General features: G+C 69.8%; 54 protein-coding genes and 1 pseudogene (1 of these 55 only partly in view). 29 read left to right on the top strand and 26 right to left on the bottom strand.

Features of this window, described 5'->3' with window-relative positions; translation table 11 throughout:
* From OUA97_RS14475 to OUA97_RS14465, 3 genes are all read right to left on the bottom strand, one after another.
* Positions 1-518 carry the 5' portion of an NADPH:quinone reductase gene (locus OUA97_RS14475; RefSeq protein ID WP_267232659.1) on the bottom strand. It extends 463 nt beyond the left edge of the window, so 518 of the gene's 981 nt are visible here — the first part of the coding sequence; the start codon lies at positions 516-518; its stop codon lies off the left edge, out of view.
* 213 nt (positions 519-731) lie between these two features.
* On the bottom strand, positions 732-2,123 hold the full coding sequence (locus OUA97_RS14470; RefSeq protein WP_267232658.1) for a carotenoid oxygenase family protein: 1,392 nt from the start codon (positions 2,121-2,123) through the stop codon (positions 732-734).
* Positions 2,124-2,147: 24 nt separating this feature from the next.
* A complete protein-coding gene (locus OUA97_RS14465) occupies positions 2,148-3,197 on the bottom strand; it encodes a DUF2855 family protein (protein ID WP_267232656.1) in 1,050 nt (349 codons plus the stop codon).
* Between the two features lie 82 nt (positions 3,198-3,279).
* Between OUA97_RS14465 and OUA97_RS14460 the strand changes: the two genes are divergently transcribed.
* Positions 3,280-3,882, top strand: coding sequence for a TetR/AcrR family transcriptional regulator (locus OUA97_RS14460; protein ID WP_267232655.1), 603 nt, complete (start codon positions 3,280-3,282; stop codon positions 3,880-3,882).
* 110 nt (positions 3,883-3,992) lie between these two features.
* Complete coding sequence (locus OUA97_RS14455) at positions 3,993-5,135, top strand: epoxide hydrolase family protein (protein ID WP_267232654.1); 1,143 nt, start codon at positions 3,993-3,995, stop codon at positions 5,133-5,135.
* A 123-nt stretch (positions 5,136-5,258) separates the two neighbouring features.
* Here OUA97_RS14455 and OUA97_RS14450 read toward each other — a convergent pair whose 3' ends face one another.
* Positions 5,259-7,562, bottom strand: coding sequence for an ATP-binding protein (locus OUA97_RS14450; protein ID WP_267232653.1), 2,304 nt, complete (start codon positions 7,560-7,562; stop codon positions 5,259-5,261).
* A 96-nt stretch (positions 7,563-7,658) separates the two neighbouring features.
* Here OUA97_RS14450 and OUA97_RS14445 point away from each other — a divergent pair, with 96 nt between their 5' ends.
* The gene (locus OUA97_RS14445) at positions 7,659-8,666 is read left to right on the top strand and encodes a beta-eliminating lyase-related protein (protein WP_267232652.1); all 1,008 of its coding nucleotides are present in this window, start codon (positions 7,659-7,661) and stop codon (positions 8,664-8,666) included.
* Positions 8,667-8,967: 301 nt separating this feature from the next.
* Positions 8,968-11,901 (top strand): TonB-dependent receptor plug domain-containing protein, encoded by a 2,934-nt coding sequence (locus OUA97_RS14440; RefSeq protein ID WP_267232651.1) that lies wholly within the window; start codon positions 8,968-8,970, stop codon positions 11,899-11,901.
* A 114-nt stretch (positions 11,902-12,015) separates the two neighbouring features.
* Here OUA97_RS14440 and OUA97_RS14435 read toward each other — a convergent pair whose 3' ends face one another.
* The 4 genes from OUA97_RS14435 to OUA97_RS14420 all read right to left on the bottom strand — a co-directional run bounded on the left by OUA97_RS14435 (position 12,016) and on the right by OUA97_RS14420 (position 16,563).
* Positions 12,016-13,014 carry an NAD(P)H-dependent flavin oxidoreductase gene (locus OUA97_RS14435; RefSeq protein ID WP_267232650.1) on the bottom strand — a complete coding sequence of 333 codons (999 nt, stop codon included), beginning with the start codon at positions 13,012-13,014 and terminating at the stop codon, positions 12,016-12,018.
* 107 nt (positions 13,015-13,121) lie between these two features.
* Complete coding sequence (locus OUA97_RS14430; protein WP_267232649.1) at positions 13,122-14,084, bottom strand: acetyl-CoA carboxylase carboxyltransferase subunit alpha; 963 nt, start codon at positions 14,082-14,084, stop codon at positions 13,122-13,124.
* A 263-nt stretch (positions 14,085-14,347) separates the two neighbouring features.
* Positions 14,348-15,256 carry a site-specific tyrosine recombinase XerD gene (locus OUA97_RS14425; RefSeq protein WP_267232647.1) on the bottom strand — a complete coding sequence of 303 codons (909 nt, stop codon included), beginning with the start codon at positions 15,254-15,256 and terminating at the stop codon, positions 14,348-14,350.
* On the bottom strand, positions 15,253-16,563 hold the full coding sequence (locus OUA97_RS14420; RefSeq protein WP_267232646.1) for a hypothetical protein: 1,311 nt from the start codon (positions 16,561-16,563) through the stop codon (positions 15,253-15,255). The genes OUA97_RS14425 and OUA97_RS14420 overlap by 4 nt, the downstream gene beginning before the upstream one ends.
* 68 nt (positions 16,564-16,631) lie before the next feature.
* Here OUA97_RS14420 and OUA97_RS14415 point away from each other — a divergent pair, with 68 nt between their 5' ends.
* From OUA97_RS14415 to OUA97_RS14395, 5 genes are all read left to right on the top strand, one after another.
* Entirely contained in the window at positions 16,632-17,180 is a 549-nt protein-coding gene (locus OUA97_RS14415) for a shikimate kinase (RefSeq protein WP_267232644.1), read from the top strand.
* Positions 17,177-18,289, top strand: a complete 1,113-nt coding sequence (gene aroB, locus OUA97_RS14410) for a 3-dehydroquinate synthase (protein ID WP_267232642.1) — start codon at positions 17,177-17,179, stop codon at positions 18,287-18,289. Before OUA97_RS14415 ends, aroB begins: the two co-directional genes overlap by 4 nt.
* Positions 18,290-18,291: 2 nt before the next feature.
* Positions 18,292-19,569, top strand: a complete 1,278-nt coding sequence (locus OUA97_RS14405) for an HlyC/CorC family transporter (RefSeq protein ID WP_267232664.1) — start codon at positions 18,292-18,294, stop codon at positions 19,567-19,569.
* Positions 19,570-19,664: 95 nt separating this feature from the next.
* Entirely contained in the window at positions 19,665-20,915 is a 1,251-nt protein-coding gene (locus tag OUA97_RS14400; protein ID WP_267232641.1) for an HWE histidine kinase domain-containing protein, read from the top strand.
* Entirely contained in the window at positions 20,912-21,289 is a 378-nt protein-coding gene (locus OUA97_RS14395) for a response regulator (protein WP_267232639.1), read from the top strand. Before OUA97_RS14400 ends, OUA97_RS14395 begins: the two co-directional genes overlap by 4 nt.
* Positions 21,290-21,440: 151 nt before the next feature.
* On the opposite strand, the gene OUA97_RS14390 is transcribed toward OUA97_RS14395, so the two are convergent.
* The 4 genes from OUA97_RS14390 to OUA97_RS14375 form a co-directional block, all read right to left on the bottom strand.
* Positions 21,441-23,705 (bottom strand): xanthine dehydrogenase family protein molybdopterin-binding subunit, encoded by a 2,265-nt coding sequence (locus OUA97_RS14390; RefSeq protein ID WP_267232638.1) that lies wholly within the window; start codon positions 23,703-23,705, stop codon positions 21,441-21,443.
* Positions 23,702-24,649 carry an FAD binding domain-containing protein gene (locus OUA97_RS14385; RefSeq protein WP_267232637.1) on the bottom strand — a complete coding sequence of 316 codons (948 nt, stop codon included), beginning with the start codon at positions 24,647-24,649 and terminating at the stop codon, positions 23,702-23,704. Before OUA97_RS14385 ends, OUA97_RS14390 begins: the two co-directional genes overlap by 4 nt.
* Entirely contained in the window at positions 24,646-25,152 is a 507-nt protein-coding gene (locus OUA97_RS14380) for a 2Fe-2S iron-sulfur cluster-binding protein (RefSeq protein WP_267232635.1), read from the bottom strand. Before OUA97_RS14380 ends, OUA97_RS14385 begins: the two co-directional genes overlap by 4 nt.
* A 95-nt stretch (positions 25,153-25,247) precedes the next feature.
* A complete protein-coding gene (locus OUA97_RS14375; protein ID WP_267232634.1) occupies positions 25,248-25,523 on the bottom strand; it encodes a BolA family protein in 276 nt (91 codons plus the stop codon).
* 52 nt (positions 25,524-25,575) lie between these two features.
* On the opposite strand from OUA97_RS14375, the gene OUA97_RS14370 reads away from it, so the two are divergent.
* Positions 25,576-26,232, top strand: coding sequence for a J domain-containing protein (locus tag OUA97_RS14370; protein ID WP_267232632.1), 657 nt, complete (start codon positions 25,576-25,578; stop codon positions 26,230-26,232).
* A gap of 5 nt (positions 26,233-26,237) precedes the next feature.
* Here the strand turns inward: OUA97_RS14370 and OUA97_RS14365 are convergent, their stop codons facing one another.
* The 6 genes from OUA97_RS14365 to OUA97_RS14340 form a co-directional block, all read right to left on the bottom strand.
* On the bottom strand, positions 26,238-26,570 hold the full coding sequence (locus OUA97_RS14365) for a hypothetical protein (protein ID WP_267232630.1): 333 nt from the start codon (positions 26,568-26,570) through the stop codon (positions 26,238-26,240).
* Positions 26,571-26,609: 39 nt separating this feature from the next.
* Complete coding sequence (locus OUA97_RS14360; RefSeq protein WP_267232628.1) at positions 26,610-27,002, bottom strand: GFA family protein; 393 nt, start codon at positions 27,000-27,002, stop codon at positions 26,610-26,612.
* A gap of 35 nt (positions 27,003-27,037) precedes the next feature.
* The gene (locus tag OUA97_RS14355) at positions 27,038-27,529 is read right to left on the bottom strand and encodes an SRPBCC family protein (RefSeq protein WP_267232626.1); all 492 of its coding nucleotides are present in this window, start codon (positions 27,527-27,529) and stop codon (positions 27,038-27,040) included.
* The gene (locus OUA97_RS14350) at positions 27,529-27,876 is read right to left on the bottom strand and encodes an ArsR/SmtB family transcription factor (protein ID WP_267232624.1); all 348 of its coding nucleotides are present in this window, start codon (positions 27,874-27,876) and stop codon (positions 27,529-27,531) included. The genes OUA97_RS14355 and OUA97_RS14350 overlap by 1 nt, the downstream gene beginning before the upstream one ends.
* 144 nt (positions 27,877-28,020) lie before the next feature.
* Complete coding sequence (locus tag OUA97_RS14345) at positions 28,021-28,659, bottom strand: lysophospholipid acyltransferase family protein (protein ID WP_267232623.1); 639 nt, start codon at positions 28,657-28,659, stop codon at positions 28,021-28,023.
* Complete coding sequence (locus tag OUA97_RS14340) at positions 28,659-29,624, bottom strand: phosphatidate cytidylyltransferase (RefSeq protein ID WP_267232622.1); 966 nt, start codon at positions 29,622-29,624, stop codon at positions 28,659-28,661. The genes OUA97_RS14345 and OUA97_RS14340 overlap by 1 nt, the downstream gene beginning before the upstream one ends.
* A 94-nt stretch (positions 29,625-29,718) precedes the next feature.
* Here OUA97_RS14340 and OUA97_RS14335 point away from each other — a divergent pair, with 94 nt between their 5' ends.
* The 4 genes from OUA97_RS14335 (at position 29,719) to OUA97_RS14320 (ending at position 31,519) form a co-directional block, all read left to right on the top strand.
* Complete coding sequence (locus tag OUA97_RS14335; RefSeq protein ID WP_267232620.1) at positions 29,719-30,102, top strand: hypothetical protein; 384 nt, start codon at positions 29,719-29,721, stop codon at positions 30,100-30,102.
* Positions 30,102-30,776, top strand: a complete 675-nt coding sequence (locus OUA97_RS14330) for a CDP-alcohol phosphatidyltransferase family protein (protein WP_267232619.1) — start codon at positions 30,102-30,104, stop codon at positions 30,774-30,776. Before OUA97_RS14335 ends, OUA97_RS14330 begins: the two co-directional genes overlap by 1 nt.
* Positions 30,777-30,869: 93 nt before the next feature.
* The gene (locus OUA97_RS14325) at positions 30,870-31,163 is read left to right on the top strand and encodes a hypothetical protein (RefSeq protein WP_267232617.1); all 294 of its coding nucleotides are present in this window, start codon (positions 30,870-30,872) and stop codon (positions 31,161-31,163) included.
* Between the two features lie 14 nt (positions 31,164-31,177).
* The gene (locus OUA97_RS14320) at positions 31,178-31,519 is read left to right on the top strand and encodes a hypothetical protein (protein WP_267232616.1); all 342 of its coding nucleotides are present in this window, start codon (positions 31,178-31,180) and stop codon (positions 31,517-31,519) included.
* Here the strand turns inward: OUA97_RS14320 and OUA97_RS14315 are convergent.
* The 3 genes from OUA97_RS14315 to OUA97_RS14305 form a co-directional block, all read right to left on the bottom strand.
* Entirely contained in the window at positions 31,509-31,892 is a 384-nt protein-coding gene (locus tag OUA97_RS14315; RefSeq protein ID WP_267232614.1) for a VOC family protein, read from the bottom strand. The genes OUA97_RS14320 and OUA97_RS14315 overlap by 11 nt on opposite strands.
* A gap of 146 nt (positions 31,893-32,038) precedes the next feature.
* Positions 32,039-32,311, bottom strand: a complete 273-nt coding sequence (locus OUA97_RS14310) for a CPCC family cysteine-rich protein (protein WP_267232613.1) — start codon at positions 32,309-32,311, stop codon at positions 32,039-32,041.
* 64 nt (positions 32,312-32,375) lie between these two features.
* A complete protein-coding gene (locus OUA97_RS14305; protein ID WP_267232612.1) occupies positions 32,376-33,239 on the bottom strand; it encodes a TauD/TfdA dioxygenase family protein in 864 nt (287 codons plus the stop codon).
* Between the two features lie 234 nt (positions 33,240-33,473).
* Here OUA97_RS14305 and cobS point away from each other — a divergent pair, with 234 nt between their 5' ends.
* From cobS to OUA97_RS14290, 3 genes are all read left to right on the top strand, one after another.
* Complete coding sequence (cobS, locus tag OUA97_RS14300) at positions 33,474-34,478, top strand: cobaltochelatase subunit CobS (protein ID WP_183773105.1); 1,005 nt, start codon at positions 33,474-33,476, stop codon at positions 34,476-34,478.
* Positions 34,479-34,591: 113 nt separating this feature from the next.
* Positions 34,592-36,697: a hybrid sensor histidine kinase/response regulator gene (locus tag OUA97_RS14295; RefSeq protein WP_267232611.1), complete on the top strand. Its 2,106-nt coding sequence runs from the start codon at positions 34,592-34,594 to the stop codon at positions 36,695-36,697.
* Between the two features lie 74 nt (positions 36,698-36,771).
* Positions 36,772-37,956, top strand: a complete 1,185-nt coding sequence (locus tag OUA97_RS14290; protein ID WP_267232610.1) for a DUF3089 domain-containing protein — start codon at positions 36,772-36,774, stop codon at positions 37,954-37,956.
* Between the two features lie 56 nt (positions 37,957-38,012).
* Here the strand turns inward: OUA97_RS14290 and OUA97_RS14285 are convergent, their stop codons facing one another.
* The gene (locus OUA97_RS14285) at positions 38,013-38,192 is read right to left on the bottom strand and encodes a DUF1328 domain-containing protein (RefSeq protein ID WP_267232609.1); all 180 of its coding nucleotides are present in this window, start codon (positions 38,190-38,192) and stop codon (positions 38,013-38,015) included.
* Between the two features lie 661 nt (positions 38,193-38,853).
* Here OUA97_RS14285 and OUA97_RS23460 point away from each other — a divergent pair.
* Positions 38,854-38,961 (top strand): annotated as a pseudogene (locus OUA97_RS23460) (PEPxxWA-CTERM sorting domain-containing protein); the annotation flags it as partial.
* Positions 38,962-39,024: 63 nt separating this feature from the next.
* On the opposite strand, the gene OUA97_RS14275 reads toward OUA97_RS23460, so the two are convergent.
* Positions 39,025-39,447, bottom strand: a complete 423-nt coding sequence (locus tag OUA97_RS14275; RefSeq protein ID WP_267232607.1) for a YciI family protein — start codon at positions 39,445-39,447, stop codon at positions 39,025-39,027.
* A 183-nt stretch (positions 39,448-39,630) separates the two neighbouring features.
* Between OUA97_RS14275 and OUA97_RS14270 the strand changes: the two genes are divergently transcribed.
* From OUA97_RS14270 to OUA97_RS14260, 3 genes are all read left to right on the top strand, one after another.
* Positions 39,631-40,857: an MgtC/SapB family protein gene (locus tag OUA97_RS14270; RefSeq protein WP_267232606.1), complete on the top strand. Its 1,227-nt coding sequence runs from the start codon at positions 39,631-39,633 to the stop codon at positions 40,855-40,857.
* Positions 40,858-40,938: 81 nt separating this feature from the next.
* Entirely contained in the window at positions 40,939-42,891 is a 1,953-nt protein-coding gene (gene cobT, locus OUA97_RS14265) for a cobaltochelatase subunit CobT (protein WP_267232605.1), read from the top strand.
* 222 nt (positions 42,892-43,113) lie between these two features.
* Positions 43,114-44,082 carry an esterase-like activity of phytase family protein gene (locus OUA97_RS14260; RefSeq protein ID WP_267232603.1) on the top strand — a complete coding sequence of 323 codons (969 nt, stop codon included), beginning with the start codon at positions 43,114-43,116 and terminating at the stop codon, positions 44,080-44,082.
* Between the two features lie 124 nt (positions 44,083-44,206).
* Here OUA97_RS14260 and OUA97_RS14255 read toward each other — a convergent pair whose 3' ends face one another.
* The 3 genes from OUA97_RS14255 to OUA97_RS14245 form a co-directional block, all read right to left on the bottom strand.
* Complete coding sequence (locus OUA97_RS14255) at positions 44,207-45,130, bottom strand: MBL fold metallo-hydrolase (protein WP_267232601.1); 924 nt, start codon at positions 45,128-45,130, stop codon at positions 44,207-44,209.
* A gap of 102 nt (positions 45,131-45,232) precedes the next feature.
* Complete coding sequence (rpmB, locus tag OUA97_RS14250; RefSeq protein ID WP_267232600.1) at positions 45,233-45,529, bottom strand: 50S ribosomal protein L28; 297 nt, start codon at positions 45,527-45,529, stop codon at positions 45,233-45,235.
* 357 nt (positions 45,530-45,886) lie between these two features.
* Positions 45,887-46,456, bottom strand: a complete 570-nt coding sequence (locus tag OUA97_RS14245) for an OmpA family protein (protein WP_267232599.1) — start codon at positions 46,454-46,456, stop codon at positions 45,887-45,889.
* 361 nt (positions 46,457-46,817) lie between these two features.
* Between OUA97_RS14245 and OUA97_RS14240 the strand changes: the two genes are divergently transcribed.
* From OUA97_RS14240 to OUA97_RS14205, 8 genes are all read left to right on the top strand, one after another.
* Positions 46,818-47,462: a TetR/AcrR family transcriptional regulator gene (locus OUA97_RS14240; RefSeq protein WP_267232598.1), complete on the top strand. Its 645-nt coding sequence runs from the start codon at positions 46,818-46,820 to the stop codon at positions 47,460-47,462.
* On the top strand, positions 47,459-48,430 hold the full coding sequence (locus tag OUA97_RS14235) for an HlyD family secretion protein (protein ID WP_267232597.1): 972 nt from the start codon (positions 47,459-47,461) through the stop codon (positions 48,428-48,430). The genes OUA97_RS14240 and OUA97_RS14235 overlap by 4 nt, the downstream gene beginning before the upstream one ends.
* Entirely contained in the window at positions 48,427-49,344 is a 918-nt protein-coding gene (locus tag OUA97_RS14230) for an ABC transporter ATP-binding protein (protein WP_267232596.1), read from the top strand. Before OUA97_RS14235 ends, OUA97_RS14230 begins: the two co-directional genes overlap by 4 nt.
* 49 nt (positions 49,345-49,393) lie before the next feature.
* On the top strand, positions 49,394-50,527 hold the full coding sequence (locus tag OUA97_RS14225) for an ABC transporter permease (protein ID WP_267232595.1): 1,134 nt from the start codon (positions 49,394-49,396) through the stop codon (positions 50,525-50,527).
* Between the two features lie 96 nt (positions 50,528-50,623).
* On the top strand, positions 50,624-52,447 hold the full coding sequence (locus tag OUA97_RS14220; RefSeq protein WP_267232594.1) for a DUF885 domain-containing protein: 1,824 nt from the start codon (positions 50,624-50,626) through the stop codon (positions 52,445-52,447).
* A gap of 74 nt (positions 52,448-52,521) precedes the next feature.
* Positions 52,522-52,755 (top strand): type II toxin-antitoxin system ParD family antitoxin, encoded by a 234-nt coding sequence (locus OUA97_RS14215; protein ID WP_267232593.1) that lies wholly within the window; start codon positions 52,522-52,524, stop codon positions 52,753-52,755.
* 7 nt (positions 52,756-52,762) lie between these two features.
* On the top strand, positions 52,763-53,053 hold the full coding sequence (locus OUA97_RS14210) for a type II toxin-antitoxin system RelE/ParE family toxin (protein ID WP_267232592.1): 291 nt from the start codon (positions 52,763-52,765) through the stop codon (positions 53,051-53,053).
* A gap of 41 nt (positions 53,054-53,094) precedes the next feature.
* Positions 53,095-55,554, top strand: a 2,460-nt coding sequence (locus OUA97_RS14205) for a helicase-related protein (RefSeq protein WP_267232591.1), incomplete at its 3' end; no start/stop codon positions are given.

Below are 55,554 nucleotides of genomic sequence, written 5' to 3'. Positions count from 1 at the left end.
ATCACGCTCGCCCCGGCCCAGGCGGCCAGCTGCACCGCATAGTGGCCGACCGCGCCCGCCCCGCCGGTGACCAGCACCGTGCGGCCCTGCACGGGACCTGCCAGGAACAGGCTGCGATGGGCGGTCATGCACGGGATGCCCAGGGTCGCCCCTTCCGCGAACGACACCGCGTCCGGCAGTTCGCTCAAGAGGTCGACGTCCAGCTCGATGTACTCGGCCGCCGAGCCGAACGCCCGGCCGTTGCGCTGGCCGTTGTAGAACCACACCCGCTTGCCGACCCAGGCTTCGGAGACGCCTGAGCCCACCGCTTCGACCACGCCGGCCCCGTCGCTGTTGGGGGTGATGCGCGGATAGGCCATCGGCGCAGGCCCCGCCCGCATCCCGGCGTCGGACGGATTGACGCCCGAGGCCCGCACCCGGATCAGCGCCTGGCCGTGCCCGGCCTGCGGCGTCGGGCGCTCGCCCAGTTCCAGCACCTCGCGCGCCGGCCCCGTCCGCTCGTACCAGATCGCCCGCATGGCCCCTCCCGCGTCTCGTTCAGGAGGACAGGTCTAGGGGAGGCGCAGGTGGAAAAGAAGGTGTCATCCCGGTTTCGGCGCCACCGAAACCGGGCCCCATGACCACCAGATGGCGCAGATGCCGTCTCAGTCGGCGCCAAGCGCTCCACGCATCGCGCGAATGGGTCCAGGACAAGCGCTTCGCGCTTTCCGGGATGACACTCGAGGTCGCCCCTACTCCGACACCCAGTTCCCGTGGAACCCGAACGGCACCCGCCGCGGCAGCTGCGCGGTCCCGATCGGGCCCTTGGCGATGTCCTGGGCGTCGAACACCAGGAAGTCGCTGCGGTTCTCCGCCGCCCGCCAGACCACGGCCGTCACCCAGCCGTCGCCTTCGTCGGCGCTGTCCGAGCGCGGGGTGAACACCGGCTCCGAGGTCATGTCGCCGCCGCTCAGCTCGTAGACCTGGCGCTTGCCGGTCTTCAGGTCCAGGTGCGCGATCGCCGTCTGCTTGATGGTCTTGGCCCCCGACGGATCGGCCGCGTACCAGCCGTGGCGATAGGCCAGGCCCGCATGACGCTCGTCGAAGCGCGGGAACTCGCCGTCCAGGTCGTCGATCGCCTCTTCCTTGATGGCGTCCGAGTTCCCCGTCAGGTCGAAGGTCCAGCGCACCAGCCGCGCCGCCGACTTGGCGCCCGGCGAGCCGTCGGCGTTCGGGAACAGCGGGGCGCTGTCGTAGCGGAACACGTCGGCGATGATCTTGCCGTCCTCTTCCCAGGCGTTCATCGGGTGGAAGACGTAGGACGGCGGCGCGTTGAACCAGCGGATGGTCGAGACGTCGGCGTCGCGGCGCATCACCGCCACATGGCTGCCCTTGTCGGGCTCCCAGGCGAAGGCCGGCAGGCCGCTCATCGCCCGCTGCAGGCTGCCGGTCAGCGGCAGCACCGGGAATAGCACGTAGTTGTCGGTGACCAGGAAGTCGTGGATCATCGAGGAATAGGGCGCCTCGAAGTCGTCGCGCCGCACCACCTTGCCGGTCGCGTCGGTCACGCCGTAGCTGATCCCCGTGCCGAACGGCATCGGCCCGATCCCATAGCCGAACCAGACCATCTCGCCGGTCTTCGGGTCGATCTTCGGGTGCGCCGTGACCCGTCCCTTGTACGGCTCGACCGGCCCCTTGGACTCCAGCGTCCGCGGCTGCATCTCGAAGGGCAGGTGCCCCTCCTCCAGCGCCAGCAGCTTGCCGGCGTGGAAGACGATATTGGTGTTGGCCACCCCGCCGCTGTCCTTGCCCAGCACGCTGGGATCGGTGGTCGCCGGGTTGCCGAACGCGCCCCATAGCGCCCGGCCGGCGGCGTTCTCCGCCTCCCACTTGGGCGTACGCACATAGCGGTTGCGGTAGCTGACCTTGCCGTCCTCGACATGGAAGGCGTGGATCATCCCGTCGCCGGAGAACCAGTGGTACTCGCCGCGCGGCTCGAACTGCGGATTGGGCCCGGTGCGGTAGAGCGTTCCGCGCAGACCCTTGGGGATCTCGCCGATCACCGTCAGTTCGAAGTCGTCCTCGCTGCGGACCGGCGCGAAGTTACCGGACAGATAGGGGTTGATGCGGGCATCGCCGTCCATGGTCTTCCTCCTCTGACGCCGGCCTCACGCCGGTCGAATGATATGTCCCTCGTCGGGCCGCGCACGGCCTTCCAGCACCTCGCGATAGGCGGCCAGAAGCCCCTCGGGGCCCGTCGATCGCTTGAGCTTCAGCCAGCTGGCGTCGGCCACGAACTCACGCAGCGCCGCGGCGAACCGCCGGTCCAGCTCCTCGGGACCCCACTCGGCCGCCCGCTTGCGGATCTGGTCGGGGGCGAAGAACAGCACCGGCTGCGGGCCGGGCAGCGCGCGCGGCGCGCGATCGCCGCTCCAGTGCGTGCCGCCGACGATGATGCTGCGGGCCAGGCTCTCGCCCAGGGCGCTGTGGATCGTCTCGTTCACCTGCGCGTCGCCGGCGAAGTCGACATAGACCGCCGGCCCTTCGACCTTCAGCGCGCCCGCCTCGCCATAGGGGACGATGCGGTCGTAGAGGCCGAGCGCCCCCAGGGTCTTGGCGTTGCCCGGCGAGGTCAGGCCCACCACCGGCACGCCGCGCCGCCGCGCGAACCAGGCCAGACCCATCGCCGTCTTGCTCGACGCGCTCGACAGCACCAGCGTCTTCACGGACGCGTCCTCGGACAGGAAGTCGTCCAGCAGCCACGAGGTCATGAACAGCGGCCGCAGCAGCGCCCGATGGTCGTCCATCGCCTCTTCGGGCGCCTCGGCATAGGCGTTGTAGGTCGGCGGCAGCTCGGCCCGGTGGGCGGAGGTGTCGACATAGCCGCCGCCCTTGCGCGCCAGCCGCGCCGTGAAGCTGCTCGACATCGGCAGGTAGCCGAACACCCGCAAGCCGACGGGCGTGTCCGCCGCCTGCGATTCCACCACCCGCGCGAAGCCCCAGACCGGAATGCGGCCCAGTCCGCCCTCGGCCGGGAAGAACTTCCAATAGCCGAACGCCTCGCCGATCAGGCCATAGGTGATGTTGTTGGCGGTCAGCGCGAAACGCTCGACCTCCAGCCGGACCTCGCCGTCCGCCAGCGGCGCCCGCGGCGCGGCGTCGCGCACCTCGACATGGCGCAGATCGTCCCGCGCAACGAGCACATCCCAGTCCGACATCGCTTCCTCGCCTTTTACATTGTAAATTTATTGCGTAAGAGCTAACCCAGGACAAGCACTTTCTTTTGGGTCGATTTTACCGATGCCCCGCGTCCTCTCCGAGTCCGATGTCGCCGACTTCCGCGAACGCCTGTGCGACGCGGCTGAGAAGCTGTTCGCCGAAAAGGGACCGGACGCGGTGACCATGCGCCAGCTGGCCGCCGAGCTGGGGGTCAGTCCGATGACCCCCTACCGGTACTTCACCGACAAGGAAGACATCCTGGCGGCGGTGCGCACCAACGGCTTCAACCGCTTCGCCGAGGCGCTGGAGACCGCGCTCGCCCACACCCAGGGCAGCGCCAAGGCCAAGAGCTCGGCGGTGGGCGAGGCCTATCTGAATTTCGCCTTCGAGCACCCGCAGACCTACAAGCTGATGTTCGACCTCAACCAGCCGCACGAGCAGGACTATCCCGAGCTGGTCGCCGCCGCCTCGCGGGCCAACGCCATGCGCTCGGCCTACATCAAGGGCCTGGTCGAGGCCGGCGTCATGGAAGGCGATCCCGAGGAGATCGGCCGCATGTACTGGGCCGCCACCCACGGGGCGGTGACCCTGGAACTGGCCGGCAAGCTGCCCAAGGGCATGGCCCGCATCATCAACCGCCAGCTCGGCCATACCCTCGCCAAGGGCCTGCGGCCGGGGGCGTAGACCTCCCCCTCGCCCTCCCCATTCCCCGCTACGCAGGGGAGGAATTCGTGTTGACGCCCCTTGGGGCAAGTCCCCCATCTTCCGCCCAACGATCAGGGGAGATGGGTCACGTGGTTCAACCGTTCGAGGTCGCCTGGAGCGACGAGGCCGTGCAGGCGGTGTTGGATCAGGTCCGCGCCTATCCGTGGCCGCCGATCCCCGAGGTTCCCGACGGCTGGGCCTATGGCTGCGACGGCGCCTATCTCAAGGAGCTCTGCGCCCACTGGACCGGCGCCTACGATTGGCGCGCGGCGATGGCCGACCTCAACCGCTTCCCCCAGTTCACCGCCAGGGTCGAGGACTACGACCTCCACTTCGTGCACGTGGTCGGCGAGGCCGGCGGCCAGCGGCCGCTGCTGCTGAGCCACGGCTGGCCGGGCTCGCACTACGAGTTCTGGGGCTCCATCGAGAAGCTCGCCTTCCCCAGCCGCTTCGGCGGCGATCCGAAGGACGCCTTCGACCTGGTGATCCCTTCGCTGCCGGGCTTTGGGTTCTCGTCCAAGCCGGTCCGCCCGATCGGCCAGCGCACCACCGCGCGGCTGTTCAACACCCTGATGACGAAGGTGCTGGGCTATGACCGCTATCTCGCCCAGGGCGGCGACTGGGGGGCCATGATCACCTCTTGGCTCGGCCATGAGCACGGCGGCCACGTCCGCGCCATCCACCTCAACATGATGGCCCTGCGCCCGTTCGGCGGCCCCAAGGACGAGGCCGAAGTCGCCTGGCTGACCCGCCAGGGCCAGATGATGGAGCTGATGGGCGCCTACTTCCGGCTCCAGGCCTCCAAGCCGCAGTCCCTGGCCTGGATGGGCGCGGGCAACCCGGTCGGCCAGGCCGCCTGGATCGCCGAGCGGTTCCACGACTGGTCGGACCTGCGCGAAAAGCCCTTCGACCAGGTCCACCCCAAGGACAAGCTGCTGACCAACATCATGCTCTATGTGATGACCGGCAGCTTCACGACCGGCGCCTGGTACTATCGCGGTTTCCTCGAGGAAGGCGGCGTCGCCCTGGCCGAGGGCCAGCGCTGCGAAACCCCGACCGCCTTCGCCAACTTCCCGGGCGAGCCGCTCTACACCGCCCCGCCACGCGGCTGGGCCGAGCGCGCCTACAACATCGTGCGCTGGACCGACCAGCCGCGCGGCGGCCACTTCGCCGCCATGGAGGAACCCGACCTCTTCGTCGCCGACGTGCAGGCCTGGGGCCGGGAGCACTAGCATCGTGTCACCCCGGAAGCCGCGCAGCGGCTGTCCCGGCCCCATGAACACCTGATCGCGCCGGACGGGAGCCAGCATCGCTTGCTTCCCGGTCGCCGAGCGAGTGGGGTTTCCGGGAGAGCTCTACCTCTCCATCACCGCGGCGATCGCGCCGATCAGCCGCTCCAGCTCCACCGGCTTGGGCACCAGCACGTCCATGCCGGCGGCCAGATATTCGGCCTCGTGGTGAGCCATGGCGTTGGCGGTCAGGGCGATGATCGGCGTGCGCGACAGCCCCTGCTCGGCCTCGCGCTCGCGGATCGCCCGCGCGGCGCTCGGCCCGTCCATCACCGGCATCTGCACGTCCATCAGGATCACGTCCCAGCCGCCCTCCTGCGCGGCCGCCACCGCCGCTGCGCCGTCCTCGACACAGCGCAGCTCGACGCCCACCTGGCTGAGCAAGGTCTTCAGCACCAGCCGGTTGATAGGGTTGTCCTCGGCCGCCAGCACCCGCACCTCGCCGGCCGGAGCGACGACCGCCGCCTCGGGCGCCGTCTGCGGCGCGGCCTTGGCCCGCACCAGCGGCAGCGTCACCGTAAACCTCGCCCCCTCGCCGGGCTGCGAGGCCACCGCGATGGTCCCGCCCATCAGCTCGGTCAGCTCGCGGCAGATCGCCAGCCCCAGCCCCGATCCGCCATAGCGCCGGGTGGTCGAGGCGTCCTCCTGCACGAATTTCTGGAACAGCGCCCCCTGACGCTCGGCGGCGATGCCCGGTCCGGTGTCGGCGACCTCGATCACCAGCTTGCCGGCCCGGCGCAGGGCCCGCACCCGCACCCAGCCCGCGGCCGTGAACTTCACCGCGTTGGAGATCAGGTTGTGCACGATCTGGCGAACACGGGTGGGATCGCCGACCCACACGCCCTTCAACGCCGGCTCGACCTCCAGCTCCAGGGCGAGCCCCTTCTCGGCCGCCAGCGGGCCGAAGGTCGACTGCGCCCCCTGCATCAGGGCTGCGACGTCGACCACCCCGTCTTCCAGCTCCAGCCGCCCGGCCTCGATCCGCGACAGGTCCAGCAAGTCGTTCAGCAGCACCAGCAGGGTCTCGCCGGCCTGGCGCACCACCCCCAGCCGTTCGCGCTGGCGGGCCGACAGCTCGTCGCGCTCCATCGCCTGGGCCATGCCCAGCACCCCGTTCAGCGGCGTGCGGATCTCGTGGCTCATGGTCGCCAGAAACGCCGACTTGGCGACGTTGGCCGCGTTGGCCTGGTCGCGGGCCCGCTTGAGCGAAGCGTTGACCACCTTCAGCCGCCGCTCAGAGCGCTTCAGGTCCTCGATCGACTGGGTGACCACCACGCAGCGCACCGGCCCCTCGCCCTGGAACCGCGCGGCGGTCAGCCGGAACCACTCGCCGTCATTCGCCTGGTAGGCGCGCGAGAAGCTGGCCGCCTCCCCGGCGATCACCGAACGCACCCCGCGCACCAGCGCCTTGCCGCCCGACAGGCCGCCGAATACGCCGAACAGGTTGCGCCCCATCGGATAGACGTCGACCCCCAGCAGCTCGGCGCCCAGCGCCTTGAAGGCCGAGTTGGCGGCGATGATCACGCCCTGCTCGTCAATGACCGCAAGATAGGCCGCGACGCTGTCGATCACCCCCCGGCCGAACCGCTCGGACTCGCGCAACTCTGCGGTGGCCTCGCGCTGGGCGGTGACGTCCTGGCTGGCGCCATGCAGCGCCACGCAGCGGCCGTCGACCATCTGCGTCTCGCCCATCACCCGCAGCCAGATCGGAGCGCCGTCGGCCGTCCGCGCCCGGGCCTCGAAGTCGATCGGAATGCCGGTGGCGATCGCCTGCCGCAGGTGCTCCAGCACCGCCTCGTGGTCGTCCTCGGCGTAGACGGCCAGCGACGCCGTTTGGTCGTCGACCATGGGGCGCCCGAACAGCTCGGCCAGCTCCGGGCTCCAGTGCACGACCTGCGCTTCGAGATCGACTTCCCAGCCGCCGAGCCGCGCCAGCCGGCCCGCCGACTTCAGCGCCAGCGAGGTGGACTTCAGCCGCTCGCGGGTGGCGTGCGCGGCCGAGATGTCGGCGGTGATCACGATGAAGCCGTCCAGGACGCCGTCGGCCGAATAGCTCGGTCGCATGTCGACGTCGACATGGATCCGCCGCCCGTCCTTGGTCTGATCGACGACCTCGGCGCGGAAGCCCTCGCCGACCGCCGCAGCGGCGTCGATCATCGCCCAGGTTTCGGGATCGCCCTCGGGGCTGCGCAGCACCTGCGCCAGGGTGCGCCCCTTCACCTCGTCGAACTCATAGCCGGTCATGGCTGTGAAGCCGTCATTGACCCAGTCGATCCGCCCGGCCGGATCGCACAGCACCACTGCATGCGGCGTCAGTCGGGCCACGCTCGCCAACCGCGAGGTCAGGTCGACCGCCTTCGAACCACCCATAAAGCTCCCCCCAGAGCCAGCATGCTCGGTGTCTATGAAAAAACCAGAAAACTCCGGGTTTCGCCGTGACCTGAGGCCGCGCTACGAAGGACGCGCATGGCCCGCTACGATTTCGCCTCCGACAACACCGCTCCCGCCGCGCCCGAAGCGATCGAGGCGCTGGTCGCCGCCAATACCGGGTTCACCTCCGGCTACGGGACCGACGCGGTCAGCGCCCGCGCCGCCGACGCCGTCCGCGCCCTGCTGGACGCCGACGCCGAGGTCCGCTTCGTCGCCTCCGGCACCGCCGCCAACGCCATCGCCCTGGCCGCGCTCTGCCGCCCGTTCGAGGCGGTGCTGGCGCACAAGCACGCCCACATCTGCACCGACGAGACCGGTGCCCCGGGCTTCTTCGGCCAGGGCCTGGGGCTGGTGGGCCTGCCCGGCGCCTCGGGCCGCATCGATCCCGCCGCCCTGGCCGGCCCGCTGGCCCAGCCCGACATGGCCCACCGCCAGTTCCCCGTCGCCCTGTCGCTGACCAACGCCACCGAGTACGGCACGGTCTATTCGGTCGAGCAGGTCGCCGCCCTCACCGCCCCTGCCAAGGCCAAGGGCCTGTCGGTCCATCTCGACGGCGCGCGGCTGGCCAACGCCGCGGCGGCCGGCTTCGACCTCAAGGCCATCGGCTCGCTGGGCGTCGACATCCTGGTGGTCGGCGGGACCAAGGCCGGCATGACCGCCACCGAGGCGGTGGTGATCTTCGACCGCACGCTCGCCCGCCGCTTCGACGCCAGACTCAAGCAGTCGGGCCAGCTGCCCTCCAAGGGCCGCTTCTACGCCGCCCCGTTCATCGGCATGCTGGAGAGCGGGGCCTTCGTCGCCCGCGCCGCCCACGCCAACGCCATGGCCCGGCGGCTGGCCGAGCTGTCGCCCTTCCCGGTGCGCCACCCGGTCGAGGCCAACGCCGTGTTCGTCGAGATGGACGATGCGACGCTTGGCCGCCTCCACGCCGCCGGCTGGTTCGCCTATCGGTTCCTCGACGGCTCGGTGCGCTTCATGTGTTCGTGGGCCGTCACCCCGGACAGCGTCGAGGAGCTCGGCGCCACGCTCAAGGCCATCGCCTGAGTCCGACTTTCTACGCCGCAAGGCCAAGCTCGCACCGCGTCACAAGTGTGTCGCGATCGCCGCACATCTAGCCATCCTGATACATCACGATACGCATTGTTACGTATGCGTGACTTTTTCGTTGCAGGCGAAACACCGGCGTGGAAGCAGTCAACTCGCCGTTTTCGGGACGCAGAATCGTCACAATCGCAACAGCGTGCGTAACAATCTGACGTTGAGATACGGCCGAGTAACCGCGGCTCCGGCGACCCACCGGGGCCCTCTTCCTCATTCAGGCCGGGGGGCCAGATTGAAAGTTCCCATGAAGAACGCGCTTCGAGCCGTACTGCTCGGCTCCGTCGCGGCGACCAGTTTCGCCGTGCCCGCTATTGCTTCCGCGCAGGAGCAAGTCGCCGTTGACGAGATCGTCGTCACCGGTTCGCGCATCCGCCGCGACACCTTCAACGCTCCGGTGCCGCTGGCCACCATCGATTCCGAACAGATCGTCGCCTCCGGGTCCGTGTCGCTGGGCGACATGCTGATGGACCTGCCGATGATCAACGCGGCCAGCAACTCGCAGAACACCTCCTCGACCCTGTTCCTGGCCGGTCAGGCCCGCGCCGACATCCGCGGCCTTGGCCCGACGCGCACCCTGGTGCTGCAGGACGGGCGCCGCATCGTGTTCTCCGACGCCTCCTCGCCGGCCGTCGACATGAACCTGCTGCCGGCCATGATGGTCGACCGCGTGGAAACCGTCGCCGGCGGCGCCTCGGCGGTCTACGGCTCGGAAGCCATCGCCGGCGTCGTCAACCTGATCATGAAGAAGGAATTCGACGGCCTTCAGATCGAGGGCCAGGTCGGCGCCTCGCAGGAAGGCGACGGCGAGACCTTCCGCATCTCGGGCATGTACGGCACGAAGCTGCTGGACGACCGCCTGAATATCCTGGTCGGCGGCGAAGTCTCGCGCGAAGAGCCGATCTTCCAGCGCGACCGTGACTGGGGCTATCCGGGCATCCGCCGCAACACCCTGGCCAACCCGCAAACGGTGATCCCGGCCAGCAAGTCGAACACCGCCCCGACCGCGACCTTCCAACTGCTGCCGGGCGCGCTCGGCGTGGCCCGCGCGGTCACCCTCGACTACCGCAATCCCTCGCAGGTCGTGCGCCTCAGCGCCCCCTGCTCGACCCCGGCCGTGCAGCCGACCTGCCAGGACGACGCCCTGTTCTACTCGGCCTCGCTCAACGCCCTGCAGGCCAAGTCGCAGCGCGGCACCATCCGCGGCTACGCCGACTACCGCGTCACCGACAACGTCAAGGCGTTCCTGGACGTCACCTACTCCAAGGTCGACGGCTACGGCTTCTTCCAGCCGGCGTTCTCCAACGCCCAGGGCGGCGGCACCATGCCGGTGGCCCTGAAGGGCGACAACGCCTTCCTGAACGGGGCCGGCGCCACCGCCGAGGCCCTGCGCGCCGAATGGCTCGCAGCCGGCAAAACCCTGACCACCGGCTCCACCGCCCAGGTCGGCAAGTTCTGGACCGAGTTCGGCGGCCGTGACGTCAAGTCCGAGCGCGAGACCCTCCGCGTCGTCGCCGGCATGGAAGGCGAATTCGCGGCGCTCGAGCGCAAGTTCAACTGGGATTGGTACGCTCAGTTCGGCAAGACCACCGGCTCGACCTCCTCGTACAACCTCCCGAACGTCAAGCGGGTCCAACAGGCCACCGACGCGATCCTGGTCAACGGCCAGGTCGTCTGCCGCGACGTCGCCGCCCGCGCCGCCGGCTGCGTGCCGTGGGATCTGGTCAACGGCGCCAACCAGGCCGCCGTCGCCTGGACCAACGCCAGCTCCGTCACCGACCAGGAGGTTAAGCAAACCGTCGTCGCCGCCAACATCGGCGCGGACCTGTTCGAACTGCCGGCCGGCCCGGTTGGTTTCGCCATGGGCGCGGAGTACCGCAAGGAAGAGAGCTTCTTCGCCCAGGACGCCCTGGGCGCCTCGGGCGCTCTGTTCTTCAACGCCATCGGCACCCGTGAAGGCGAATACGACACCAAGGAAGCCTACGCCGAACTGCGCGTTCCGCTGCTGAAGGACCTGCCGTTCGCCCAGGAGCTGACCTTCGAGGCCGCCGGCCGCATCGCCGACTACTCGTCGATCGGCAAGACCGACCAGTACCAGGTCCGCCTGGAATGGGCCCCGGTCGAGGACGTCCGCTTCCGCGCCTCGCAGGGCACCGCCGTGCGCGCGCCGAACATCGTCGAACTGTACTCGCCGCAGAGCCGCAACTTCACCACCGCGGCCATCGATCCCTGCGACAAGGACAGCTACGCCGTCGCCAGCGCCGCCAACAAGGCCCTGCGCCTGGCCACCTGCTCGGCCGCGATCGCGGGCTACAACCCGGCGACCTTCGTCTCGAACTTCGGCACCGGCCGCCCGTCGCTGCCGCTGCTGCAAGGCGGCAATCCGGACCTCGGCCCGGAAACGGCGAACACCTACAACCTCGGCGTCGTCGTCCAGCCGCGTTGGATTCCGCGCCTGCAGTTCTCGCTCGACTTCTTCAAGTACAACATCGCCGACCAGGTCGGGACCATCCCGATCAACACCCTGCTGCAGGACCTCTGCTACCAGTCGACCGAGGCCTACGCCTCCAACCCGTTCTGCTCGCTGATCATTCGTGACCCGACCGGCACGAACGGCGGCGCGGTCGCGGGCGGCGTGATCGAGGTCATCCAGACCAACCAGAACGTCGCCAAGGTGAAGGTCGAGGGCTACGACGCCTCGGTCCAGTACGGCCTCGACTTCGAGGAGATGTTCCAGAAGTCGTGGGGTCAGCTGCTGTTCCGCGCCGACGCCACCTGGATGTACCGCTGGGCCCAGCAGGGCCTGCCGGGCCAGGCCTACACCCAGTTCGCGAACACCATCACGAACGCGACTCCGGAGTGGAAGGCGCAAGCCAGCGTCCAGTGGAACTACAACGACATGTCGTTGACCTGGACCACCCACTACATCGGCTCGATGGCCTCGACGACGGCCTTCACCCCGACCCAGCTGGAGCCGTACTACACCGGCGACTACTACAGCCACGACCTGCGCGCCTCGTACAAGGTCAACGAGCAGGTCGCCGTGCGCGGCGGCATCGTCAACCTCACCGACGAGAACCCGCCCTACCTGCCGGAAACCTACACCGGCACCGGCACCGGTTCGTCGAACTTCGACAACCGCGGGCGCTTCTTCTACGTGGGTGCGACCCTGCGCTACTAGGAACCGCAGGCCGCCCGTCCACCCCACTGGGCGGGCGGCCGATGGTCCCAACAGAAAACCCGCCGGAGCTCACGCTCCGGCGGGTTCTTCTTTTTCGGCGCTGGGGCCCTGCTCCTAGGCCGGAACAGACGGCCGAGCGGTGCTGAGGCGGGCCAGGCGCCCGTGGATGATCTCCTCGGCCTCGCGAACGATGCGGCTGATCAGCTCCTCGCAGGACGGGATGTCGTGGATCAGCCCCTGGACCATGCCGGCCGACCAGATGCCGTGCTCGGGATCGCCGGCCTCGTAGACCACCTTGCCGCGGGCGCCGGCGACCAGGTCCTTGACGTCCTCGAACTTGGCGCCGCCGCGCCGCTCGATCGCCACCACCTCGTCGGAGACCGCGTTCTTCGCCACCCGCGCGGTGTTGTGCATGGTGCGGAAGATCAGGTTGGTGGCGCGCTCGTCGTTGGCGACGATCTGCTCCTTCACCTTCTGGTGGATCGGGCTTTCCTTGGTGCACATGAAGCGGGTGCCCATGTTGACGCCGTCGGCGCCCAGGGCCAGCGCCGCGACCAGGCCGCGCGCGTCGCCGAAGCCGCCCGAGGCGATCATCGGGATCTTCACCTTGTCGGCCGCGGCCGGGATCAGGATCAGGCCGGGGATGTCGTCCTCGCCCGGATGGCCGGCACATTCGAAGCCGTCGATCGAGATCGCGTCCACGCCCATCCGCTCGGCCGACAGCGCGTGGCGGACCGCCGTGCACTTGTGGATCACCTTGATGCCGTGCGCCTTGAAGTGGTCGACGTGCTCCTGCGGCTTGTAGCCGGCGGTCTCCACCACCGTCACGCCCGCGTCGATGATCGCCTGGCGGTACTCCGCATAGGGCGGCGGCGTGATCGCCGGCAGGATGGTCAGGTTCACGCCGAACGGCTTGTCCGTCAGCTTGCGGCAGCGGTCGATCTCACGCCGCAGGTCGTCCGGCGTCGGCTGGGTCAGGGCGGTGATGAAGCCCAGCCCCCCGGCGTTCGCCACCGCGGCGACCAGCTCGGCGCGGCCGACCCACTGCATGCCGCCCTGGACGATCGGGTGCTCGACGCCCACGAGCTCGGTGAAACGGGTCTTCAAGGCCATCGCGCCCTCCAAACATCTGTTTGGACGACCAAAAACCTACGACGCCGCGTCAGGCAAGCCCTAGGTGACGGCGCACAGCCCTCGATGAGGGCGCCGCGAGCGCACGCCTACTGCAGGCCTGAGCGGCCGATGGCGTAGAAGCGGTCGGCGCGCTGCTTCTTCAGCTGCTCGGCGCTCATGTCGGCGATCTTGGCCAGTTCGTCGGCGATCACCTCGCCGACCGCCGCGACCATCGCCTCCTTGTCGGAATGCGCGCCGCCCGGCGGCTCCGGGATGATCCGGTCGACGATCTTCATGCCGATCAGGTCCTGGGCGGTGATCTTCATCGCCTTGGCCGCTTCCTCGGCGGTGCGCGCGCCGCGCCACAGGATCGAGTTGGCGCCCTCAGGCGGGATCACCGAATAGATCGCGTGCTCCAGGATCAGCACCCGGTTGCCGCAGGCGATGCCCAGCGCCCCGCCCGAGCCGCCCTCGCCGGTGACGATGGCGATCATCGGCACCTCCAGCATCAGGCTCTTCTCGGTCGAGCGGGCGATGGCCTCGGCCACGCCGCGTTCCTCCGAGCCGACGCCCGGATAGGCGGCCGGGGTGTCGACGAAGCTGATGACCGGCAGGTTGAACCGCTCGGCCAGCTCCATCAGGCGAATGGCCTTGCGATAGCCCTCAGGCCGCGCATAGCCGAAATTGTGCTTCACCCGGCTGACGGTGTCGCGGCCCTTCTCATGGCCCATCACCACCACCGGCTGGCCGCGGAACCGGCCGAGGCCGCCGATCAGCGCCTGGTCGTCGGCGAACTTGCGGTCGCCGCGCAGCTCGACGAACTCGTCGATCAGCCCGCCGACATAGTCGATGAAGTGCGGCCGGTCCGGATGGCGCGCGACCTGGGTCTTCTGCCAGGCGTCCAGCTTCGAATAGGCTTGGCGGCGGACTTCCTGGGCGCGGGCGCGCAGCGCCTCGATCTCTGCGTCCAGGGTTCCCGAGCCGGTCGTCTCCGACAGCTTGGACAGTTCCTCGATCTTCGCTTCGAGGTCGGCGATGGGGCGCTCGAACTCGAGATAGTGTGCGGCCATTCGAGGAATCTTCTCTTTCCGTTTGCGGAAGCGGCGGAAACTAGGCTCGAAGCGCCCGCCTCACAACCCCGAGGAACAGCCATCAGGCGCCCTGCGTCAAGCCGCCAGCGCCCCGCGCCCGCGACGGGCCGGCCCACCTCACGTTTTGTTGCGGACCAGGGAGTCCGCCGAGGGGCCTCGCCAGGACCGCCCTCGCCGCCGCGCGAACGGGTCCCAGGCGGCCGCTTCATGGCTTCCGGGACGACACTGTTTGGAGTTCGGCCCTACTTCTTCGCCAGCGGATGCTTGCTCGCCACCACCTCGCGCAGCCGCTCGCCGGCGACGTGGGTGTAGATCTGGGTGGTGGCGATGTCGGCGTGGCCGAGCAGCTTCTGCACCACCCGCAGGTCGGCCCCGCCCTCCAGCAGATGGGTCGCGAAGGCGTGGCGCAGCACGTGCGGGCTGACCCGGGCCGGATCGATTCCGGCGTCGGCCGCCGCCTCGTCCAACAGCTGGGCGAACCGCCGCGGCGTCAGCCGCCCGGCCTTGCTGCGCGACGGGAACAGCCACGGGTTCGCCGCGTCGCCCTTCGGCAGGAACCCCTTGCGGACTTCCAGATAGGCCTTCACCGCCGCCCGCGCGGCGTCGTTCAGCGGCGCCAGCCGCTCCTTGCCGCCCTTGCCCTTGACGATCAGATAGGCCGGGTCGCGCGCCAGCACCGCCAGCGGCAGCGCCGTCAGCTCCGAAATCCGCAAGCCGGAGGCGTAGGCCAGCTCGACCATGCAGGCCAGCCGCAGCCCCTGCGCCCCGTCCCGCGCCCCGGCCGCAGCGATGATCGCGTCGACCTCGGCCCGGCTCAGCACCTTGGGCAGCGGCCGGCCCTTCTTGGGGGCGTCGACCCTCCGCGAGGGATCGTCCGCCCGCCAGCCCTCGCCCAGCACGAAGCGGTAGAACTGCCGCACCGCCGAACGCCGCCGCGCCGCCGTCGCCGGCGACATGCCGCGGTCGCTGAGCGCGGCGAAATAGGCCTCGATCTGTTCAGGCCCAGCGTTGCTCAGGTCCACGCCGCGCCCTTTCAGGAACGCCTGGGCGTCGGCCAGGTCCTTGCCGTAGGCGGTCAGGGTGTTCCTGGCGCTGGCCCGCTCGCCGGCCATCATCTCCAGGAAGGCCTCGATCCAGTCTGCGCCGCTCATCGTTGCGCCAGCAGCCCTTCGACCGCGAAGGCTCGCGCCTCGGCGTCCAGCCCGGCCAGCCGCAGCGCCCGCACGATTCGCGCCCGGTCGCCGGTCGCAGGTCCCGCAGGCCCCGCCTCGACGCTGATCCACAGCGCCAGCAACGCGGTTTCTCCCATCAGGCGCGCCTCGCCGGCCAGGTCCAGCGCCAGGCCGCGCGCCACGCTTGCCTTGCCGGCCTCGGCGCCGACGAACTTGGCGAACTCGCCGCGGGCCTGCGGGGTCATCGGCGCGCCCAGCGCCGCCAGCAGGATCGCCGCGTTCTGCATCTTGCCGCGGCTCTTGGCGCCTTCGACCGCGCCGCGCTCGACCAGCCGGTCCAGGGTCGGCCCGTCCGGCTTGCCGCTCGCCGCGGCGATCAGCGCGTCGAGCAGCGCCAGTTCGTTGACCGGCGTGGCGTCCGCTGTCAGCCCGGCCCGCAGGCTCTGCGCCCCGGCCAGGTCGCCCGCAGCCACCGCCGCCATCGCCGCTTTCAGCGGTCCCGGCCCGGCCTCGATGCTCCAGCTCGCCGGTCCCGGCTCACCGGCCGCCAGCGCCGCGGCCACCGCCGGCGCCGGCGTCGCGGCCGCCAGGTCCAGCCCCAGGCTGCGCGACAGCGCATAGTCCAATCCGCTGCGCAGCGAGGCCGCCCCCGGATCGCCGGCCCCGGCCAGCTTGGCGCCCATCAGCCGTCCGAAGGTCGCATCCCGCGCCACGCCTTGGGCCAGGTCGAAGGTCAGCCGCGCCGCCCCCGTCTGTCCGTCGCGCGCCTGGCAATAGGCCCGCAGCCGCAGCCAGTAGACGTCCTCGCGGCCGCTCGCCAGGCGCTCGGCGATGCCGCAGGCCCGTTCGTCCTGCCCCGCCAGCAGCGCCGCCTCGGCGCCGGCCTGCGCCATCACCGGATTGCTCTCCAGGCCTGAGGTCCGCGACAGGATCGCGCCGGCGTCCTTGATCCCGCCCTGGGCGATCAGCGCGGCGATCCGCGCGCCGGCCAACTCGCGGTCCTGCCCTGCGCCCTCCGGGCCGTTCGCCCCCGTCGCCAGCACCCTTCGGGCCAGCGCCGCGGCGGCCGGCGACAGCGGCCTGGCCGCCAGCAGCGGCAACACCGTGCGCGCCGTCTCCACCGAGGCTCCGCGCCACAGGTCGGGCGGCAGGCCGGTGTCGCGCGCCCCGTTGGAGAACGCGTCGGGCGCGGCCAGGGGCGTGACTTCGACCGCGGGCTGGGAGAGGGCGGGAGCGGCGCCGATCAGCAGGGCGCCGAGCGTCATGACGGTAAGCGTGCGGCTCATCCTCACCTTCATGGCAGTACGGTCAACTTGGCGTCGAGGCACATGCTCGTGTAAGACCCTCCCCGTTCATGGACCGTTACTCACCGCTGCGCGCCCGCACCATCACCCTCGTGGGCCTGATGGGGGTCGGCAAATCAAGCGTCGGCCGCCGCCTCGCCAACGCGCTCGACCTGCCGTTCAAGGACGCCGACGTCGAGATTGAGGCCGCCGCCGGCCGCTCGATTCCCGACATCTTCGCCGAGATGGGCGAGCCGGCCTTCCGCGAGGGCGAGCGCCGGGTGATCGCCCGGCTGCTCGAGAACCCGCCCCACGTGCTGGCCACCGGCGGCGGCGCCTTCATGAACGACGAGACCCGCGCTCTGATCAAGGAACGCTCGATCTCGGTCTGGCTGAAGGCCGACCTCGACGTGCTGGTCCGCCGCGTCTCGCGCAAGGACAGCCGCCCGCTGCTCTCCGGCAAGGACCCGCTGGCCGTCCTCACCGAGCTCGCCGAGAAGCGCTATCCCGTCTACGCCCAGGCCGACATCATGGTGGAGACCGGCGACACCGCCCACCACGTCACCGTCGACCAGGTGATCCGCGCCCTGACCGCATTCCTCGAGGAAAGAGCTTCATGAGCCGCACCGTCCGCGTTGGCCTGGGCGAGCGCGCCTACGACGTCGTGGTCGGCGGGGGGTTGCTGGACAAGGCTGGCGTCCTCCTCGCCCCGCTGCTCAAGCAGGGCCGCACTGCAATCGTCAGCGACGAGACGGTCTGGAAGCTGCACGGCGAGCGTCTCACCAAAGCCCTCGCCGCCGCCGGGATCTCGTCCCAGGCCATCGTCGTCCCGCCGGGCGAGCCGTCCAAGAGCTGGGAGGGCCTGGCCGAGGTCAGCGACCGCCTGCTGGAGCTGGAGCTGGACCGCGGCGACCTGATCGTCGCCTTCGGCGGCGGCGTGGTCGGCGATCTCGCCGGCTTTGCGGCCGCGATCTACAAGCGCGGCATCGACTTCGTTCAGATCCCCACCACCCTGCTGGCTCAGGTGGATTCGTCCGTCGGCGGAAAGACCGCGATCGACACCCCGCGCGGCAAGAACCTGATCGGCGCCTTCCACCAGCCGCGGCTGGTCCTCGCCGACCTCGACCTCCTGGCCACCCTGCCCGGGCGTGAAGTGCGCGCCGGCTATGCCGAGGTCATCAAGTACGGCCTGCTCGGCGACGTCGCCTTCTTCGAGTGGCTGGAGGCCAACGGCCCGGCCGTGCTGGCCGGCGATCCCGACGCCCTGGCCTACGCCGTCGCCCGCTCGGTGGAGATGAAGGCCGAAATCGTCGAGGCCGACGAAAAGGAAGCCGGCCGCCGCGCCCTGCTCAACCTTGGCCACACCTTCGGCCACGCGCTGGAGGCCGAGACCGGCTACGGCGAGGCCCTGCTGCACGGCGAGGCCGTGGCCGCCGGCAGCGCCATCGCCTTCCGCTTCTCCGCCGCCCAGGGCCTGTGCTCGCCCCAGGACGCCCAGCGCGCCGAGCGCGCCATCGCCGCCGCCGGCCTGCCGACCCGCCTCGATCAGGTCGGCTCGGGCGCCTTCGACGCGGCCAAGCTCGTGCGCCACATGGGCCAGGACAAGAAGGCCGAGGGCGGCCGCCTGACCTTCATTCTCGCCCGCGCCCTGGGCGAGGCCTTCGTCGCCAAAAACGTCGACGGCCAGGCCGTGAGCGACTTCCTGGTCGCCGAAGGCGCGCTCCCGTGACGATCGTCGCCGTCCTCGCGGGCCTGGCGCCCGTGCTGGTCGTCCTGCTCTCGCTCTCGGGGCTGATCTCCGCGGCCGAAACCTCGATGACCGCCGCCAGCCGCGCGCGGATGCATCAGCTTGAGCGCGACGGCGACCGGGCCGCGGCCCGCATCAACCGCATGATGGCCGATCAGGAGAAGATGATCGGGGCGATCCTGCTCTCGAACAACGTCATCAACATCGGCGCCTCGGCCCTGACCACGGTGGCGCTGTCCACCGCCTTCCCCGGCCCGGTCGGCGCGCTGATCGCCACCGCGGTGATGACCGTGCTGATCGTGGTGTTCAGCGAGATCCTGCCCAAGACCCTGGCCATCGCCCGCGCCGACGACGTCGCGCGCTTCCTGTCCATCCCGACCTGGTGGGTGGTGCGGATCTTCGGCCCGCTGGCCAACGGCGCCCAGTGGATCGTGCGTCAGACCCTGCGCCCGTTCGGCATCAAGCTGTCGATGGAGACCGACGTCCTCGCCGCCCACGAGGAGATCCGCGGCGCGGTCGAGTATCACCACTCCGAGGGCCTGGTGGAGGCCAGCGACCGCCACATGCTGGGCGGCGTGCTCGACCTGTCGGAGATGGACGTCACCCAGGTCATGGTCCATCGCCGCTCGATCGCGATGATCGACGCGGCCCTGACGCCCAAGGAGCTCCTGGCCGAGCTGCTGGAAACCGGCCACAGCCGCGTGCCGCTCTACCGCGACGATCCGGAGAACATCGTCGGCGTGCTGCACGCCAAGGACGTGCTGACCGCCCTGGCCGGCGCGCCGCTCGAGGCGATCGACCTGCCGGCCCTGGCCCGCGAGCCGTGGTTCATCCCCGAGACCACCTCGCTCAAGGAGCAGCTCGCCGCCTTCCTCAAGCGCCAGAGCCACTTCGCCCTGGTGGTCGACGAGTACGGAGCCCTGCAGGGCCTGATCACCCTGGAAGACATCCTTGAGGAGATCGTCGGCGAGATCGAGGACGAGCACGACAGCGCCCTGGAAGGCGTCCGCCGCCAGGCCGACGGCGCGGTGGTCGTCGATGGCTGGGTGGCGATCCGCGACCTCAACCGCGCCCTCGACTGGGACCTGCCCGACGACGACGCCGTCACCGTCGCCGGCCTGGTCATTCATGCGGCCCAGACCATCCCCAAGGTCGGACAGACCTGGACCTTCTACGGTCATCGTTTCCAGATCGTCCGGCGCGAGCGCAACCAGATCACCGTGATCAAGATTTCGCCGCCCCAGGCGCGCGCTCAAGACTAGATCTTTGGGCTTAGCCTCTTGACCTAGAAGAGAAAAGAACTTTGGTTTGCGGTCCAAGTCAGCACAGTTCTGGGACGCCGCGCGAAACCGTGAGCATGACTGAGACGACGTCCGCCAGGATGCAAGCGCTCGAGGCGAGCCTGGCGAGCGCCCGCGCCGCCCTCGCCGAGGAAACCGTCCGCGCCGACGCCCTCAACCGCATCGCCGCGGCCATCGGGGCCGGCGGCGATCTCGACCAGGTCGTGCAGACCGTCGTCGACGGCGGGGTGGAGCTGACCGGCGCCGCCTTCGGCGCCTTTTTCTACACGGCCTTCGACGACAACGGCGACACCCTCACCCTCTATTCGCTGTCGGGCGCGCCGCGCACGGCCTTCGACCACTTCCCGATGGTCCGCAAGACCGCGGTCTTCGCCCCCACCTTCGACGGCGAAGGCATCCTGCGCAGCGACGACATCACGATCGACCCGCGCTACGGCCGCAACGCGCCGTTCCACGGCATGCCCAAGGGGCACTTGCCGGTGCGAAGCTATATGGGCGTGCCGGTGATCTCGCGTTCGGGCGAGGTGCTGGGCGCGCTGCTGTTCGGCCACCCCGACCCGGGGCGCTTCTCCGAGCGGCTGGAGCACCTGATGGCCGGGGTCGGCGCCCAGGCGGCGGTCGCCATCGACAACGTCCGCCTCCACCAGGCCGCCCGCGCCGAGGTCCGCGAACGCGCCCTGGCCGAGGAACGCCAGCGGCTGCTGCTCAACGAGCTGAACCATCGGGTCAAAAACACCCTGGCCTCGGTGCAATCCCTGGCCCGCCAGAGCCTCGTTAACGCCAAGGATATCGACACCTACTACAAGGCTTTCGAATCCCGGCTGATGGCGCTCTCGCAGACCCACAACCTGCTCACTGCCCAGAACTGGGAAGGCGCCAGCCTGTTCGACATCCTGGCCGCAGAACTGCGCCCCTACGGCGGCGGGCGAGAGGACGGCGGCGCGCGCTTCAGCCTCAAGGGCGACCAGGACGTGCGCCTGCGCCCCAAGGCGGCGGTCGCCCTCGGCATGGCGTTCCACGAGCTGGCCACCAACGCGCTCAAATACGGCGCGCTGTCGACGCCCGGCGGCCACGTGGCGCTGCGCCTGCGCCTGGAAGACCGGCAGTCCGACCGCCGGCTGATGATCGAATGGACCGAATCTGGCGGGCCGGCGGTGGTCCGCCCCGAGCGCCGGGGCTTCGGCAGCCGGCTTCTCGAACGCGGCCTTGCGGGAGAACTCGCTGGGCGGGTCAGACTGGACTATCATCCGGCGGGGTTGTCCTGCCGGATGGATCTTCCCCTTCACGTCCTGGAGCCCTCCGAATGACCGGACTTAGCGACCTGGCCGGCCTGCGGGTCCTCGTGGTCGAAGACGAGATGATGGTCTCGATGCTGATCGAGGACATGCTCGAAGACCTGGGCTGCAAGGTGGTCGGGCCCGCCTCCCGGCTCGAGGAGGCCATCGAGCTGGCCAACAGCGTCGAGCTCGACTGCGCGGTGCTGGACGTCAACCTCGGCGGCCAGCCGATCTTCCCGCTCGCCGACCTGCTGCGCGAAAAAGGCGCCCCCTTCGCCTTCGCCACCGGCTATGGCGACGCCGGCCTGCGCGACGCCGACAAGGGCTCCCCGGTCCTGCAGAAACCCTTCCGCGAAGGCGACCTCGCCCGCATCCTCGGCGAACTGCTGCCGCGGGTGGGGTAGCGCGCTGGCTGTCATCCCGGTTTGCGAAGCAAGACCGGGGCCCATGAACGCCTGATCTCGCAAGCTGCGGCACGGCCGAACCAATTTCCGCAGCTATGGAGATATTGATCCCGGACAGCCGCTCCGCGACGTCCGAGGGGACGCCGCGTTCCTACAGCCCCTTCGCCATCAGCCCGGCCAGCACCTTGTCCGGGGTCATCGGATAGTCGCGCAGCCGCACGCCCGTGGCGTTGTAGATGGCGTTGGCGATCGCCGCCCCGGCCCCGGCGATGCCGAGCTCGCCGACCCCCTTGATCCCCATCGGATTGGCCTTGTCGTCGGCCTCCTCCAGGAACATCGAGTCCAGGTCGACGATGTCGGCGTGCACCGGCGCCAGGTATTCGGCCATGTCCTGGGCGACGAACGAGCCGAAGCGCGGATCGACGGCGTTGACCTCGGTCAGCGCCGTGCCGACGCCCCAGATCATCCCGCCTGTGATCTGGCTCTTGGCGGTCTTGGCGTTGAGGATCCGCCCGGCGGCGAACACCCCGAACATCCTGCGCAGCCGCACCTCGCCGGTGACCTGGTTCACCCCCACCTCGGCGAAGTGGGCGCCGTAGGTGTGCTGGGAATAGTCGCGCGCGTCGGCGGCCGGCGAGATCGAGCCTTCGACATAGACCCCCTCCGGCGCGGCCCGCCCGACCAGCGCCGCCAGCGTCTCGCTGCGGTTCTCGATGGCGATGTTCCCGTTCTCGAAGGTCACGTACTCGGCCGGCCCGCCATAGAGCGGCGAATTCGGATCGCCCACCGCCAGCTCGGTCAGCGCCCGGCGCAGGTTCATCCCGGCCTCGAACGCGGCCGAGCCGGCCGTCGCCGCCCCGAATTGGCCGCCCGATCCGGGGGCCGGCGGGAAGTCGGAGTCGCCGATCTCGACCCGCACATGGCCCAGCGGCACGCCCAGGGTCTCGGCGGTGATCTGCGCCAGGATCGTATAGGTGCCGGTGCCGATGTCGGTCATGCCCTGGCGCAGGGTGATGATCCCGCCGGCGTCGATCCGCACCCCCGCCTTGGCCGGCAGCAGGAAGTTGCCGCGGATCGCTGCGGCCATGCCCATGCCGACCAGCCAGCGGCCGTCGCGGATCTGGCCGGGCACCGGATTGCGCCGCTCCCAGCCGAACCGCTGCGCGCCCTCGGTCATGCAGCGCACCAGCTGGCGGATCGAGAACGGCTTGCCGGTCTCCGGGTCGATCTCCGGCTCGTTGCGGATGCGCAGCTCGATGGGGTCAAGGCCCAGCTTCTCGGCCAGCTCGTCCATCGCGCATTCCAGGCTCAGCATGCCCGGCGCCTCGCCCGGCGCACGCATGGGGCCGGCGTGCGGCAGGTCCATCCGCACCAGCCGGTGGCCGGTGAGGCGGTTGGGCGCGGCGTAGAGATTGCGCGCGAAATTGGCCGCGTGCTCGGTGAAGGTCGCCGCCCGCGCACAGTGCGTCGTCGCCTCGACGGCGAAGGCGGTCAGCCGCCCGTCCGGCTCGGCCCCCAGCCGCACGCGCATGTTCACCGCCGGGCGGTGGATGGTGCCGTGGAACATCTGCTGGCGGCTGTAGGCGACCTTGACCGGCCGCCCCAGCGCCCGCGCCGCCAGCGCCGACAGCGTCAGGTCGTCATAGGACTGACCCTTCCCGCCGAACCCGCCGCCGATGTAGCGGGTCAGCAGGTGCACGTCGGCGGACGGGATCGCCAGGGTCTCGGCCAGCGCATGCTGGCCGCCCTTCACCATCTGGATCGAGGTGTGGACCGTGACCTTGTCGCCCTCCCACCAGGCGATGGTCGCGCAGGGCTCCATCTGCACGTGGTTCTGGATCGGGCTGAAATAGGTCTCGTCCACCGTCACCGGCGCGGCGGCGAAGGCGCCGGGGAAGTCGCCGATGTGCACGTCCTCCTCGTCCGGCGGCAGGGTCGCCTGGTCGAAGCTGGCCAGGAAGTCGACCACCGCCGGCTCGGCCGCATACTCGACCTTGACCAGATCGGCCGCCGCTCGCGCGTTCTCGAAGGTGTCGGCGACCACGAAGGCGATGGTCTGGCCGTAGTACTCGACCTGATCGCTCGCCAGCGCCGGGTTGGAGGCCCGCTGGCTGCGCGGATTGGCCCGCGTCCCGCGCGGGGCCTGGGCCGGCGCGTTCAGGTGCGTCCAGACCAGCTGCACGCCCGGCGCGGCCTCGGCGGCCGCGGTGTCGACCGCCGTCACCTTCCCGCGGGGGATCGTGGCTGTGACCAGCACCCCGATGGCCGGCGGCGAGGGCGCCAGCGTGTCATAGGCGTAGGGCGCGGTCCCGGTGACCTTCAGGGCGCCTTCGTAGCGGTCGACGCCCTTGCCGATCACGCCGCCGCGGTTCTCGGTGACAGGGTTGGGCGCAGCCCAGTCTTGGACGGAGGTCATCGGGCGCTCCCGGCGTCTTCGATGGTCGCCGCGGCCAGGCGGCGGACCAGGGCGATCTTGTGCGTGCGGCGGTCATCGGCGTCGGCGCGCGCCAGTTCGGCGGTCGCCGCCTCGGCCGCGCTCGCCCCGGCCGCCAGGGCCTCCTCGGCCCGTTCCGCGCGCCAGGGTTTGTGGGCCACGGCGCCGAACGCGACCCGACCGCCGGCCACCGCCACCATGGCCAGGCCGTGAGCGTAGGACGCGCGGTCGCGGACCTTGGCGTAGGCCTGACCGCCGGCCGGCGGCGGCGGCAGCACCACCGCGGTGATCAGCTCGCCCGCCGCCAGGTCGGTTTCCACCTGCGGCGTCGCGCCGGGCAGCCGGTGCAGCGCCTCGACCTTGATCGACCGCGTTCCGCCGTCCGGGGTCATGGTCTCGACGCTGGCGTCCAGCGCCGTCAGCGCCACCGCCATGTCCGAAGTGTGGGTGGCGATGCAGGCCTCGCTGGCCCCGAAGATCGCCCCATAGCCGCCCGGTCCGCCCAGCGCGCTGCAACCCGAGCCCGGCTGGCGCTTGTTGCAGGGCTTGGCGGTGTCGTAGAAGTAGTCGCAGCGCGTCCGCTGCAGCAGGTTGCCGGCCGTCGTCGCCTTGTTGCGCAGCTGGCCCGAGGCGCCGGCCAGGATCGCCCGCGCCAGCACCGGATAGAGCTCGCGCACCTTCGGATGGGCCGCCAGCTTGGCGTTGGTCATCGCCCCGCCGATCCGCAGGCCGCCCTCCTCCGTCGCCTCGATCCCGGCGAACGGCAGCCGCCCGACGTCGACCAGGTGGGTCGGCGCCTCGATCTCCAGCTTCATCAGGTCCAGCAGGTTGGTGCCGCCGGCCAGGAACTTGGCGCCCGGATTTTCGGCCACCGCCTTGACCGCGGACTTGGCGTCGGCGGCCCGCTCGTAGGTGAACGGCTTCATGCGGCCTCTCCGGCCAGGTCGCGGATCGCCGCCAGGATCTGCGGATAGGCCGAACAGCGGCAGATGTTGCCGCTCATCCGCTCGCGGATCTCGGCGTCGGTCAGCGCGGTCGGCGCGGTCAGGTCGGCGGTCTCCCTGCTGGCCCAGCCGTCGGCCGCCTCCTGCAGCATGCCCACCGTCGAGCAGATCTGCCCCGGCGTGCAGTAGCCGCACTGCAGGGCGTCGTGCTCCAGGAACGCCTGCTGCACCGGATGCAGCGCGCCCGGCTGGCCCAGCCCTTCGATGGTCGTCACCTGGTCGCCGTCGTGCATGGCCAGGATCGACAGGCAGGAGTTGATTCGCACCCCGTTCACCAGCACCGTGCAGGCGCCGCACTGGCCGTGGTCGCAGCCCTTCTTCGAGCCGGTCAGCCCCAGGTGCTCGCGCAGCGCATCCAGCAGGGTGGTCCGCGGGTCAAGGTCCAGCGTTCGCGCCGTCCCGTTCACCGTGATCGTCGTCTGCATCCCCACCTCCCCTGATGTGAGCGCTCACATACGCCGTCATTATGGCGGTCCAGCTACGAACGTTCAAACGCTCGTTCCGGTCCGCCGTGTTGTTTTTACGCGCCTTCTCCCGGCGCCAGCGCCTTGAGCGACAGCGCGTGCACCGGCCCGGCCAGCTCGTCGGCCAGGGCCTTGTAGACCAGCCGCTGGCGCACCACCTTGGACACTCCGGCGAAGGCCGCGGCCTCGATCAGCACATTGAAGTGACTTTCCCCGCCGGGCGTGGCGCCTGCATGACCGGCATGGCGGTCGGAATCGTCGACGACTTCCAGGCGGGTGGGCGAAAACGCCGCGTTCAGCTTGTGGTGGATGGCCTCAAATATGGCGCCCATCGTATCGATGTTCAATTCTTGAAAGGGACTCAGGGAGCTTCATACTTGGGCCATGGCCGGCGCGTTTCAATACAAGCCTAAGTTCGTCGATATCCGTGTGCGTCCCCCCGGTTCGGAGGAGGAGGCAAAGCGGAACGACGATGTCTATGCGCTGAAGCCCGGCGAACGGGCTTGCGACCATCCGGGCTGCCGGACGGCGGCGACGGCGCGCGCGCCCAAGTCGCGCGACATGCTCAACGAGCACTACTGGTTCTGCCAGCCGCACGCGGCCGAGTACAACAAGCAGTGGGACTTCTTCGCCGGCATGAGCGAGGGCGAGATCCGCAACCGCCAGGCCCAGAGCGCCGTCGGCGACCGCCCGACCTGGCAGTTCAAGGCCAGCAAGTTCTCTCGCGAAGCCGCCGGCGCCGCCCACAACTTCGGCAAGGGCGAGGGCTACGCCGACCCGTTCAGCCTGTTCGGGGCCGGCGCACGGCCCAAGCCCAAGGCCGAACCGGTCAACGCCCGCCGGCTCGGCAAGCTCGAGCGCAACGCCCTGGCCGACCTCGACCTCGACGAGGACGCCGACGGCCCGACCATCCGCGCCCGCTACATCGAACTGGTCAAGCGCACCCACCCCGATTCCAACGGCGGCGACCGCTCGGCCGAGCACAAGCTCCAGCGCGTGATCAAGGCCTACCAGGTCCTCAAGAAGGCCAAGATGGCCTGAGGGGCCTAGGCCTCCAGGCTGTCGATCCACACCAGGAACAGGAAGCTGGCGCCCTCGGCCTCGCAGTCTTCTTCGATTTCGACGAGCCGCAGCATCGAACGTCCCACCCGCTCGTCCGCCGCGAGCTCGCTCTCCTCGACCGAACCCTGATAGAGGCCAAGGTCGATCCGAGGGACCTCCAGGCCGCCGCGCAGCTCATAGGCCTCGACGTTGCAGATCAGGTGTCCGCGCGACGCGGCGTATCGTGCGAACTGCGCCAGCTCGCCGGCGCCGTGGACCGCATGTCCCTTGCCGGTCAGTGCGGCCTCGAAGCCGACGCTCAGCTGGCTCTCGTCCATATTCGGAGCCTCGCAGCGCGCGGCGGCGCGCGCAACGCCCTACCCAGGATTTTCCGGAAACCGCTTGGCCTCGTCGCAGATCTCGCACCAGGCCGGCTTGACCGACACCCACTCGTGGAAACCGTTGCGCACCTCCGGGTCGTCGTCCAGGCAGTGGGCGGCGATCGGGAAGGTCTCGGCGTCCGAGGCGATCTCCCCCAGGCCCGTCCCGCAATGGCGGCAGAAGCAGCGCGCGTACTTGAACGGCGGCTCGGGGGCGTAGCTCGCGACCGCCTCGCGCCCGGCGAGCCAGCTCAGGCTGTTACGCGCCACCAGCACGAACGTCCCGGCCCCGGCCTTGCGGCAGCGCGAACAGTGGCACGTGCCCATCATCCTCGGCGGCGCAGTCAGCTCGAACCTGACCGCCCCGCAGTTGCAGCTTCCCCGGATCATCCTCGCCTCCATGTCTGGCGGCCAGGCGGCGGCCTCTACGCGTTGAGCAAACCGTCCAGCTTGCGCAGCTGGCTCTCGTGGCCGGCGCGGGCGCGTTCGGTCCAGACGTCGTCATGCATGGCGTCGAACGTCACGGTGAGCTTCACCCCGTCCGCCGCAGCTCGAAGTTCGACCACGGTGGCCACCTCGTAGGGCGCCACGCCCGGCACGAAGTCGGCCAGCGTCACATAGGCCAGCCGGCCGGGCGGCGAGACCTCGGTGTAGGTCACCCTCGCCTCAGTCGAGATCGGCATGCCCGCGCCCTTCATGAACGCCACCTGTTCCGCCGCCGTGGCGGTCATCAGATAGAGCAGTTCCCCGCCGGGCCTCAGGTCCAGAGAGGTTACGGTGACCTCGAACCCTTCCGGCCCCCACCAGGACTCGATGCCGACCTTGGTGGTCCAGAGAGCCCAGGCCTCGTCGATGGAGGCGGCGTAGGTGCGTTCGATCGAGAACCGGGCCCGCGCGGGCGTCGATGCGTCGCTCATCATGATCTCTCCTGGGAATTCTTGTCGGTCGCCGCTTGGCGTCGCTCGAGAGCGGCGCCGAACCGGTCGAGGCGCGCCTCCCAGTGGCGGCGATAGTCGGCCACCCAGGCGTCGAGCTGATCGAACGCCTCCTTGCGAAGCGAATAGAGGCGCTTCTGTCCGTCCGGGCGCATCTGCACGATCCCGGCGTCCGCCAGGATGCGCAGGTGTCGCGAAACGCCTGACTGGTGGATGTCCATGCGCTCGACGATGTCGCCGACCGCGCACTCGCCCGACTTCATCGCCTCGACGATGCGCAGACGCGCCGGATCGGCCAGGGCATGAAACAGGTTTATATGCTCAATCATAAATATACACATATGCGCATATTTATCGGAAGACAAGCGCCTCGCCGTCAGTCACGCGCTCGCAGCTTGTCCACCAGCGGCGGCCACCGTGTCGAAGGCGACGATGTCAGGCCAGCGGCCGACCCGAAGGGGCGCAACTGGGGTTTAAGCCCACCGCTGCGGCGGCGCCTTGGCCTTGAGCTCCTCCAGCCGCCCGCGCAGTTCGTCCAGGAACGCCTGGCGGTCGCCCTGCCAGTGCAGCGGGTCGCCGACCAGCACCGTGCAGTTCATCGGCACCGGCAGCGCCTCGCCCTTGGGCAGCACCCGGCCCGCGCCCTGCAGCCAGATCGGATAGACCGGCGCCTCGGGCACGTCGGCCGCCAGCCGCGCCACTCCGCTCTTCAGCTGGGCCATCTCCTCGCCGTCGCCGCGCGTGCCCTCCGGGAAGATCAGCACGATGTCGCCGGCCTTCAGCGCCGCACGCACGGGCTCCAGCACGTCGACCCCGGTGCCGGCCTTGTCGCGCGCCACCGGCACGATGCCGATGATGGTGTTCGACAGCCAGCTGATCAGCCCGCCGCGCAGGAAGTAGTCGGCCGCCGCCGCCGGCCGCACCCGGTCCAGCCCCTTCGACGGGTAGAGCGTCAGCATCAGGATGGTGTCCACGTGGCTGGCGTGATTGGCCGCCAGGATCGCCGGCCCCTTCAACGGCAGCTTTTCGCGCCCGACGATGTCGGCCCCGGTGAACACCCGTGCGATCGGGCGGCCGATCAGCACCAGGACGAGGCGGCGGAACCAGCGCATCAGAAGTGATCCAGGGCGAAGTAGGCGAGGATGTGGAAGTAGAGCGGCGCGGTGAAGGTCAGGCTGTCGGCCCGGTCCAGCAGCCCGCCGTGGCCGGGGATCAGCGCGCTGGTGTCCTTGACCCCGATGTCGCGCTTGATGGCGCTCATCGTCACGTCGCCGGCGAAGCCCGCCAGCGGCAGGAAGAGGGCCAGGCAGGCCAGCCCGATCCCGCTCAGCGGCGTGAACACCGGGCCCAGGAACCAGATCAGCGCGCTGGTCGTGATCCAGCCGCCGAGGAAGCCTTCCCAGGTCTTGTTGGGGCTGACCTTGGGCACGATTTTCCGCTTCCCGAACAGCTTGCCCCAGACGTACTGCGCCACGTCGTTGGCCTCGGTGACCACCAGCAGGAAGAACACCAGCCCCACCGCCCCGGCCGGCTGCGCCTCGGCGGCCGGCGTGCGCATCAGGAAGGCGATGTAGCCGAGGTTGTAGACGCAGGCGACGATGGCCCAGTGGAACGTCGCCGTGGTCGCCAGGAACGCCCGCGTCTGGCCGATGCAGGCCATCAGGAACGGGATGATCAGGAACACGTAGGTCGGGATGAACACCCGATAGAGGCCGTAGTCGTCGACGATGATGAAGAGGTAGTTGATCCCCATCGCCACGAACGCCGCCAGCACGATCAGCCGGTCCTCGCGCCGCACCGGGGCCAGCGACAGGAACTCACGCAGGGCGATGAACGAGATCACGATCATCAGCGCCGTGAACGCCTGCCAGCCCAGCAGCAGCGCCCCGGCCAGCAGCGCGATCATCACCCACCACGAGGCGATCCGCTGGCGCAGGTTGGTGAAGTCGCCGGCGGGCTTCAACACCGCCAGCAGGGCGGTGATCGCGACCGCCAGGGTCAGCACGGCCAGCACGCCGCCAAGCCCCCACAGCACCACCGGCGACTGCTGGGCGAAGAACCCCGTGACTGCGTCCATGCGCTGGCCTCTCCCGCCCGCCGAGCATCGAGCCCCGGCGCAGCTTGACCGTACAGCGGATGGCGGCGCAGTTTCCATCCCAATGCAGAACGCCTTGCGGACTTTCGCCGGCTCGACCTTCGCCCACGTCGGCTTCGCCTTCCTGGCCATGGGCGGCTGGGCGCTCTACGCCAACGCCGGCCACGGCCTGGCCGCCGCCGCCCTGCCGGCGGCGGCGCAAGGCGCGCTCTCGGGCCTGATCACCCTGGTGCTCAAGCGGGCCCTGGAGGCGATGAGCCCGCGGTTTCCCGGCGCACTGGCCTATGTCGTTCCCCCGGCGATCACCGCCGCAGCGATCCTTGCCCTGCTGGTCGCCGTCCACACGCTGATCGGCACGCCCGAGATCGCCCGCACCATCGCCGTACCGTGGTCGGTCTCCACCTTCTACGCCATCGTCTACGCCGCGACCCTGGCGCGCGGCCAAGCCAAGGCTCCCTGATGACCGAAACGCCTGAGAACCGCCGCCCCCTGAAGTCGCGCGGGACCGGCTGGGCCCAGGGCCTGGCCGCGGGCCTGGCCAGGGCCGGCGCCAGCCCGGACATGATCTCGGCCGGCAGCATCATCTTCGCCCTGCTCGGCCTGCTGGCCTTCCTCACCGCGGCGGCCGGCGACCAGACCCCGTTCCATCGCGGCGCGCTGCTGATCGGGGCCGGGGTCTGCATCCAGCTGCGCCTGCTCTGCAACCTGCTCGACGGCATGGTGGCGGTCGAGCACGGCAAGGGAGGTCCGTCGGGGCCGATCTGGAACGAGCTGCCCGACCGCATCGCCGACGCCCTGTTCCTGGTCGGGGCCGGCTATTTCGCGGGTCTCGCCGGCTTCAGCCTCGGCGCCCCGCTCGGCTGGGCCGCCGCGGTGCTGGCCGTGCTCACCGCCTATGTCCGCGAGCTCGGCCGCGGCCTCGGCTTCCCGGCCGACTTCTCAGGGCCCATGGCCAAGCCGCACCGCATGGCCGCCCTCACCGCCACCTGCGCGCTGGCCGCCTTCGAGCCGCTGTGGGGCTGGAACGGCCAGAGCGTCGTCCTCGGCCTGCTGGTCATCGTCGCCGGCGCCGCCTGGACCGCCGCCCGCCGCACCCGCACCCTGGCGGGCCGCCTGGCGGCGCGGGACGCCTAGTGCCCGCACGACGAGATGCGATCGCCGCGCGCAACAACGCCGAATGGTGCGCGGCCGTGTGGAAGGCCCACGGCCTTACCGTCGGTCAACGCCATGCACGGGCGGCCGATCTCGGTGACCTCGTTCTACACGGCGGTGAACTGCGACGAAGGCGTCGTGCGGATCATGGGCGGAACCGTCTTCGGGCAAGACGCAACGATCGTCTCCCGGTTCAAGTCGGATTACCCCCCCCTCAAGCCGCAGTCTGGATCGCCAGGCTGGCGCCATCTGCGGCTGGTCTGCGCGGACACGGACCAGGAGCGCGCGCAGTTCGGAACCTTCGTCGGCGAAGCCAGCCTAGGCGAGGCCGTACAACGCTTTCGGCCGCAAGCTCCGACGACGGACTAGGAGAGCGCCCCGCTATGCGAATTCTGATGGTCTTCGAAGACCAATATGGCGGCCTGGTAAATCCAGACCTCGGAGACGCCGCCTGGCTGGTGGATTCGCCAGTCAACCGCTCCCTGGCGACCCGCGTCTGGACTGGCGCGGATGCTGGCTCGCAGGTCACCCTGTTTGACGCGACGATGGGTGAGCCAGGGGATGCGGACGCAATCGCCAGATTTGAGGACATCGATCTCCACCACCCTTCGTGGACAGAGATCGATGTGGTTGGGGTTCGACTGACACCGGCGCTGGAACAGGAGTTTCGCACACTCGGCATCAGGATTGCGGCCTGCGAGGCTGGCTTTGTCGCTAGGCGGTAAGCCCGCGCAAAGCCCGCCGCTCGACCAGCTCGTGCACGACGCCGCCCGGCGCGCGGAACGCGGCGTAGGCGAGACCCGCGTCGGCGTTCCAAGCCGGCTGCGCATGCAGGAACTCAACGCCCCTGGCGGCCAGCGCCGCCATCGCATCCTCGATCGCCTCGACCTCGAAGCTGATCACGCTGGCCGCGTCCGCCCCATGCTCGGCCTCCGGCGCCGGCCGCGCGCAGGCGAACACGTGCAGCGCCCGCCCGCTGAGATCGAACACCAGCTGGCTCTCGAACCGCTCGCGGAGGGCGAGGCCCAGCAGGTCGCGATAGAACGCCAGCGCGGCCTCCAGGTCAGGCGTCATTACCAGCGCCGGGCCGAGTTTCATCGTCGAGGCTCCACACAGATGCTCCCCCGCTGGGGGAGCTCCGGGCCGCATGGCCCGGTGAGGGGGACCATGACTCCGAAACGGCTCAAGCTGCGCAAGCCCCCTGAGCCGGCCTACGGCCGCCAGCTCCCCCAACGGGGGAGCATCTAGGCCGGCGTCTCATCTGGCCGCGGCGGCCGGGCATAGCTGATCCATTGAGGATCGCTGACGCCGAGCTTACGGTAGTTCCGCCTCGCCTCGGACAGCGACACGTCATTCGCGCCGCCGCGAAAATCCGGATCCCGCGATTGCACCTGATCGTCGGTCCAGCAGCAGACCGGACAGCCCTCATGTCCGTCCTCCCACGGGGAGAACTTCAAGGTCACGCACCCGCAGCAAGCGCAGGGCCACGACGGCGTCCTCTCGGTCTCGGCGGTCATTGTCCGAGACTACCGCGGGCCCCCGTCAACCCAAACCGTCATCCCGGTTTCGGCCGCCAGCCCCCTAGACCGGAACGTCCCCCGCCACCGTCGTGCGGTGCATGACCCGCAGGTGGCCGTCATAGCCGCCCTCGGCGAAGTGCACGGTGCAGCGGTTGTCCCACATCAGCAGCATCCCCTGCGTCCACTTGTGGCGATAGATGAACTGCTCCTGGGTCATGTGCTGGTAGAGGAAGCCGAGGATCGCGTGGCTTTCCTGGTAGGTCAGGCCCTCGATGCCGACGGTGTAGGTCGGGCTGACGAACAGCGCCTTGCGGCCGGTGACCGGATGGGTGCGGACCAGCGGGTGGGTCAGGGTCTTCTCGGCCTCGGTCGAAACGATGATCTGCATCGTCCGCGCCTCCGTCTCCTTGGCGTAGGCGCCCTGGGTGCCATAGGCGCGGGTCGCCGAGTGCACCGCCTGCAGCGGCGCCAGCAGCGCCTTCATGCCGTCCGAGAGCGCGTCATAGGCCCGTGCGCAGTCGGCGAACAGCGTGTCGCCGCCGACCGGCGGGGTGACTTCCGAGCGCAGCAGCGTCGCGGCGGGCGGCGCCTTCTGGAAGCTCCAGTCCGAGTGCCAGCCAGCCCCGAAGTTCTTGGACGTCTCGTCCGGCTCGCGGCGCAGCTCCAGCACGTTGGGATGGCCGGCCATCGGCTTGATGAACGGATCGACCCCGAACGGCCCGATCTGCAGGGTGAAGGCCTCCAGCGCCTCCAGGCTCAGCGGTTGGTCTGGAAAGGCCAGCAGCGCGTGCCGGGCCCAGGCGTCCTTGACCTGGCCCAGGGTCGCCGCGTCCAGCGGGCGCGACAGGTCCAGCCCGGTGACCTGCGCGCCGAAGCCGCTCGGCTGCGGGGTGACGGTGATCGGCTCGGCGAGCGTGGCGGCCATGGTCGTTTCCTCCTGATTGGCGAGCAGCCTACCCCCGGGAACTTGACCTCACACGCCGAAGTTTTGACATCGCGCGCCACGCCGCCTGCTTCCGGCGGTCTGCCCTGGCTCGCCCAATCGGTCTGCCCTGCGCCGCGGAATCCGGCTAAAGACGTCTGCCCTCCCCGGTCGACGCTACGTCATCCACAAACAGCCGTTTGCATCGCCCCCGTAACCTTGTAATCGAACCGCGCCATGACCTCTTTCGCCAATACGCAAGAAGACAAGCTCATCGCCCTGGTGCCGGACAAGAAGGTCTCGGTCCGCGAGACTTTCGGCGTCGACGTCGACATGACCGTCCCGGCGTTCTCCGAACGCGACGCTCACGTCCCGGACATCGACCCGGCCTACAAGTTCGACGCCGAGACGACCAAGGCCATCTGCGCCGGGTTCGCCTTTGACCGCCGCGTGATGGTCCAGGGCTATCACGGCACCGGCAAGTCGACCCACATCGAGCAGGTCGCCGCGCGCCTCAACTGGCCGCTGATCCGCGTCAACCTCGACAGCCACGTCTCGCGGATCGATCTGGTCGGCAAGGACGCCATCGTCCTGAAGGACGGCAAGCAGGTCACCGAATTCCGCGAGGGCATCCTGCCCTGGGCGATCCAGCGCCCGGTCGCGCTGGTGTTCGACGAATACGACGCCGGCCGTCCGGACGTGATGTTCGTCATCCAGCGCATCCTGGAGGCGCAGGGCAAGCTGACCCTGCTCGACCAGAACCGCGTCATCCGCCCGAACCCGTTCTTCCGGCTGTTCTCGACGACCAACACCATCGGTCTGGGCGACACCACCGGCCTCTATCACGGCACCCAGCAGATCAACCAAGGTCAGATGGACCGCTGGTCGATCGTCACCACGCTGAACTATCTGCCGCACGACGTCGAAGCCGAGATCGTGCTGGCCAAGTCGCCGCACTACGACACCGCCGAGGGCAAGCGCACCATCGCCGCGATGGTCCGCGTCGCCGACATGACCCGCAACGCCTTCATGAACGGCGACATCTCGACCGTCATGAGCCCGCGGACCGTGATCACCTGGGCCCAGAACGCCGAGATCTTCGGCGGCGACCTGGCCTTCGCCTTCCGCCTGACCTTCCTGAACAAGTGCGACGAGCTCGAGCGCGGCACCGTGGCCGAGTTCTTCCAGCGCGCGTTCGGCCAGGACCTGCCGGAAAGCACCGCCCGCGTCCGCGTGGCCTGACGACCGCTCCGACTGGGGCGGGATGTCGCAGACCTCCCGCCCGGTCGGCGCGATTCACCATTTGCTAGCGCGGCGCGGGCGACACCTTGGGGGAACCAGGTGTCGTGTGTCGTGTGATCAGATCGAGTCTCGCCCGTAACCGGCGCGCCATCAGCCGGATTGTCGCCTTCTCCTCGGCGGTGCTGCTGATCGTGGCGGCCGGTTGCCTGGGCCTGATCTTCTACACCGCCAGCGTCGTCGACCGCGCCCACATGGACGAGGAACGGGCGCTGATCTCGAACTACCTGCGCGAGCGCGAGCACGAGATGGTCGGCCAGGTGATCTCGGCCTCGATCTGGGACGACGCCTACCAGAAGCTCAGCCGCGACGTCGACGCCGAGTGGGCCGACCTCTACGTCGGCAGCTACTTCGAAACCTACATGCGCCATGCCGCCTCCTTCGTGCTCGATGAGGCGGACCAGCCGGTCTACGCCTGGCGCGACGGCGCCCGCGCCGGCGAGCGCCAGGCCGCCGCCTTCCTGCGCGAGACCGCGCCGCTGGTCGCCAAGGTGCGCGAGGTGGAGACCCTGCGCGGCGCGGCCCGCAACCGCGGCATCGGCGGCTCGATCACCCGCACCGGGGTCATCAGCGTCGGCGGCGAGCTCTACTTGGCCGCGGTGACCAACATCGTGCCCGAGACCCCGGCGATCAATTCGCGCGGCGCGCCCGACCGGCTGCTGATCTCGGCCCGCCGCATTGACGCGGCCCTGCTGCAGGACATCGCCCAGGCCATGCGGGTCTCGGACGTGCGGCTGTTGGCCTGGAACCGCGCCATCCCGGCCAGCGTGCAGCTGCACGGCCCCGACGGGACGCCGATCGCGGCGGTGGCCTGGACCAGCAGCCATCCCGGCGACGCCGTGCTGCGCCAGATCGCGCCGCTGTTCGCCCTCGGCATGGTCGCGCTGCTGATCTCGGCCCTGCTGCTCGCCGCCCGCGTCCATCGGGTGTTCGGCGAGATCGACCGCAACGACCTGGTCCTGCGCCAGACCATGGAAGACCTGGTCCGCGCCCGCGACGAGGCCGCCGCCGCCAGCATCGCCAAGTCGCAGTTCGTCGCCAATATGAGCCACGAGATCCGCACCCCGCTGAACGGCATCCTCGGCATGACCCAGATCCTGTCGCGCGAGGACCTGACGCCCGACCAGCGCCGCCAGCTCGACGTGGTCCGCGAGAGCGGCCAGACCCTGCTGGTGCTGCTGAACGACATCCTCGACATGTCGAAGATCGAGGCCGGCCGCCTGCAGCTCGACGCCCACGAGTTCGACCTCGGCCAGGCCGTGCACATCGCCTGCGCCCCCTTCGCGGCCCTGGCCGGCCAGAAGGCGGTCGACTTCCGGTTCGAACTCGATCCCGCCGCCGACGGCGTCTGGTGCGGCGACGGCGTGCGCCTGCGCCAGGTCGTCGCCAACCTGGTCTCCAACGCCGTGAAGTTCACCACCGCCGGCGAGGTCGCCGTCCACGTCCGGCGCGAGCCGGCGGGCGTGCGCATCACCGTCGCCGACACCGGCATCGGCATTCCCGCCGACCGCATGCACGACCTCTTCGACAAGTTCATCCAGGTCGACGCCTCCACCACCCGGCGCTACGGCGGCACGGGCCTCGGCCTGGCGATCAGCCACGAGCTGGCCGCGCTGATGGGCGGCGAACTCACCGTCGAGAGCGTCCTGGGCGAGGGCTCGGTCTTCACCCTGGCGGTGCCGCTGCAATGGCGCGCCGCGGCCCTGGCCCCGGTCGCGCCGCTGCCGCCGGCCCAGGTCCGCATCGCCCGCCCCGACGCCCGCGCCCGCATCCTGGCGGCCGAGGACAACCTGACCAACCAGCTGATCCTGCGCGCCATGCTGGAGCCGTTCCCCATCGACCTGACCATCGTCGGCGACGGCGCCCAGGCGGTGGAGGCGTTCTTCGAGGGCGACTTCCAGCTGATCCTGATGGACGGCCAGATGCCGGTGATGAACGGCGTCGAGGCCACCGCCGCCATCCGCCGCCTGGAAAGCGAACGCGACCTGCCGCCGATCCCGATCCTGGCGCTGTCGGCCAACGTCATGCACCACCAGGTGGCCGAATACCTCGCCGCGGGCATGAACGGCTTCGTGCCCAAGCCGATCGAGATCGCCCACCTGCTCGACGCCATCGACCGGGCCCTCGACACCCGCCTGGCCGCCGAACAGCGCGTCGCCTAGGAAGCCTGGACCCCGACCGGCGTTATGCGCATTCTCCCCCGCATTACGAAGACCAGATTTTCAGGTGGGGAAACATGTCCAGGATCACGCTCGCGGCCGCAGCCGCCGGCCTGCTTTTCAGCGCCTTCGCCGTCCCGGCCGCCGCCCAGGCGCCGGCCGCAGCGGAGCATAACGACTATTCGAAGTCCCAGAACTGGCTGTGCTGGCCCGGCCGCGCCGACGCCTGCGCGATCGACAACACCGCCACCGTGATCCAGGCCGACGGCTCCATGGCCAAAGAGGTCTGGAAGCCCGATCCCGCCGCCCCGATCGACTGCTTCTACGTCTATCCGACCGTCTCCAACGATCCGGGCGTGTTCTCCGACATGACCCCCAACGCCGAGGAGCGCCGCGTCGTCGAGCAGCAGCTCGCCCGCTTCGGCTCCAAGTGCCGGATCTACGCGCCGATGTACCGGCAGGTGACTCTGACCACCCTGCGCGCGCGCATGGCGCCCGGCGCCAAGCCGCCGGCCGGCCCGATCCCGACCACCAACTACGACGACGTCGCCGACGCCTGGAACTACTACCTGACGCACGAGAACAAGGGCCGCGGCGTCGTGCTGATCGGCCACTCGCAGGGCGCGGGCCTGCTGACCGAGCTGATCGCCAAGCAGATCGACGGCAAGCCCGTCCAGCAGCAGCTGGTCTCGGCCCTGCTGCTCGGAACCAACCTGCCGATCCTCAAGGGCCAGGACGTCGGGACCTTCAAATCGATCCCGCTCTGCAGGAGCCCGAGCCAGACCGGCTGCGCCGTGGCCTATGTCAGCTTCCGCGAGACCTCGCCGCCGCCCAAGGGCAGCCGCTTCGGCGTCCCGCGCGAGCCGAACCCGGCCATGCAGGCGGCCTGCGTCAACCCGGCCGCGCTGGGCGGCGGCGCGGGCGAGCTGCACGCCTACCTGTCCTCGGGCGCGATGATCGCCGCGGAGTCGGCCGCCCCGCCGGCCTGGACCAAGGACGCCGCCAAGGTCACGACGCCGTTCGTCTCGGTCCCTGGCCTGCTGACCGGCCAGTGCGTTTCCAAGGACGGCTTCGACTACCTCTCGGTCCGTATCAACGCCGACCCCAACGATCCGCGCACCGACGACATCGCCGGCGACGTCAAGGTCGGCCCCATCGTGCTCAAGGACTGGGGGCTGCACCTGATCGACGTCAACCTCGCCATGGGCGACCTGGTCGATCTCGTCGGCGCCCAGTCCCAGGCCTATCTGGCCAGGAAGTAGAGCGCCTTGTCTCCTCCCCCATCATGATGGGGGAGGAAATTGGCCCCCCGGTCAGACTATCCGCCGGTGATCTTCCGCCCGGCCATGAAGCCGAGCACCAGGAACAGCACGAAGCCGACCAGGAACACGAAGAACAGGATCTTGGCGATGCCGGCCGCTGCGCCGGCGATCCCGCCAAAGCCCAGGGCGCCGGCGATCAGCGCCACCACCGCAAAAATCAAAGCCCACTTAAGCATCAGAGCGCCTCCTTGACTGTGGAGGGCAACGCCCATGCCCGGCGCCCGTTCCGGTCGCGTCGGTAGACCAGGTTCGCCTCCGGAGAGAACGCCGATTTGCCGCTTGCGCGCGTGTAATCGCCAGGAGTAATCCACCTCTAATTGAAACTTAGCTGTTTCTCTCCGGGGATTCTCAATGAAGAAAATGATGCTGGCGCTTGCCGCCAGCGCGGCGCTGATCGCGCCCGTGTCGGCTCAGGCCGCCGCCGTAATCAGCGGCTCGGTGGCCGGGCCCGATAGTACCTTCACCATCGACATGCTGTTCCAGAACGACCTGTCCTCGACGCTGAACATCACCTCCATGAGCATCGACGGCGGTTCGGCGACGCCTGTCGCGCTGCTCTGGGACAGCCTGAGCTACATCGGTCCCGCGGGGGCCACGGTGGGCCTGAGCGGCGTCGACACCTCGGTGCTGACCTTCACCTTCGGCGGCGACGGCTGGAATCCGGGCGAGAGCTTCAGGGTGCACGGGGTCGACCCTGACGCCGTCGATGACCCGTTCTATGGGGCGACCGTGCTGAGTCTGCTGGGAACCAAGGTCACGTTTGGGTTCAGCGACTCCAGCAGCAAGGTCTTCAGCTTCGTCGACGACGCCGCGGAAGGCGCGGGCCTGAAGCTGAACGTGTCGTCGGCCGTGCCCGAACCTGCGACCTGGGCGATGATGATCGCCGGCTTCGGCATGGTCGGCTCGCTGATCCGACGTCGCCGGACGGCTGTCCTCGCGGCCTGATCGGACCGCAAGACCGTCCCCCAAAAGGGCCTCGCCTCCGGCGGGGCCCTTTTTTTCGCGCCGCTAGTTCGACTCCAGCTTGTCGCGGACCCGGTCGTGGATCTCGGCCGCCGCCGGGGTCAGCGCCTCGCCGAAATCTTCCATCTCGTAGAACGGCCGAATCTCGATCTCGCTCGGGCCCGGCATCGGGTTGGGGCAGCGCTTCACCCAGGCCACCGCCTCGTCCATGTCCTTGACCTCCCACAGCCAGTAGCCGGCGACGATCTCCTTGGTCTCGGTGAACGGCCCGTCGATCACCGCCCGCTTGTCGCCGTCGAACGCCACCCGCTTGCCCTTGGACGAGGGCTGCAGCCCGTCGCCGCCCTTCATGATCCCGGCCTCGACCAGCAGTTCGTTGTACCGGCCCATCGCCTCCAACAGCTCGCTGGACGGCATCGCTCCGGCTTCGCTGTCGACCGTCGCCTTCACCAGAACCATCACGCGCATCGTCTTTCCTCCTCGGCTGGGCCCCCGCGGCCCGATCGACCCTAGGACGAACCACGACGCCGCAAACCGACAACCGACATCCACGCGCAGCAATTTCCGCTGCTGCGCTGTAGTCTGTGTCCGCCCGGCCCTCCGACGGCGGGCGCTGGGAGACGCGCCATAGAACCGATCCTTAACCTCGCCGTGGCCCTGGGCGTCGGGCTGCTGATCGGCGCCGAGCGCGAGCGCCGCAAGCAGGAACGTCCCTCGCCGTCGGCGGCCGGCATCCGCACCTTCACCGTCGCGACCCTGGCCGGCGCCGTCGCCTTGCTGGTCGGCGGCGTCGTGTTGCTGGCGGTCGTCGCCGCCGCTACGGCGGCCTTCGCCGCGCTCGCCTACTGGCGGGCCCAGGGCGAGGACGATCCTGGCGTCACCACCGAAATCGCCCTGGTGCTGGCGGTGCTGGTCGGCGCCCTGGCCGTGCCCCAGCCGATGATCGCCGCAGGGGTCGGGGTGGTCGTGGCGATCCTGCTCGCCGCCCGCACGCCGCTGCACCATTTCGTCGGCTCGGTGCTGACCGGGGACGAGGTGCGCAGCGGCCTGCTGCTGGCCGGCGCCACCCTGGTCGTGCTGCCGCTGCTGCCCGACGAGGGCATGGGCCCCTACCAGGCGCTGAACCCACGCTCGATCTGGCTGGTGGTGATCCTGCTGCTGGCGATCAGCGCCGCGGGCCATGTCGCCATCCGCATGCTCGGCGTGCGCTTCGGCCTGCCGCTGGCCGGCCTCGCCGGCGGCTTTGTGTCCAGCACCGCGACCATCGGGGCGATGTCGGCGCGCGCGGGCAAGGCGCCCGGCCTGCTGGCCGGCGCGGTGGCCGGGGCCGTGCTCTCGACCGTCGCCACCATCGTGCAGTTGGCCGTGCTGCTCGCCGCCCTCAGCCCGCCGACCCTGCGCGCCATGGCTGCGCCGCTCGCCTGCGCCGGCCTGGCCGCCGGGGCCTACGGTGCGCTGTTCACCCTCAAGGCGTTCCGCCAGCCCCCCGACGAGGAGCATGCCGACCCAGGCCAGGCCTTCAGCCTGACCAGCGCCCTGACCTTCGCCGGCATGCTGGCGGTCATTCTGGTGGTCTCGGCCGCGCTCAGCGACCGGTTCGGCGGGGCCGGCGCGGCGGTGGGCGCCGCGGCCGCCGGCCTGGTCGACGCCCACGCGGCGGCGATCTCCATGGCCTCGCTGGTCGCTTCCGGCCACCTGGACCCGCGCGCTTCGGTGCTGCCCATCCTGCTCGGCCTGACCAGCAACACCCTGACCAAGGTGGTGTTCGCCATGTCCGGCGGCCAGCGCGCCTTCGTCTGGCGGGTCGTACCAGGCCTGCTGCTGGTCGCCGCCGCCGCCTGGCTCGGGTCCCTGGGCCAGGCCGCGCTCGGATGGTGAGGCCGCCCGCGGCCCGCCTTCCCAAACGTCACCGTCTCTTTCCCCTTGGGCGACGCGGACCGTCGTTCTAAATGACATGCCATGGCCAAGAACCCGGAAAGCCCCGTCGAGCCCTTCAAGCGCGCCCTGGCCCACGCCGCGCGTTCGCTGGCTGAGAAGCCGGACCTGGAAATCGTCTATTCGGGCGAGGGCCCGCAGCTGTCCGGCAACCGCGCCGTGCTGCCGCACCCGCCCCGCGACCTGACGCCGGCAGACGCCGCGCGCATCCGCGGCCTGGCCGACCAGATGGCCTTGCGCCTGGCGCACCATGACGTCGCCGCCCACGCCAAGGGCCGGCCGGCCTCGGCGCTCGGCGCCCCGGTCTATGACGCCCTGGAGCAGGCCCGCATCGAGGCCATCGGCGCCAACGCCCTGGGCGGGGTGAAGGAGAACCTGCGCGCGGTCCACGAGCACGCCTGGGCCAAGAAGCCGCTCAACCAGCTCGAAGCCCTGGCCAACCCGCCGATGGCCGACGTCGTCGCCCTGCTGGCCCGCGAGCGGATGACCGGCGAGCCGCCGCCCGCCATGGCCAAGCCCCTGGTCGACCTGTTCCGCGCCGAGGTGGAGAGCAAGGCCGGCGCCGACCTCGACCGCCTGGTCGAGGCGGCCGACGACCAGAAGGCCTTCGCCAAGATCGCCCGGACCATCCTGCGCGACCTCTCGATGGGCGACGATCTGACCGACGCCCCCGACCAGGCCGACGACGAGGAAGGCGACAGCGAGGACGGCGAGGCTGAATCGCAGGACGACGGCGACGAGGGCGAAGGCGAAGGCGCTTCGCCCCAGCAGACCTCGATGGACGAAAACGAGGCGACCCATCGCGAGAGCGAGGACGCCGACAGCCAGATGATGCAGGCGGAGGACGATCCCAACGCCGAGGACACCGACGAGCCGCCGGAGATGGGCGAGGGCGAGCAGCCCGCCCGCCCCGACCTCAAGGGCGACGCCAAGGTCGCCACCTACAAGGTGTTCACCACCGCCCACGACGAAGTCGTCGCCGCCGAGGAGCTCTGCGACGCCGAGGAGCTGACCCGCCTGCGGGCCTATCTCGACCAGCAGCTGGCCAGCCTCTCCAGCGTGGTCTCGCGCCTGGCCAACAAGCTGCAGCGCAAGCTGATGGCCCAGCAGAACCGCTCGTGGAGCTTCGACCTCGAGGAGGGCATCCTCGACACCGCGCGCCTGACGCGGGTGATCACCGACCCGACCGCCTCGCTGGCCTTCAAGGAGGAGGAGGACACCGAGTTCCGCGACACGGTGGTCACCATCCTGATCGACAATTCCGGCTCGATGCGCGGGCGGCCGATCATGGTCGCGGCGGTCTGCGCCGACATCCTGGCCCGCACGCTCGAGCGCTGCGGGGTCAAGACCGAGATCCTCGGCTTCACTACCCGCGCCTGGAAGGGCGGCTCCTCGCGCGAGGACTGGCTGAAGGCCGGCAAGCCGGCCCAGCCGGGCCGCCTGAACGACCTGCGCCACATCATCTACAAGGCCGCCGACGCCCCGTGGCGGCGCGCCCGCCGCAACCTCGGCCTGATGATGCGCGAGGGCCTCCTGAAGGAGAACATCGACGGCGAGGCGCTGATGTGGGCGCACCAGCGGCTGATCGGCCGCCCCGAGGCGCGCCGCATCCTGATGGTCATCTCCGACGGCGCCCCGGTCGACGACTCGACCCTGTCGGTGAACTCCGGCCACTACCTCGAACGCCACCTGCGCGACGTGATCGCCGAGATCGAGAACAAGAGCCCGGTGCAACTGATCGCCATCGGCATCGGCCACGACGTCACCCGCTACTATCGCCGGGCCGTCACCATCGTCGACGTCGAGCAACTGGCAGGGGTCATCGTCGACCAGCTGGCCGAGCTGTTCGACGAGGAGATCCGCAAGGTCACCCGCAAGACCGCCGGCCTCCTGGCCCCGCCGCCGAGCACGCAGGGGCCCCAAGGCGGCCCCGCCCGCCGCTCGACCTTCAAGGAAGTCCGCAGGGCCGTGGCATAGACGTCGAACGCTCCCTCGCCCCCTTGGGGGAGAGGGTTGGGGTGAGGGGGTCTACGGCGCCCGCCGCAAAGCGCCGCTCCGCGCCGCCGCCCCTCACCCTGCCCCCTCCCCGCAAACGGGGAGAGGAAGCCTTGGGCGCAGGAAAGCACGCCGCCACCGCTTGACCTCTATCGTACTTCCCTCCTCATTGTGCACACGCCGCGATCGAGGGGGATGGTGACCATGCGACGTTGGATTCCGACGGCCCTCGCCGCCCTGACCCTCGCCGCCTGCGCCCAGCAGGCCCCGGCCCTGCCGAGCGCGCCGCGGCCCGCCGGCCCGGCCATCGCCGTCGCCGCCGCGCCGGTCCCGCTGAACCCGGCCGATCCGGCGCAGGACCGCATCGGCGACTTCCGCTACGCCGGAGGCCTGGTGCTGTCCTCGGCCGACACCGCCCGCTTCCACGGCCTCTCGGACATGGCGATCCGCAATGGCGTCGACCTGACCGCGGTCAGCGACGAGGGCGATCTCCTCAAGGCGCGCCTGGTGCTCGACAAGGGCCGGCTGGTCGGCCTGGAGGGCGCCCGGATCAGCGCCCTGCCCGGCCTCGACGGCAAGCCTCTGCAGGGCAAGCTTGAATCCGATTCCGAGGGCATGGCTCTGCTCGCCAGTGGCGACATGCTGATCAGCTTCGAGCAGCGCCATCGCATCTGGCTCTACCCCGCCGACGGCTCCCCGCCGCGCGAGGCGCCGGCCCCCGACGCCAGCTTCCCGGCCAATGGCGGCATGGAGGCCCTCGGCCCTGCCCCCGACCTCGGTCCCGACGTCTACCTCGCCGGCGGCGAGACAAGCGGCCAGACCTGGACCTGCCGCCTGTCGGCCGGCTGCACGGCCGGACCGGTCATCGCCAAGCCGCTGGAGTTCGGCCTCGTCGCGCTCACCCGCCTGCCGCAGGGCCGCACCGCCTGGCTGCTGCGCGCCTGGGACCCGGTGCGCGGCAACCGCGTCATCCTGACCATCCAGGACGCCCAGGGCGCCGAGGTCGGCCGCCTCGACCTGGCCCGGCCCCTCACCATCGACAATTTCGAGGCCCTCGCCGCGGTCCCGGCCAAGGACGGCGCGGTGCGCTTCTACCTCCTGTCGGACGACAACTTCCAAAGCAGCCAGCGCACCCTGCTGCTGGCCTTCGACTGGACGCCCGCGCGGTCCTGATCGTCAGCTTCCTGCAGGCCCGCGACGAAAACCTGCCGATCGCGGCCTATCGGCAGGTTCATCGGCGTCCTATCGGCGAAATCCGGCCCTACCGGCAGGTTCGCCGATCGCCGTGCCGATAGCGCTACGGCTGCTCGGGAACCCAAACGAAGCCGTCGCCCTGCGCCTTCACCCGGCCCAGGCCCGGATAGGGAAAGTGCACCGCATAGAGCCGCAGGTTCTGGTCGGCCGCCTTCTGCAGCAGGGCCCGGCGGCTGGCCTGGGCGGCCGGCGCCTCGCCGTCATAGGCGATGGTCCAGTCCGGCTTGGCGACCGAGATCACGAAGTGATGCGCCGTATCGCCGATATAGAGCAGCCGCTCCTGGCCCGAGGCGATCTCGTAGGCGCTGTGGCCCGGCGTGTGTCCCTTGACCTCGACCGCGCTCACCAGCCCCGGCAGCAGCACCGCCCCGGGTTGGAAGGCCGCGACCTTGGGGGTCATGGCCTTGACCAGCGCCGCGCGGCGCGGCTCGGCCTGCATCGCCGCCCATTCCGGGGCCGAGATGTGGATCGTCGCGTTCGGGAACGCCAAGGCCCCGTCCGCCGTGGTCAGGCCGCCCATGTGGTCGTCGTGACTGTGGGAAATGAAGATATCGGTGACCTGGGCCGGCTCGACGCCGGCGGCCCGCAGCGAGTCGTTCAGCTTGCCGCCCTCGGCGAAATCGACCCGCGCGGCGCCGGTGTCGAACAGCAGGACCTTGCCCTCGCCGCGGACCAGCAGCGGCTGGAGGCTGAGATCGAGCGAGTCGTCGGGCCGGCCGGCGGCCTTCAGCACGGCCGCGACCTCGCTCGGCGGACGACCGATACCAAAGGTCTTGCCGTCGTTGGCGACCTTGATGTTCCCGTCGAACAACGCCGCGGCGTCGAGAGCGCCGATCTTGAAGGCGACCGGCGCTGCGGCGGCCGCGGTCGGCGCCGGCTTCGGCGGCGCGGCCGGTTCGCTTTTCGGGGAGCAGGCGGCGAGCGTAGCGAGCGCTGCGATTGCGACGAGGGACTTGGCGACGGCCATGGCGAACTCCGATGTGGAGCCCGACCCTAGCGCGGGTTGCGCCGAAACGAAAAAGGCCGCCCCGGAGGGCGGCCCTTCGAACCCTGGAGAGAGCTCGTAGACTTAGGCGGCGGCCTGGCTGGCCAGCTTGGCCTTGACCTGACGCTTGATCTTCAGAGCGCGCGGCGACAGCTGCTCGTCACGGGCGCCCGTGAGGAACACGTCCAGGCCGCCCTTGAAGTCCAGGGTGCGCAGCGCAGCGTTGCTGACGCGCAGCTTGAAGGACTGGCCAAGCGCGTCCGACTGGAGCGTGGCGGGCGACAGGGCCGGCAGGAAGCGGCGCTTCGTCTTGATGTTCGAGTGGCTGACGTTGTGGCCGACCATGGGACCGACACCGGTAAGTTCGCAACGACGCGACATGGCTGTATGACCTACGCGAGAAAGGGATGGGCGGCGGGCGGACCCGCGCCAAGGAGCGGGCGATATAGTCGAAGGGGCCCGGCGGCGTCAAGGCGGAGCCGGCATTTGACTGCTCCAGGCCGTCAGAAAAGTGACTCCCGGCTCCAGCGGCGGCCAAGCCGCGTTGTGGCTCAATGACCAGGCGATACAATAGCTTGTAGGGAACAAAGATGGAATCGCGCGGAGTCGCCGATTCGGTCACCCTTCGTTTCGCCGGCGTTCCCACGGCGGGTTAACCTTAGAACGCCGTTCGCTGAACAAACAAAAGCCCCGCACGCGGACGCGCGGGGCTTTCGAGTCTGCGGCTCGGTCCGTCCGTTAGGACAGGACCACCAGCACGACGCGGCGGTTGGCCATGCGGCCTTCGCGCGTGTCGTTGGGCGCGACCGGCTCGTCTTCGCCATAGGCGATGGTGGCGATCCGGTTCAGGGCCACGCCCTGCTTGTTCAGGTAGCGACGAACAGTCTCGGCGCGATCCTGGGCCAGGCGCATGTTGCCTTCCGGCGAACCGGTGGCGTCGGTGTGGCCTTGCACTTCGACGTAGACGTTCTTGTTCTCGCTCTTCAGCTGCTCGGCGAAGGCCGACAGCCGCGACTCGGCTTCCGGCGACAGCGTCGACTTGCCGAGCGGGAACTTCAGCGCGTCGTCCGACATCACCACCGAGTACATGAACTTGCCCTCGGCCAGCTTGCCGGCCGCGGTGGCGCGGTCCAGGGCTTCGCGCGAGGTGCGGTCCAGTTCGCCCAGGCGGGTCTCATGGTTGGCGACCTTGCCGTCGACCACCGCGACCTGCTCGTTGACGAACTTCTTGGTGGCGCAGCCGCCGAGGCCGAGCGTGCCAATGGCGAGCGCGCTCAACACCACGGCGCGAGTTTTTGTAGCGATCATCTTCTTACGACCTCTCCCGTCGTTTCTGTTTCTAAGTCTGGACGCTTTCGAACACGCCCTGGTGTGCCAAGGGTTTCCCCGCATGAAACGGGCAGACTTCGGCGTCCGTAACGGCCGTAGCGGCGCATGGTTGCCAAGCGTTATGGCGACGTTCCGTCGCACCCTGGCCGATCGGCCAGGGTACAGGCGGATCAGGTCGATCCCTGACCCGCGGCGCCCAAGCCAGCGGCGGCCGCGCCGGAATTGGGAACTACGGCCGCGGTCGCGGCCTTAACGGCAAGGCCGCTGGCGAACAGAGCAGGTTGCGGACCGTCGCGCGACAATCTACTAACTGACCAGTCAGTTATTTAAGGCGAGACCGATGCTCCCCGCCGGACGGCCGAAATTCAAGCGTCGCAAGGCCGAACGCCCCGAAGAGATCGTCGCTGCGGCGATGGAGGTTTTCGCCGAGAAGGGCTTCGCCGCCGCGCGACTGGACGACATCGCCGCCCGCGCCGGAGTCTCCAAGGGCGCGCTCTATCTCTACTTCGAGACCAAGGAAGACCTCTTCCGGGCGGTGATCGAACAGGGCCTCGCCCCCAATCTCGGCCGCATGCAGGCCGCGCTGGTCGAACACCGTGGCGCGTTCCCTGAGTTGCTACGCGCCTTCGCCGCAATCGCTGTGGGCATAGCGACGGACACGCCGGTCGGCGGCATCGCCAAGATGGTGATCGGCGAGTCGCGGAACTTCCCCGAACTGGCCCGCGCCTGGCGCGAACGCATGGTCGAACCCGCCCTCGGCGCGATGAGCGGAGCCATCGCCGCGGCCCAGGCGCGCGGCGAGCTGCGCGCCGGCGACCCGCGCCACGCCGCGATCTCGCTGGTCTCGCCGATGTTGCTGGGCGTCATCTGGCGCGAGACCTTCGTCCCGGTCGGCGCCGAGCCGCTCGACATCCCGACCCTGGCCCAGCAGCACGTGGAGCTTTGGCTCCGCGGCATGCGCCCTGACGCAGGAGCCGCCGCATGAGGCAACGCCTTCTGGTCATCGGCCTGCTGGTCGCCGCGGCCGTGCTGATCGCGGTGTTGTGGGCCTCCCCCAAGCTGCATCGCTCGCCCGTGCTGTCGGGCTATGTCGAGGGCGAAGCGCTGTACATGGCCTCGCCCGTCGCCGGCCGGGTCGACCAGATGCTGGTCCAACGGGGCGACCGGGTCGCCGCGGGCCAAAAGCTGTTCGTAGTCGACCCCTCGCAGCTGCAGGGCGCACGCGACCAGGCCAGCGCCGAGGTCGCCGCCGCCCAGGCCCAGGCCGCCGACGCCCGCAAGGGCCAGCGGCCTGTCGAGCTGGCGGTCTTCGACGCCAATGTCGCCGCCGCCGAGGCCAATGCCCGGGACGCGGCCTCGGCCCTGCGCCGCATCCGCCCGCTGGTGGAGAAAGGCATCTACGCCAAGGCCCGGCTTGACGACGCCCAGGCCGCCTATGACGCCGCCGCCGCCCAGGTCGCCGCCGCGCGCAAGCAGCGGCAGGCCGCCGCCCTCGGCGCGCGGGAGGATCAGGTCCGCGCCGCCGACAGCCGGGTGGCCCAGGCCGGCGCTGCGCTGAGCGCCGCCCAAGCCCGGCTCTCCGACGTCGCGCCCCTGGCCCCCGGCGCGGCGCAGGTCGAGGACGTCTTCTTCCAGACCGGCGAGTGGGCCGCCGCCAACCAGCCGGTCCTGGCCCTGCTGCCGGACGAGCGCATCAAGGTCCGCTTCTTCGTGCCCCAGGCCGACATCTCGACCTACAGGGTCGGCTCGGTGGTCAAATTCTCCTGCGACGGCTGCCCGGCCGGGCTGAGCGCCAAGGTCAGCTACATCAGCCCGCGGCCGGAGTTCACGCCGCCGGTGATCTACAGCCGCGAGGCCCGCGACCGCATGGTGTTCCTGGTCGAGGCGGTCCCCTCGGCCCGGCTCAATCCCGGTCAGCCGGTCGACGTCCAGCCGCTGGAGCCCGCGAAGTGACCCTGGCCATCGACGTCCGCGGGCTGAACAAGAGCTTCGGCGACAAGCACGTCGTCCAGGACGTCTCGCTGCAGGTCGAGGAAGGCAAGATCTGCGGCTTCCTCGGCCCCAACGGCTCGGGCAAGACCACCACCCTGCGGATGCTCTGCGGCCTGCTCACCCCCGACAGCGGCGAGGGCACGGCGCTCGGCCTCGACATCATCACCCAGGCCAACCTGATCAAGCGCCGCGCCGGCTACATGACCCAGAAGTTCTCGCTCTACGAGGACCTGACCATCGAGGAGAACCTGCAGTTCTCCGCCCGCATCCACAGCCTCGACCACCGCAAGCAGCGCGTCGACCAGGCGCTGGAGCGGCTGGGCCTGATCGAGCGCCGCGGCCAGCTGGCCGGCTCACTGTCGGGCGGCTGGAAACAGCGCCTGGCGCTCGCCACCGCCACCCTGCACGAGCCCAAGCTGCTGCTGCTGGACGAGCCGACCGCCGGCGTCGACCCCAAGGCCCGGCGCACCTTCTGGGACGAGATCCATGCCCTGTCGGCCGAGGGCCTGACCGTGCTGGTCTCCACCCACTACATGGACGAGGCCGAACGCTGTCACGAGATCGCCTACATCAGCTACGGCCGGCTGATCGCCCGCGGCACGGCCGAGGAGGTGATCGCGAGCACCCACCTGATCACCTTCAACGGCGAGGGGCCGGGTATCGACCGGCTGTCGGTGGAGATCGGCAATCTGCCCGGCGTCGACATGGCCGCGCCCTTCGGCCAGTCGCTGCACGTTTCGGGAACCGACCGCGCCGCGCTGGAGTCCGCCCTCGCCCCCTATCGCCGCGCACCGTTCAGGTGGAGCGAGGTCGAGCCCAGCCTGGAGGACGTCTTCATCCGCCTGATGGAGACCTCGGAGGACAACTTCCGATGAGGACGCCCGACGGCATTTCCTCGCCCCGTTCACGGGGGAGGAAATGGTCATGAATGACTTCTCGGTGGGCCGCGTGCTGGCGGTGATGATCAAGGAGTTCAAGCAGCTCACCCGCGACAAGCTCACCTACGCCATGATGCTGGCCCTTCCGGTCGTCCAGCTGCTGCTGTTCGGCTACGCGATCAATTCCGAGCCGCGCCACCTGCCGACCGCCCTGCTCGTGCAGGAAGACAGCGTCTTCGCCCGCTCGATCACCGCGGCCCTGAAGAACAGCGCCTATTTCGACCTGGTGGCCCAGGCGCGCACGCCGACTGAACTCGACGAGATGGTCCGCCGCGGCGAGGTGCAATTCGCGCTCACCATTCCCGGCGACTTCACCCGCCGCGTCGCCCGCGGCGACCAGGCCCAGATTCTGGTCGACGTCGACGCCACCGACCCGTCGGCGACCGGCGCGGCGGTCGCCGCCCTCGCCGCCCTGCCCCAGCAGGCGCTGGCCCACGACCTGAAGGGCGCGCTCGCCGCCCGCGGCCAGGTCGCGCCGCCGTTCGAGGTGATCGTCCACCGGCGCTACAACCCCGAGGCCATCACCGCCTACAACATCGTTCCCGGCCTGCTGGGGATCATCCTGTCGATGACCCTGGTGATGATGACCGCGCTGTCGGTCACCCGCGAGGCCGAGCGCGGAACGATGGAAAGCCTGCTGGCCACGCCGGTCGAACCGATCGAGGTGATGGCCGGCAAGCTCGCCCCCTATGTCTTTGTCGGCCTGGTCCAGACCGCGATCATCCTGCTGCTGGCTCGGTTCCTGTTCGACGTGCCGATGATGGGCGGGTGGCTCGGCCTGTCGCTGGGCGTGGCCCTCTTCATCGTCGGCTCGCTGGCCCTGGGCTTCCTGATGTCGACGGTCGCCCGCACTCAGCTGCAGGCCATGCAGATGAGCGTGTTCTACATCCTGCCCTCGATCCTGCTCTCGGGCTTCATGTTCCCGTTCCGCGGCATGCCGCCCTGGGCCCAGGCGATCGGCGAGATCGTGCCCGTCACCCACTTCCTGCGGGTGGTGCGCGGGGCGCTGCTGAAGGGCCAGGGCATCGAGGACATGTGGCGCGAACTCTTGGCCCTGACCGCCTTCGTCTGCGTGGTCACCGCCCTGGCCATGGCCCGCTATCGCCGCACCCTGGATTGATCGAGCGGGCGCGGCGCCAGATTAGCGCGATTTAACGGGAACCCTTGCCTGCGGCGGTGTAACTGGTGCTGCAAAGTTACAGTTACGGGGGATCCCATGCATAACCGTCGCCAGCTCCTGGCGAGCGCCGCCGCGTTCGGCGTCGCCGCCGCCGCGCCCAAGCTCGCCCTCGCCGCCGCGCCGACCGGCGAAGCGGCCAAGATGTACGCCTTCTTCGACAAGGCTATGGCCCAGACCTTCCGGCGCTCGCCGGAACTGCCGACCGCGCTCGGCATCGACAAGGGCGACCTGGCCTGGACCAAGTCCGAACTGTCGGACTTCTCGCTGACCGCGCTCGCCGAGAACAAGGCCAACACCACCCGCGACCTCAAGGACCTGCGCAGCCTCGACCGCAAGCAGCTGAAGGGCATGGACGCGGTCAACTACGACACCGTCGAGTTCGTGCTGGCGGTGCAGGACGAGGCCAACCGTCGCTTCCAGTACGGCGGCCAGGGCGTCAACTCGCCCTACGTGATCTCGCAGCTGACCGGCGCCTACCAGCAGATGCCGGACTTCCTCGACACCCAGCACCGGATCGAGGCCAAGGACGACGCCGACGCCTATCTTTCCCGGATGGAAGCCTTCGGCCGCCTTCTCGACCAGGAGGCCGACGTGGTCCGCCATGACGTCGGCCTCGGCGTCACCCCGCCCGACTTCGTGCTCGACAAATCCATCACCCAGCTCAAGGCGTTCCTGGCCTACGAGCCCGAGAAGGCGCCGCTGGTCGCCAGCCTCGTGCGCCGGACGAAGGACAAGAACATCGAGGGCGACTGGGCCGGTCAGGCGCAGGGCCTCTATGCCGAGAAGGTCCGTCCTGCCCTGGCCCGCCAGCTGGCCCTGCTGGAAGGCCTGCGCCCGAAGGCCGTGCACGACGCCGGCTGCTGGCGCCTGCCCGACGGCGATGAGTACTACCGCCTGGGCCTGCGCAACTACACGACCTCGAACATCACACCGGACGAGGTGCACAAGACCGGCCTCGAGCTGGTCGCCAGCCTGGGCGCCGAGGCTGACGCCCTCATGAAGAAGGCCGGCTACACCAAGGGCACGGTCGGCGAGCGCTACCGCGCCATGGCCGAGGATCCCAAGCAGGTCTACCCGAACACCGACGCCGGCAAGGAAGAGCTGCTGGCCAAGCTCAACGAGCAGGTGAAGATCATCGAGGGCAAGTTGCCGCAGTGGTTCGGCCAACTGCCCAAGGCGCCGCTGGAAATCCGCCGCGTGCCCCCGGCCACCGAGGCCGGCGCCCCGGGCGGCTACTACTTCTCGCCGAGCCTCGATGGCACGCGGCCCGGCATCTACTGGATCAATCTGCGCGACACCGCCGAGGTGCCGGCCTGGACCCTGCCGACCCTGACCTATCACGAGGGTCTGCCGGGCCACCATCTGCAGCTCGCGCTCAACAACGAGGCCGGCGACCTGCCGCTGATCCGCAAGGTGATCGGCTTCTCCGGCTACAGCGAGGGCTGGGCGCTCTACGCCGAGCAGCTGGCGGTCGAGATGGGCATGTACGACAACGACGTCCTCGGCCACATCGGCATGATCCACGACGCCATGTTCCGCGCCGTCCGCCTGGTGGTCGATAGCGGCATGCACCACAAGCGCTGGAGCCGCGAGCAGGCGGTGAAGTATTTCGTCGACAACATCGGCGACGCCGAGGCCAGCGCCATCACCGAGGTCGAGCGCTACTGCGTCTGGCCGGGCCAGGCCTGCAGCTACATGGTCGGCAAGATCACCTGGATGGACGCGCGCGCGCGGGCCAAGAAGGCGCTGGGCCGCAAGTTCGACATCCGCAAGTTCCACGACGCGGGCCTGCTCTCGGGCGGCACCCCGCTGACGGTCCTCGACCAGGTTATCGACAACTACATCGCCTCGGCGAAGTAAGGGTCCAAGCTCCGGCGGCGGCTCACGTCGCCGCCGGGCTAGCGCCCAATACCAATCTTTGGTAACATTGAGCCATGGGCAAGAACACCTCCATCAGCCTCGGCGAGCACTTCTCGGCATTCATCGAGATGGAAGTCGCCAAGGGGCGCTACGCTTCGGCCAGCGAAGTCGTGCGCGCGAGCCTGCGCCTTCTGGAGGAGCGCGAGGCCCAGGTTGAAGCCCTCCGCCTCGCCCTGATCGAGGGCGAAGCGAGCGGCCCTTCCACGCCCTTCGATTTCGACGCATTCATCGCCGCCAAGCGCGCCTAGACCATCCATGGCCCCGTACATCCTTTCGCCCAAGGCGAAGGCCGACCTTAGCGCGATCTGGGACTACGGCGCCGAGCGCTGGTGCGCCGAGCGCGCCACGGACTACATTCGCGACATCCAACGAGCGATCGAGCACGCAGCAGCCCATCCGCTCCGGGGCCGTGCATGCGACGAGGTTCGAGCCGGCTACTTCAAGGTCTCGGTCGGCTCCCATCTCCTGTTCTATCGGCTCGTCGACGACGTACTCGATGTGGTCCGGGTGCTTCACCAGCGGATGGACGTCGGTCGGCATCTTTAGCCCCGCTTGCCGCGCAGCGATTCCCGCCCCACCTTCAGTTCATGAGCGCGCGTCTGTCGGACTTTGGCCCGCCCAAGTTGGTGGCGGTGCTCGGGCCGACCAATACCGGCAAGACCCACCTGGCCGTCGAGCGGATGCTCGGCCATGCCAGCGGCATGATCGGCCTGCCGTTGCGGCTGTTGGCGCGTGAAATCTACGACCGCATCGTCAAGCTGCGCGGCCCCTCCTGCGTCGCCCTGATCACCGGCGAGGAGAAGATCGTTCCGGCCCGCGCGCAGTATTTCGTCTGCACGGTCGAAGCCATGCCGCTGAGCCGCCAGGTCGAGTTCCTGGCCGTCGACGAGATTCAGCTCTGCGCCGACCCCGAGCGCGGCCATATCTTCACTCACCGGCTGCTGCACGCCCGCGGCCGGTTCGAGACCATGTTCATGGGCGCCGGGACGATGGCCCCGCTGATCCGCCGGCTGCTGCCCGACGCCGAGATCGTCACCCGTGAGCGGTTCTCGCGCCTGACCTATTCCGGCCCCAAGAAGCTGACCCGCCTGCCGCGCCGCTCGGCCGTGGTCGCGTTCTCGGCCGACCAGGTCTACGCCATCGCCGAGCTGATCCGCCGCCAGCGCGGCGGGGCCGCGGTGGTCATGGGCTCGCTGAGCCCGCGCACCCGCAACGCCCAGGTCGCGCTCTACCAGTCCGGCGAGGTCGATTTCCTGGTCGCCACCGACGCCATCGGCATGGGCCTGAACATGGACGTCGACCATGTGGCCTTCGCCGGCCTGCGCAAGTTCGACGGCAAGCGCACCCGCTTCCTGCATCCGCCCGAGGTCGGTCAGATCGCCGGCCGCGCCGGCCGCTTCACCCGCGACGGCACCTTCGGGGTCACCGGCGAGTGCGAGGACATGGACGCCGACCTGATCGAGGCGGTCGAGCAGCATCACTTCGAAGCCGTCACCGCCGCCGAGTGGCGCAACGCCGCCCTCGACTTCTCATCGCTCAAGGCGCTTTCGCACTCGCTGGCCGCACCGCCGGCCCAGCCAGGCCTGAAGCTCTCGGCCGAGGCGCTGGACGAGAAAACGCTGCGCGCCCTGGCCGACGAGCCGGAGGTGATCGACCGCACCCTGCGCGACCGCTCGGCCCTGACCCGGCTGTGGGACGTCTGCCAGACGCCGGATTTCCGCAAGACCTCGAGCGAGGAGCACATCCGGCTGGTGCGCGAGTTCTTCGGCTGGCTGACCAGCCGTAACCGCAAGGTCCCGGAGGACTGGATCGCCGGGCAGTACAAGCACCTGGACCGCACCGACGGCGAAATCGACACGCTGGCCGCCCGGCTCGCCAGCGTGCGGACCCTGGCCTATGTCGCCAACCGCCCCGACTGGCTGGCCGATCCCGGCGGCTGGCAGGGCAAGACCCGGCTGCTGGAGGATCGGCTCTCCGACACCCTGCACGAGAAGCTGATGGCGAGGTTCGTCGACCGCCGGACCAGCGTTTTGATGCGGGCGCTGCACGTGCGCGGAGACGTGCTGGCCGGCGTCGCCGCCGACGGCGTCGTCACCGTCGAAGGCCAGTATGTCGGCAAGCTCAGCGGGGTGGCCTTCGAGCCCGCCCAAGGATCCTCGGTGATCGAGGAAAAGGCGCTGCGCGCCGCCGCCGTCACCGCCGTCGCCCCCGAGATCGCCAAGCGCCTGGGCCAGTTGTCGGCCGAGCCGGACGAAGCGTTTTCCTTCACCCCCGACGGCGTCGTGCTCTGGCGCGGCGAAGCGGCCGGCGCCTTCTCCGGCGGCACGCCGTTCACGCCGCGCGTGCGGCTCTACGGCGAGCTCGGCCCCGCCCAGGCCCGCGAGCGCGCGGCGCGGCGGCTGGAGGCCTTCCTCGCCGCCGAGGCCGCCCGCAAGCTGGGGGCGCTGCGCAAGCTCGAGGCGGCGGTCACCAGCGGCAAGATCAAGGGCCTGGCGCGCGGGCTCGCCTATCGGCTGATCGAGGCCGGCGGCGTGCTCGACCGCGCCCTGGTCCGCACCGAGGCCAAGGCCCTCAGCCAGGTCGAGCGGCGGATGCTCAAGTCGCTCGGCGTGCGGCTGGGAGCCTTCAGCCTCTATCTGCCGGCGCTGCTGCGGCCCCAGGCCCTGGCCTTCGCCCAGGGTTTCGTGCCGCGTGAGGGACGACCGGTCGCGGGACGCCTCGACGGGCCGGTTCCCGAGCCGCGGGTCCTCTCCGCCTTCGGCCTTCGCGCCGTCGGCCGCCACGCCGTGCCGGTCGAGACTCTGGAGCGCCTCGACGCTCTGCTGCGCGCCGCGCCCAAGGCCGGCCTGCTGTCCGATCAGGCCCGCGAGGAGCTCGGCTGGAGCGAGGCCGACGCCCGCGAGATCATGCGCGCCCTCGGCTTCGCCCCCATCACCAAGCCCAAGGACGGCGAGCCGCTGGTCTGGCGCCGTCGCGGCGAAAAGCCCCGGCCCGAGGCCGCCGCGCCGCCGCCGGCGAACTCGCCGTTCGCCGCCCTGGCCGCGCTG

Origin of the sequence: Phenylobacterium sp. 58.2.17 (genome assembly GCF_026411515.1) — a bacterium.
Taxonomy (GTDB): domain Bacteria; phylum Pseudomonadota; class Alphaproteobacteria; order Caulobacterales; family Caulobacteraceae; genus Phenylobacterium.
The sequence above is the reverse complement of the archived record's forward strand: the minus strand, read 5'-3'. Positions and strand labels throughout refer to the sequence as shown.

Bases quoted from the DNA above. Each gene is read 5' to 3' on its own strand.
- OUA97_RS14470 (WP_267232658.1), bottom strand. From the start codon at position 2,123: ATGGACGGCGATGCCCGCATCAACCCCTATCTGTCCGGTAACTTCGCG.
- OUA97_RS14465 (WP_267232656.1), bottom strand. From the start codon at position 3,197: ATGTCGGACTGGGATGTGCTCGTTGCGCGGGACGATCTGCGCCATGTC.
- OUA97_RS14460 (WP_267232655.1), top strand. From the start codon at position 3,280: ATGCCCCGCGTCCTCTCCGAGTCCGATGTCGCCGACTTCCGCGAACGC.
- OUA97_RS14450 (WP_267232653.1), bottom strand. From the start codon at position 7,562: ATGGGTGGTTCGAAGGCGGTCGACCTGACCTCGCGGTTGGCGAGCGTG.
- OUA97_RS14445 (WP_267232652.1), top strand. From the start codon at position 7,659: ATGGCCCGCTACGATTTCGCCTCCGACAACACCGCTCCCGCCGCGCCC.
- OUA97_RS14440 (WP_267232651.1), top strand. From the start codon at position 8,968: ATGAAGAACGCGCTTCGAGCCGTACTGCTCGGCTCCGTCGCGGCGACC.
- OUA97_RS14435 (WP_267232650.1), bottom strand. From the start codon at position 13,014: ATGGCCTTGAAGACCCGTTTCACCGAGCTCGTGGGCGTCGAGCACCCG.
- OUA97_RS14430 (WP_267232649.1), bottom strand. From the start codon at position 14,084: ATGGCCGCACACTATCTCGAGTTCGAGCGCCCCATCGCCGACCTCGAA.
- OUA97_RS14425 (WP_267232647.1), bottom strand. From the start codon at position 15,256: ATGAGCGGCGCAGACTGGATCGAGGCCTTCCTGGAGATGATGGCCGGC.
- OUA97_RS14420 (WP_267232646.1), bottom strand. From the start codon at position 16,563: ATGAGCCGCACGCTTACCGTCATGACGCTCGGCGCCCTGCTGATCGGC.
- OUA97_RS14415 (WP_267232644.1), top strand. From the start codon at position 16,632: ATGGACCGTTACTCACCGCTGCGCGCCCGCACCATCACCCTCGTGGGC.
- aroB (WP_267232642.1), top strand. From the start codon at position 17,177: ATGAGCCGCACCGTCCGCGTTGGCCTGGGCGAGCGCGCCTACGACGTC.
- OUA97_RS14400 (WP_267232641.1), top strand. From the start codon at position 19,665: ATGACTGAGACGACGTCCGCCAGGATGCAAGCGCTCGAGGCGAGCCTG.
- OUA97_RS14395 (WP_267232639.1), top strand. From the start codon at position 20,912: ATGACCGGACTTAGCGACCTGGCCGGCCTGCGGGTCCTCGTGGTCGAA.
- OUA97_RS14390 (WP_267232638.1), bottom strand. From the start codon at position 23,705: ATGACCTCCGTCCAAGACTGGGCTGCGCCCAACCCTGTCACCGAGAAC.
- OUA97_RS14385 (WP_267232637.1), bottom strand. From the start codon at position 24,649: ATGAAGCCGTTCACCTACGAGCGGGCCGCCGACGCCAAGTCCGCGGTC.
- OUA97_RS14380 (WP_267232635.1), bottom strand. From the start codon at position 25,152: ATGCAGACGACGATCACGGTGAACGGGACGGCGCGAACGCTGGACCTT.
- OUA97_RS14375 (WP_267232634.1), bottom strand. From the start codon at position 25,523: ATGGGCGCCATATTTGAGGCCATCCACCACAAGCTGAACGCGGCGTTT.
- OUA97_RS14370 (WP_267232632.1), top strand. From the start codon at position 25,576: ATGGCCGGCGCGTTTCAATACAAGCCTAAGTTCGTCGATATCCGTGTG.
- OUA97_RS14365 (WP_267232630.1), bottom strand. From the start codon at position 26,570: ATGGACGAGAGCCAGCTGAGCGTCGGCTTCGAGGCCGCACTGACCGGC.
- OUA97_RS14360 (WP_267232628.1), bottom strand. From the start codon at position 27,002: ATGATCCGGGGAAGCTGCAACTGCGGGGCGGTCAGGTTCGAGCTGACT.
- OUA97_RS14355 (WP_267232626.1), bottom strand. From the start codon at position 27,529: ATGAGCGACGCATCGACGCCCGCGCGGGCCCGGTTCTCGATCGAACGC.
- OUA97_RS14350 (WP_267232624.1), bottom strand. From the start codon at position 27,876: ATGATTGAGCATATAAACCTGTTTCATGCCCTGGCCGATCCGGCGCGT.
- OUA97_RS14345 (WP_267232623.1), bottom strand. From the start codon at position 28,659: ATGCGCTGGTTCCGCCGCCTCGTCCTGGTGCTGATCGGCCGCCCGATC.
- OUA97_RS14340 (WP_267232622.1), bottom strand. From the start codon at position 29,624: ATGGACGCAGTCACGGGGTTCTTCGCCCAGCAGTCGCCGGTGGTGCTG.
- OUA97_RS14330 (WP_267232619.1), top strand. From the start codon at position 30,102: ATGACCGAAACGCCTGAGAACCGCCGCCCCCTGAAGTCGCGCGGGACC.
- OUA97_RS14325 (WP_267232617.1), top strand. From the start codon at position 30,870: ATGCACGGGCGGCCGATCTCGGTGACCTCGTTCTACACGGCGGTGAAC.
- OUA97_RS14320 (WP_267232616.1), top strand. From the start codon at position 31,178: ATGCGAATTCTGATGGTCTTCGAAGACCAATATGGCGGCCTGGTAAAT.
- OUA97_RS14315 (WP_267232614.1), bottom strand. From the start codon at position 31,892: ATGAAACTCGGCCCGGCGCTGGTAATGACGCCTGACCTGGAGGCCGCG.
- OUA97_RS14310 (WP_267232613.1), bottom strand. From the start codon at position 32,311: ATGACCGCCGAGACCGAGAGGACGCCGTCGTGGCCCTGCGCTTGCTGC.
- OUA97_RS14305 (WP_267232612.1), bottom strand. From the start codon at position 33,239: ATGGCCGCCACGCTCGCCGAGCCGATCACCGTCACCCCGCAGCCGAGC.
- cobS (WP_183773105.1), top strand. From the start codon at position 33,474: ATGACCTCTTTCGCCAATACGCAAGAAGACAAGCTCATCGCCCTGGTG.
- OUA97_RS14290 (WP_267232610.1), top strand. From the start codon at position 36,772: ATGTCCAGGATCACGCTCGCGGCCGCAGCCGCCGGCCTGCTTTTCAGC.
- OUA97_RS14285 (WP_267232609.1), bottom strand. From the start codon at position 38,192: ATGCTTAAGTGGGCTTTGATTTTTGCGGTGGTGGCGCTGATCGCCGGC.
- OUA97_RS14275 (WP_267232607.1), bottom strand. From the start codon at position 39,447: ATGCGCGTGATGGTTCTGGTGAAGGCGACGGTCGACAGCGAAGCCGGA.
- cobT (WP_267232605.1), top strand. From the start codon at position 40,939: ATGGCCAAGAACCCGGAAAGCCCCGTCGAGCCCTTCAAGCGCGCCCTG.
- OUA97_RS14260 (WP_267232603.1), top strand. From the start codon at position 43,114: ATGCGACGTTGGATTCCGACGGCCCTCGCCGCCCTGACCCTCGCCGCC.
- OUA97_RS14255 (WP_267232601.1), bottom strand. From the start codon at position 45,130: ATGGCCGTCGCCAAGTCCCTCGTCGCAATCGCAGCGCTCGCTACGCTC.
- rpmB (WP_267232600.1), bottom strand. From the start codon at position 45,529: ATGTCGCGTCGTTGCGAACTTACCGGTGTCGGTCCCATGGTCGGCCAC.
- OUA97_RS14245 (WP_267232599.1), bottom strand. From the start codon at position 46,456: ATGATCGCTACAAAAACTCGCGCCGTGGTGTTGAGCGCGCTCGCCATT.
- OUA97_RS14240 (WP_267232598.1), top strand. From the start codon at position 46,818: ATGCTCCCCGCCGGACGGCCGAAATTCAAGCGTCGCAAGGCCGAACGC.
- OUA97_RS14235 (WP_267232597.1), top strand. From the start codon at position 47,459: ATGAGGCAACGCCTTCTGGTCATCGGCCTGCTGGTCGCCGCGGCCGTG.
- OUA97_RS14225 (WP_267232595.1), top strand. From the start codon at position 49,394: ATGAATGACTTCTCGGTGGGCCGCGTGCTGGCGGTGATGATCAAGGAG.
- OUA97_RS14220 (WP_267232594.1), top strand. From the start codon at position 50,624: ATGCATAACCGTCGCCAGCTCCTGGCGAGCGCCGCCGCGTTCGGCGTC.
- OUA97_RS14215 (WP_267232593.1), top strand. From the start codon at position 52,522: ATGGGCAAGAACACCTCCATCAGCCTCGGCGAGCACTTCTCGGCATTC.
- OUA97_RS14210 (WP_267232592.1), top strand. From the start codon at position 52,763: ATGGCCCCGTACATCCTTTCGCCCAAGGCGAAGGCCGACCTTAGCGCG.